The sequence below is a fragment of the Spirosoma migulaei genome, assembly GCF_054776855.1.
The window spans coordinates 169,245-225,200 of the sequence record NZ_BAAHBG010000038.1; the positions used below are offsets into that span (position 1 = coordinate 169,245).

The following is a 55,956-nucleotide window of genomic DNA, read 5'->3' on the forward strand; positions in this document are numbered from 1 at the left end:
TCAGAAAATACGACCTATGGATTCCTCGTGGCCATTCAGAATCGATCCCGGCAGGATGGACTCGATTACGTCAGCAAAACCTATAGTGCGCGTTCGGAACTGAGTTCAATTGGGACGGGCAGTACCAACGGTAATTACCCGTGGATGAATCCCAGCGTCAATGCCAATGTTCAGCATAAATTCAAGGATACAGGCCGGGAATTGAGTGCTGATCTGAATTATATCACCTATAATTCGACGGGCGATCAGGTGCTGAAAACGGCTGTAAATCAGCCTGATGGTACGCTCGTCAATAGCAATCAGTTCGTGTATAGTTTACCGTCTGATATTACGATTTACTCGGCAAAAGCCGATTACCTACACCCGCTCCGTGACAAGGCAAAACTGGAAGCCGGTATTAAATCGAGCGTGGTCAACAATGATAACAACTCGCAGTATTACACCATACTGGGAGCGATCAAAACACCCGATTTCAGCAAATCCAACCACTTTACCTACCACGAAACGATTTATGCGGCTTACACGAATCTCCGAAAAGAGTGGAAGCGATTGGCGGCACAGGCTGGTTTTCGACTTGAACATACCCAGATAGATGGACGCCAGTTGGGTAATCCTGAAGTTCCCGAAACGTCGTTCAGTCGGAATTATACAAGCTTATTTCCAACTGCTTTTTTGAGCTATAAAGTCGATAGCGCCGGGAATAATAGCCTGACTGCCAGCGTTACCCGGCGGATAAACAGGCCTAATTACCAGTCACTTAACCCTTTTCTGTTTTATCGGGATCAGTATTCTTTTACGACTGGTAACCCGTATTTGAAACCCCAGTACAATTATCAGTACGAACTCAAATACCAGCACAAACAATACATTGGTGTCTCAATCCAATATGGTCGTTTTTCGGATATAATTTTTCAGTTAACGCAGGCTGTGGGCGATGTTTTTTATATCCGTCCCGACAATGTGGCCAGTGGCTATATTCTGGCGCTTGCTACGAATGTATCGCTGTCGCCGACAAAATGGTGGACTATTAACGCCAATGGAATGATGGGACGGATGGCGCTGAAGGGCACTGCCTATTCTGAAACGCTTACCCCAGGTTTGTTCAGCGTACGAATGGATGTATTCAATCAATTCAAATTCGAGAAAGGCTGGGCTGGTGAGTTGAGTAGTTTTTATTCAGGTAAAAACATTTCCGGGCAAACCATCACCAATCCGCGCTTTCGGCTGGCTGCCGCTGTCCAGAAGAAAATCTTGCAGAACAAAGGGAGTCTCCGGCTTACGCTGGAAGATATTTTTCATTCCTGGACACCAACCGACCAAACGGTTAGTCTAAAACAGGCCGAAGCGTTTCACACCAACGAAACCGATACCCGTAGAATTGGTCTGGCATTTACGTATCAGTTTGGCAAGGACACCTTTGCGCGTAAACGCCGACATACCGACAACGCTGCCGATGCTGAGAAGGGTAGGGTGGATTGAGAACGTATCCAACAGATGTCTATTCGCTACGTAAACTCTTGACGGGGTTCATCAACGCAGCTTTGACACTTTGAAAACTTACGGTTATCAATGCAATCACTACGGACAGTCCACCCGCTGCCACAAATGTCCACCACTTAATGTCCGTTTTATACGCGAAATCCTGTAACCACCAACTCATAGCGTACCAGGCAATGGGGGACGCTATTAGGATCGCCAGACCGACTGGCTTAAGGAAATCTTTGGATAATAGCACGACAATACTTCCAACGCTGGCTCCGAGCACTTTTCGAATACCAATTTCCTTTGTGCGATTTTTAGCTGTGAACATGGCCAGACCTAAAAGACCTAGACAGGCAATACTAATCGCTAATAGTGCGAACCAACTGAGCAGAGACGCTACCCGTTCATCTGATTCGTACTGTTGCTGAAAATGATCATCCAGGAAAAAGAACTCAAATGCATTGCCGGGAAACGCTTCCTGATAGACTTTTTGAAGCATCACTATTGATTTCTGTACATTTTTACTGCGTAGTGCAATCGTCAGAAAGGAACTACTCCAGGGAATATGCTGAAAAATGATAGGACGATTTGCCGTTTTCAGGGATTGTTGATGGAAGTCATTGACGACGCCGACAATTTTTTTGGGTAGTACGTTGCCAATTTCCTGATTGAGCGCCTGTTCGGCGTTGGCGAAGCCAAAAGCTTTTGCCGCGCTCTGATTGATGATAACAGCGTCGTTATCAAGCACTAAGTCTTTATTGAAATTTCGCCCTGCCAGCAACTTGATTTTATACGTCGGAATAAAATCTTCGTCAACAGCCAGCATACTGCACAGGTTATAATCGGTGGTAGCCTCATGGAGCCGTTGCAATTCGTCCGTCCAGAAAATTTCCTGCCCCGGAACTTCGGAGGAAGTTGTTACCTGCTCTACACTCGTCTGCCCAACTAATCGATCCTTGAAAAAGCGAATGTCATTCGTAAAGCTATCCGTTCGTAATACTTTGGGTGCTTTAATAATAAGCTTCTGGTCGATGTTCATCCCTAAATCCTGCTGCTGCATGAAATTGAGTTGCTGATTAATAACCAGTGTGGCAATGATCAGGAAAATTGAAGCCGTAAATTGAAACACAACCAACGCTTTACGGAACGATTCGCCACCGACTTGTTTAGGCAAATACCCCTTTAAAATAGTAATTGGTTTAAATGAAGAAAGGATAAAAGAGGGATAAAACCCGGAAAGAAAGAACCCCAGACAAACTACCGTTAAGGATATGATCCAAAATAGGGGCTTCTGAAGCATGGAAAAACCATTGGTAGCCTGAATCCAGTCAATAAAGATGATCAGCGCCAATAAAAAAAGGCCGACTCCTAGTAACACCGATAACAGATTGATACCCAGAGTTTCAATTAAAAACTGATGGATCAATTGCCTTTTTTCAGAACCCATCGCTTTTCGGATTCCTATCTCTTTTGCCCGTTCAATACCTCTTGCCGTGGATAGGTTGATATAATTGAGCCAGCCAATTGCCAGAATCAGGAAAGCAACCAGGATAAGCACATAAACGATACCAATTTTTCCGTTTGCTTCAACTTCTGTAGCCGTGTGGGAATGGAGATGAATGGCACGAAGGGGTTGTAAAACAAATGTTTGCCTGATCTTGTATTTTCTCAGTTGATTACCAATGTGCTTTTCGATAATATTGGAGAGTCTGCCCTCTAACGTTTCTGGTGAGGTGTCTGGTCTTAGGAGCAGATACGTATAAAAATTAGTCCAGTACCAGCCTCCAGTAGCAAACTGTTGATTTTTGAGCAGGTTCTGGATGGAAAAAACAAAATCGAAATGGATATGACTATTCGTCGGAATATCAGCGAATACTCCCTCTACTACATAGTCACCTCCCTGCCAATCTGTGCTTAACCGAAGGGTTTTGCCAATCGGATTTTCCTGACCAAAATACCTCTGTGCCATCTTCGCGGAAATTACAACCGACTCAGGCCGACGTAGCACCCGATTGGCCGAACCTTTCAGCAGCGGGAAGGAAAATACATGAAATAAAGAAGAGTCAGCATAGAATGCTTTTTTCTCGTGATAGCTGACCAGTTCACCCGTTGGTTTCCGGTAACTGATCATGCCATCTGCCCGGTGCAACCGAACAAAATTCTCGATTTCAGGAAAGGTTTCTTTTATGGCCGGAGCTTCAGCATGATAGCTGATTACACTGCTGTTCGTCAGAACGCCCTGTTTGTAATCATCCAGTTGGATCCGATAGATGTTATCCCCATTCGTATGGAATTCATCATAGCTAAACTCAGAGAATAGGTACTGAGCTAGTAGTAGGAAAGCAGCTATACTAGAAGCTAATCCCAAAATCATGATGAACGAAATCGCCTTATATTTCAGCAGATTACGCCAGGCAACTGTGATGTAATTCCGAATCATAGCCAACGTGAATTTAAGATCAGATAATGAGGTTGAATCATATCCTAATCGCTACGGGGCTAAATGTATAACTTATTTGTTAGTTGTAAAACTAGTTTATTAGTTAATTTGGCGGAACCACTATCATTTGCAACTAAAAACTATATAATAGGGGTAAAAAGATAGTCAATGTGTCTAACTACCAGACATTAACTGAGTGAGACAGCAAAAAGCGAGGGAAAGTTGTTGCTTTGTTGTGTGACGAACATTGCTACACTCTACTCCTCGCTTTTTGCAATTCAAAGCACCCGAATCTCCTGCCAAAACTGTTGGATGAACAATCGTTCCTGTTGCGAGATACCGTTATGCGCTCCAGCAACGCGTAACAGAATACGAACGAACCGCTTCTTGATATGTTCCGTAAGCTCGAGTCGTTTTGCTACGAGTCGACGCATACCAAATGCATACGCATCGGCTCCTGGTTGGTCGGTATTTTCGCGTAAAAAGAAAGCGGAAAGAGCCAAATCACCGTAGGGCCCTTTTGCCAGGAGTTCCCGAACTGCCCATTGCTCCTGTTTATGAAGGCGACCATCTAATTTGGACAAAGCATAGACTATACTGCCCAGGCTCATTGATAAATCAGGTGAGTACATAAGTTATGAGTGCATAAGGCAGACCGGTTTTGAGGTTGTAAACCAACCCATGAACCAGAAGCGGTCTGCTATTGCTCCAGGCGTTTTGACCAATCGTGGTAGTTGAGATAAACATCCTTATTGACTACGAATGACCACCCATTAATTGCCTTCCGTTGTGGATTTGGCTTGCATCTTATTCGCAACTTCCGAAGCAGACTGATTTTCTGGATTGCCTATGCTAACGCGCTGAATCTTATAGTTATGTTTATAATTATGTTTGGCAACGTCCATATCAGGCGTATGTGCTACAACCACACCACCAGCCGGTACGGCATTTGGAATTGGCTGTTTATAGCTGGTCATTGGACCGGTGGTAAGACCGGGCGCGTTAACTTCAATTCCCTGTTTCGTTTCCCATTTTCGGGCAGTTGCGGCTTTATTCGGATGCTTGTAATTATTGGCCGAATAGGTAACGTCTTTCCGTAATTTAGAATCGTCCTGGGCGGAGGCTGTCAGGATCGAAAGGCCACTGAAGGCTAGTATAAACAGGTATGTTTTCATGATTTTTCTTGTTGTTTAAGTATTCGTCAATACTAGTGGCAGGTTATCTGAAAAGCGCTGCCTGATTGACTTTACAAAGGTCATACCCCAGCGTTAGGCTCGTGTTAGAGCCGCATTAGAACGGCATTAGAAATATATTTAGCCTTAACGTTCTCGCTTGGCAAAGCCAAGCGAGAACGGGGGTTTTGGGCGGTCCGCCGTTGCGGGAGAGGGGCCGGGGGAGAGGGAAAATTAGCGGGGCAGCGTGACTGTAAATGTAGTGCCCGCATCAGCCGATGAGTCGACCTGAATATGACCCTGATGCAAGCGAATGATTCGTTCGGCGAGCGGAAGGCCGATGCCATAACCCGGTTGCCCGCTGGCATTACGACCACGCTGGAAGGGAATAAAGATGGCTGTCAGTTGGTCGGCGGGAATGGTTGAACCGGCGTTATGAACGCTCAATTGTACAGATTTACTGTTCGAAGATAAGGTTACGGATACGGTATGATCTGGCGAAAATTTGCCTCCGTTGTCAATCAGATTAAAAAAAGCCGTTCGTAACAGCGGCTCACTGCCGATGAGTTGCCAAAGGCTATCGGGCGCATCGGGCGGGATTAAGTGTACATGAATTGTGTAGTTTGGCTGGAGACGCTGAAAATCAAGTCGAACCTGATCCAATAACGTATCAAGTTGCACACGCCCCATCGGTACCGACGATTCGTCCATGTTCGCTTTAGCCAGCGACAGTAATCCGTTGACCATTCGATTTAACCCCCGTACATCGTCCAGCACTGAATGAAGTGTAGCCCGAAGCTCATCCGGCTCGTCTTCTGCCAATAGAGACACTTCCAACTGGCCCGTAATGGCCGTTAGTGGGGTGCGTAGTTCGTGGGAGGCATGCGATACAAACGACCGCTGTAGACTAAAGGCTTCTTCCAGCCGGGTCAGCATTCGGTTGAATCGCTGGGCTAGTTGGGTTAGTTCGTCTCCGCTAGCTCCTTCGGGTAATCGTAGCGATAGATTCGACGCGGTAATCTCATCCATCCGTCGATTGATCTGGTTAATAGGTTGCAGTGTTCGACCCGCGTAAAATCGGCCGGCAACTACCATCAGGGCAGTCATCAAGAACCAGCCAATGGCCAGAATGTAGGCTAGATTCTGGATCGTACGACCCCCAAACGTATCGACGGCCGACGCAAAAATGACCGAAGGAGTTTGATTCTCAGTAAAAAAAATACCCACTACATCGCGTTCGTTATCGCGCCAGTGGAGCGTTCGTACTTGCCGAACCCGCTTTAGTATTCCGGGGGTAACGGTTAGGTAATCGGTACCGCTTTCGTAGATTAACTGATTATGGTTATTGTAAATAATGATCTCTTCCTGGGGTAAAACCGTCAACTGGTTTTTGTCTATCAGTTTGAACAGCGTAGGTCCAACCGGTTCGCGACCGACTAATAAATGACCCGCCGTTAGTGCTTCTGACTGTAGCCGGGTCTGAAATTCGTTCGATACATACTGCCTGGCTACCACGTAGAGAAGGAGACAAAACAGGGCCAGTAAGACCGAGACAATAGCCGTGAATAAAAGGGTCAGTCGGTTGCGGAGGCTCATTTTTCTTTCAGCACATACCCCATCCCAATCAGCGTGTGAATCAGTTTGGTGGGCGAATCTTTGTCGATTTTAGCGCGCAGATAACTAACGTAAACGTCAATTACGTTCGTCCCTGTGTCGAAACCAATATCCCAAACCTGCTCGGCTATATCCACCCGAGACACAACCCGTCCGGCATTCCGCATCAGGTATTCCAGCAGGGCAAATTCGCGGGCGGTCAGTTCGATGGTTTGCCCTCTTCGGCGGGCTACCCGTTCGTGCAGATCAAGTTCCAGATCGGCCACACGCATAACCCGACCCACTTCCTCAGCAGGAACCGACCGACGGAGCAGGGCTTTCAGTCGGGCCAGTAATTCCAGAAAATCAAACGGTTTGGCCAGGTAATCATCGGCTCCGGCTTCGAAACCCAGCAGTTTATCGGCCGTTGTATCCAGGGCGGTCAACATGAGAATCGGCAGCTTGGCGTTCTTGCCTCGAATATATTCGGCCAGTTCAAGGCCATTCATGTCAGGCAGATTAACGTCCAGAATGACCAGATCGAACGCCGTAGTGTCGAAGAGTTGTTTGCCTTCTTCTCCCGTTAAGGCCACCTCTACAGTGTAGGCCTGGGTTTGAAGCCCTTTTTTAATGAACGTGGCTACCTTGGGTTCATCTTCAACCAGTAGCAAATGTGCGCTTGGGCCAGTCGTCATACGTTGGATTTACCCTGTTGCAAATAAGGCGCAAGGTAACAACCAAAACGTAACACGCATAAAGGGTGTTTACTTGAACAGGGAAACGGTTTAATGTGGCGTCGGTTACTAATAACCGACGCCACATTAAAAGGCCTATTCAAATAGCCAATCGATGTTCTTCTTATTCCCCGCAAGGTCGGGCGCGACCCCGGCCGCATCGAAAATTGGAATCTCCTGATTGCCGTCCATAAAACCCAGTAGTAAACAAGCACCTTTGCCCAGGTTCAGGGTGTGTTTACCCGCTTTGAAGGAATAGGCGTGAACGTTCACGGGGGGGAGCCCATCGACCAGAATCGCGTTCGAGATCTTGATTTCCGATTGGCCGTAATCATTGGCGCTGGCATCGGTTTCGAGTTCAGGCGTTGGCAGGTAGTTGGGATTCTTTTCGTTGAAAAAGCCTACCAAAAGCTTCACGGGTTCTGTGGCTGTAAAGGTCAGGCTGGTTCGCTCCGATTGCATTTTCGCTTTGGTCAGTTTAAGCCCTTTTAAGTTCTTTAGTTCTGGCGCAAATCCACTGATAGTAGCAGCGGTATCTGTAAATACGCGCTGTCCTTTTTCTAGGGAATAGGTCTCAATCTGAGGGCTTTGTATCGTAACCGTTGCTGGTTTTAGTAGAATGGGCGCTTTGACGACTGCTTTGTTGGTTGATTTCAGCGAATCAATGGAGTGTTTGAAATGGGCCAACTCTTTCTGATAAACCGGCAGCATTTCGTCCCAGGTTATGTAGGTGGCATCGACGCCCCGCATGGGAATTTTGCGTTGTTTCGTCTGCATGCTGTTGGCATACAGATAAGTGTCTTTCGTTAGCTTCACTAAATCAGCGTAGTGATTGACGCTGCTTTCCAATAGGGGAAGTGCCTTGTCGAGGTCGCGAACGTCATTGGAATATTTATAACGCAGAATGGACAATGCCGCACGGGCTTTCTGAGCGTAGAAATTCGCCATGGCGTTTTGGCAATAGACATCGTTCTTCAGGCGGTCAAACTCGGCTTTGTCTTTGGTGACTGCACCAGCCGCTTTGTCGATGGCTATAACCGCTTGTTTGCCATGTTCTATAACCTCATCAGCTATCTGAACGGGTGTTTCGCCAATGTGTTTTTCGTGTTTCCAATCCTTCTCAGCGTAGTCGATAATCATCTCGCCTTCGGGGGCTTCTGATTCATAGAGTAACGTAAGTAGTCCGTAACGAAACGGATTGATAAGCTGGGTCATCAACATGCCTAACGTCAACGTTTGGCGGTTGCCGTCGGTGATGCCGTATCGACGTAGTAGTTTCGGAGAAATCTCGCCCGTTTGGTCGTAGGCTTCCAGTACGTCTTTGCCCTTGTCGAGCGGTAAACCGTATTTCTCGGCCAGTTGATTGCCCCAATAAGCAATTTCAGCCGGGCGGTTTCGACCTGATTTCCAGGCGTAGCGCCCCCAGGTTTTGTACCAGATCCAGTCGCGGTCGAGTTGGAGCAGGCGAGGGGATGTTTTGTCGGCTGTGTAGGGCCAATCCCAGTACGACGCCTGCGGATACAGATGCAGGCCGTTGGCACCATACACACTGTGCATCGCCTGCACCGACTTCTGAATAAAATCGGAGGAACCGTAGCGAAACGGTTCCAGATTCGCCAGGATGTGCACATTTTCAATTTGAACCGTACCGATATTGCTCAATGTCCGGTGAAGTTCGGCCCATTTGCCGCGTGGCGTATAGGTGGTCAGGGCTTCGCCGTTGAACTTGGCCTCCGTGTACAGATTCTTGTACAAGGGCAACGCGGCTTTCATGACACGGGGCGCATCGGTGTCGTGGGCGCGGAGTACGATAGGCGGTTCGGTGGTTTTGCCGAGAGCTTTCAAGCCATCTTTCACGCCCGGAATAATCGTTTTTGTGAACCAGTCCACATCGTCCTGCCCAACGCCTTCCATGGCTTCGCCCAATGCAATCAGCAGCCCCACATTGGGGTATTTTTCAACAAAGGCAGCAATTGACTTTCGGGTATAATCGGCGATGAGGGGAATGATCGGGCGGTTTCGATCCTGGGTTTTGATGTGGTGATGTTCGGCAAAGGGTTTCGAGACGATGATATTGTAGAACATCTGAATCACCCAGATGCCCCGTTTGTCGGCTTCTTCGGTCAAAAAACGGAACATTTCCTCGTTCTTTTTGAAGGTCGCATCGTCCACCTCAACCGCATAGGGATAGTCTTTCAGCCGAACCAGCGACGCAAAGGGATGCCCGTTCCACAAATACAGCGAGTTGTAGCGATTTTCGACCATCATATCCAGATATCGAATCCACAGCGCTTTGTCATATAACCACGGAAACGTTTCGGGAGTATACGGGTACTCATACACATCCCGACCTGGCAGATAGGTAGGTTTCTGAATACCTACACACGTGCCCCGAAGCACCATTTCTGGCTTATCGGTCACGTTGATTTGTTCAGGAAGTTTGCCTGTTTCAGCGATCTGTGAAGCTAGTTCCAGGCAGCCATACAATGCCCCGGACGGGTCGGTGCCAGCAATCAGGAGCGGTTTTTGGGTTTCTTTTCTGATTGTAAAACCTTCTTTCGTCGTATCCCTTGATGTCGTAAGTGCATAGCTCGAAGCTACCTGTTTGATCGTATTATCTGCCCATAACCCAATCACAATCTGCTGCTTGTCTCGTGCCTTTGTGTTCTGTGTTATCGTCACCTGATAACCCGCCTTTGTTAACGCCTGTTTCAGTTTCTCCGCTCCGAAGGTAATTCGTACGTGAACTGACGCAGGAACGACGATGGTAACGGCCGGATTCTTTTTCGCCTGAGCGTTGGATGGCTGGATGGAGAAAATGAATAGAGTGAGGTAGAGGAGGAGTTTGCTCATTTTGGTTGATTACTGTTAGGCGTAGTCTTAGACTACCGGCAATTGGGTTTGTCTTTTTTTGTCATTCCGACGTCAGGAGGAATCTCAAGCTTGACTGATTAGTAGGCTTGAGATTCCTCCTGCGTCGGAATGACAAAAAAAGACAAACGGATCAAGTACTTCACCGAATTAGCGGAATCCAGACTTCCATTTCGGAATGCCCGCGGTTGGCCCAGGCGTAGTACGGAATTAACCGAATGGGCGTTGGTTGGGGTGCTTTGTCCGATACCTCACGGTACAATTGATTCGTCCAGTTGCCTTCGTTGAGTAGTTTGGCGTCACCTTCCAGCGCCATCACATCGCTGTTATCGATCTTGACGAGGGTCGGTTTAAGATTGACTTTGGCCCATAATGCAATGTTGTTCAGCTTCGTCTTTTGGTTATCTACTGACTCGACGCAATACACAATCGGGCCACGTTTGACGGCCACCTGGTTGCGGTTCTCTTCCACCAATGGATTCGCTTCGATGAGTTTAACCGGCATCGGCAGATTGATGGCTACTTTATCACCTGTAGCCCAGGTTCGGTTGAGTTCGGCGTAGGTGCCTGCCTGAAGACGGGCCGTGACTGCCTTTCCGTTTATGGTGATCGTTGCCCCCTGACACCAGCCGGGAATCCGGACAAAGACCGAAAAGGGCTTGGCGGGAGCTTGCTCCAGCTGAAGACTAATCGCGCCATCCCAGGGGTAATTCGTCGTTTGGGCCAGTCGAATAGCCGACCCATCTTTGAGGGTGGTGTTCAACTGATTGCTACCGAATAGATTCAGCCACAGTCCTTTATCTGAAATGCTGTACGCATAGTTGCTCACTTCCGAAATCGTGCGAACGGTATTGGGTGGGCAGCAGTTTGATAAGCGAATGTAATTCTGACGGCCACCCATCCAGCGCATCTGGTACGGATAATCATCCGACGCACTCAATGGATTGGTGTAGAAAAACTTGTTGCCATCCAGACTGATCCCCGACAGAATACTATTGTACAGGGCCAATTCCATCACGTCGGCGTACTTGGCGTCGCCCGTGATTTGCAGCATCCGGTAATTCCAGTGCAGGTTGCCGATGTTGGCACAAGTCTCGTTGTGGGCCGAATGATTCGGTAACTGATACGCTTTGCCGTACGCCTGATGGATTTTCTGCACCGTATCGGGTTTATAGGCGGTTCCTTCGGGCGAGACACCATCGTAGAGCGCACCACAACCGCCGGTAACGTACATTTTATGATTGACGACATCATCCCACAGTAAGTCCAGCGTGGAAAGCAGCGTACTATCGCCGGTTTCGGCAAACACATCGGCGGCTCCGGCAAACAGATAATTCGCCCGAACGGCATGGCCGATTACCTTTTTCATCTTCCGAAACGGCACCCGGTCGGAGTTGTCATCGGTTCCTTCCGAAAGTCCCCGAATGTCGATTAGCTTTTGCGCTAAGGCCAGGTATTTCGGGTCGCGGGTGGTGCGGTACATTTCGGTGATGCCCATGTAGTGCGACGGACAAATGGCGTTACGGGCCTGCTCGGGGCTGGCGTTGGTATAAAATCCGATCAGAAAATCGGTTGCTTTTTTCGCGATGTTCAGGAGGGAGATTTTACCCGTTGCCCGGTAATGCACGCAAGCGGCCGTCATCAGGTGTCCGAAATTATAAGCCTCAAAACTGAGCTTATCATCAAACATCTTTGTTTCACCCGTTTTCTTCTGCTGAATAATGGCTTTGGTATACACGTAGCCATCGGGTGCCTGCGCTTTGCCGATCACCGCAATGGCTTTGTCCATCATGGCGTCCAGCTTTTTATCTTTGGTAAGCGCATACATACTCGCCACCGATTCCAGCGTTTTGTAGAAATCGCCGTCATGGAAAGAAGGCCCTTTGAAGTTGCCCGTTTCCAGACCAGCCGCTATCTCAAAATTCCGAAAGGCATGGCTGATGTTGGCATCGGTGTAGGTATTCCACAAGTGCGGCACCATCGAATCCCGGCAAATGGCAAAGCGATCCGCCCAGAAGCCGGTTGTCCATTTCACCGCGTTCAGATCCGTACTTTCCAGCTTCGCGAACCTGCTCTGCGACGTATTGACCAGCGCGTTTGTTTGCCCCCAGGCTGTTGTAAGCGCGGTAAGAGCAAAAGCCAGTAATGGGTATCGAATTCGGATATGGCTAAGAGGCATGATAAGTGAATAGCATAAAAATCAAAATTAATAGGAATAATCCCCTTTGGACTATGCTATTTTCGCCGGTGATTGTAGGATGTTAGCATTGTTTTTAACCGCAAAGGGCGCAAGGGTAAGCGCAAAGAATGCAGAGGAAGTCTAATGTTTTGAGTTTTTTTGTTTATTTACTTTGAAATACAAAGTTCTTTGGTAATTTTGCTCGCACAATATAAAACAGAACAGACATGGCTATTAAGAACCAACGCCTTACGGGCATTTTGTTAGCAGTAGCAACGCTTTTGCTCATTCCATTCATCGCGATGCAGTTCACGAATGAAGTGAACTGGACACTATCCGATTTTGTCGTTGCGGGTGTCCTGCTATTTGGTACAGGTCTCCTAATTGAGCTTGTTTTGAGAACAGTAACCACCGCGAAGCACCGCATCGCGCTGTGTGCAGTTATTCTGGTAGCGTTGCTCCTTATCTGGATAGAACTGGCGGTCGGTATTTTCGGGTCTCCAATTGCCGGAAGTTAGGTTTTAAAACATAAACATTAACATCCATGAAAAGCAAAGCGGGTATACTGATTGGTTTTGTCGTAGGTCTAACAGGCTTTCTCTTCCTGTTTAAACTAATCGTCCTTGATCATACCTCCCCTGAGGATGAACTCGCTCCGGGAATAGTCGTGCTTGCTTCGATCTCGAGTGGAGTACTCTTTGCGTTTGCAGGTCGTTTACTACAGAATTATTTTGGTAAGCAGAGGTATTAGGAGGGTAGGGCTGGTATGGGCTTTGTAATTTTCGTGCCAAACTGCCTGATATAAAATTCGTATATAGCCGGTTTTTCTTCAAAAAGATTGTCCAGCATGTTTTCTGTATAATAAGCAGAAGGCTTCGCCAGCTTGCCCATATAGCTTTTCATAGCCGTCTAAATTATTTATATAGTCATTCAGTTGTTTATTAGTCAATGTCGTTGTCAATTGAAGGTCTGAGACTTTGAACGGGAATTGACTGTTATTGGGATTTGGTGTGTGTAAAAATAATGCGTCGCTGTGGCTATCAAAATCGAGTACTATAGCGTATAACTGAAAGCCCTTTTTTAGTATTTTAGTTTTTTCAACGAGTAAGTCAAAGTGCCTAAACAGCTTATCTAAATGTGGTCTTCGTCTTTTAAAGCTATCGTTACCATAGCCTTTCCAGTCAAAGTGTAAATGCCAATTGTCAAACCAAGTTTCAGGATTGTCAAAGTCAAGCCACTTTGCTTTGTCAAGATCATTTTCTGACGCAAGACTTTTATAATATCGTCTAAGTCCTCTCTGTTTTTTGATTCCGTTCATCTGTTTTGGGCTGGGACATAAAATTGGATATAATGTTACTGACCTTTGCGTAACTTAGAACTGACATTAAAGGACACTATGGACAGTATTGCCAAATATATTAGCGAAGAAAGGGATGTTCTCTACTTACGGGGAGCCGAGAAAGCAGAAGAACGGATTGTGAAAAACTTACTGACAAAGCTATCGTTGAGTGCCGAGCAAATCGCTGACATTGCGGGTGTTCCTGTTGAATTTGTAAACGGTATTCAACAAAAACTTGCTGCCAGTAAGTAATAGCGTTACCCCTTATAACTCACCACATAACTCTTCCCTTTCTCCACCATCAGTTCATACAGCCCGGCACTCACAGACCGCACGTCACCCTGCTTACACACAGGTTTAGCTTTACTTTTAAACCGGAGCGTCCCAATGCCGGCGGCACCCGTTACCTTGATTTCTTTAGTGCTACAATACACACTGACGTCACCGTCTGGAGTCGGCACTTTGCCGTCAATCCATTGTAGGCCACCGAGCTGAGGCTCAATTAAATAGGTCGCGTAGGCGGGGGAGGTTGGTTTTACACCCAGGTAGTATTTGCCGAGCAGATAAATGGGACTGGCTCCCCAGGCGTGGCAAAGACTTTTGCCGAAGTCGCGGCCGTACATCGCATAGTGTTCAGCGCCCTTTTTCGAGGGATTGTATTCTTCCCAGAAGGAAGTCGCTCCTAGGTTTAGCATACCACCCCAGTAATCCTTGATTTCTTTGGTCACATAGGTTTGCTCACCGAGGGCGCAAAGGGCTTCGAGCTCGTAGAAACGCATGTAGGGGGTGGTTATTTTTGGAATGTTGGGATTCAGTAGAACATGTTGCTTAACGGCCTGTTTTTGAGATTCATCCAGGTAATTGAAGAAGATAGCAAACATGTTGGCGTAGCGCGTTACGTTGTCGGTAGGCACGCCGTCAATCCGGCTGTGTACGAGCGCGTGTTTGCTCTCGTTCCAATAAGCATTGAAGAGCTTCCCCTTTACGTCGGTAGCTAACTGATTGTACTTTGTCGCGTTGGGGGCGTCGTTCACAATGTTGGCGCAGAGGGCCATCGTTTCCAGACTTCGGGCAAACAGCAACTGCTCAAAACTGACCTCGCCTTTCTTGCTCAACCCATCCGCCCAGTCGATAAATACCCAGTCGCCCGCGAGCCCTTCCAGCAGGCCATTCTTGTTCCGACGCGACAGGCAGTAGTCCATCAAACTTTGCATGCGTGGGTAAAACTGCTGGATAAAGGTTTTGTCTCCCGTATATTGGTAGTAGTCGTAAATGCCTATAAACCAGTAAAAGGTGTAGTCCATAATGGTATTGATGTGGCTCGTAACGGGGTCTTTGCCACGTAGTGCCAACAACGTCCGCGTTACCGAAGGCGAGTCGAACAGGAGGTAATAATTCATCAGGTAACTCTGCGCGGCATCGCCCGACCAGATCCAGCGGTCGCGTTTGATCCCGTCGATGAAAAACTCGCGGGTATTCAGGTGAAGCGTATAAGCCGCAACGTCATATATTTTGTTGATCTGCTCGTCGGAACACCGGAAACTGCCCCGATCGGCAACGGGCAGAAACTCGTACAGCATCGAAACGCCATCCATCGAGACACTCCCATCGAACTGGATATTCACGTACCGAAACGCTTTGGTCAGTTCCATGGTCGAATCACGTTTCTGCGTCTGGTCAATTTGCAGATTATCAGTTGTTTCGCAGGTTGCCGTGGCCAAAGCCTCTTCCTGCGATTCGCCGTAGTAAATCATGACGTTGCCTTTCCCCGACAAGCCTTTCAGCTTGATAAACCCAAAGGTTTCTTTGCCGAAATCGAGCAGGAGGGAGCCTGCTTTTTTGTCCACCTTTACGGCTTGTACCTCATTGGTATTCAGTTTGAATTTGGACGGCGGTAATTGAGGTTCAGTAAAATTCCAGGAACCCGCTTTGAGCCAGGTTGTCCCCGACTGGTCGGACGCTTTGCCAGTTTCGTCAATCCATTCTTTGTCCTCAAATGTCACTAACCAGGAATTATCTGAAACCACGTTTTGGCCTCGTACATAAATAGCCGGAACCCGATCCTGACAGAAGACTTTCAGGCTTACTTTATGCTTTCCGGCCGGTACCGTAATCCGCTTCGGATAGCCCGAAAACGCCTTTCCGTCGATCTTGACATTGTACTTACCTTCCACAAACAGGTCAACTTCCTCGGCTTGCGCCAGGTCGAAGTCCTTGTGAAAATCGATCAGATTATAGTGGCTGTCCAGCTTCCAGAAAGGAGGGAGGAACGTACCCCGTTCGGTGCGTCGGTTCTGCATGTTGTTGCCTAACCAGATCTCAAAATCGCCCGGATACCAGATCCAGGTCGCCTGTTTCTGGGCAAAGCCAGGCGAAATGAACAACAAGAGTAGGCAGACGAACGAAAAGGCTTTTTTCATGTGTAGGAGTTGAAGTACGATGCCAAAACGCAAAAGTAGTGACCATTTAGAAAGTAAACGAAAGTATTCGCGTTATTTTTAAATTGAAGCTGTGTATAACACTAAAAAGGCTTCATTCGTAGTGTATTTAGCTTAGATTTGTACCACATTTGCCCGATAAAATCTGGTCAATTTTCCGAAAGTTCAGCGTTTACAGGGAATGGATGAACGTTACGTATTTACTTTTTCTTTCTTTTGTTTTCTATATATTGTTTTTACCTTTGTCTGGCTAGCCAGATGAGCTTCTGTTCAGCTAGCTATTGAATTGACGTATAGCGATCTTCTAAACCATGAGCGTAAAGCCAAGTACCCCCATCACCCTAGGCGTTATTATTGGTAACCGGGACTTCTTTCCCGATAAATTAGTTGGCGAGTGCCGAGCCGATCTGCTGGAAGCCTTTCAGAAAGCGGGTGTTAAACCCATTATGCTCGATGAATCGACAACCAAGCTCGGCGGTGTTGAAACGTTTCAGGAAGCCCAGAAATGCGCTGAACTGTTCCGGAAACATGCCGATGAGATTATGGGCATTCTGGTCGTTCTACCCAACTTCGGAGATGAAAAAGGGATTGCCGAAACGCTGAAATGGGCTCGTCTGGATGTACCAGTTCTTGTTCAGGCCTATCCCGATGATTTGAATCGACTGGATGTAGCTCGTCGGCGGGATGCGTGGTGTGGCAAAATCTCGGTTTGCAATAACTTCTATCAGTTTGGCATTAAATACTCGCTGACCACCAAGCATGTGGTGCATCCGTCAGACCCGAGCTTCCATACCGATCTGCTCAACTTCATGGCAACCTGCCGCGTTGTAAAAGGCTTGCGGAACGTTCGGATTGGGGCAATCGGGGCTCGTCCGGGTGGGTTCAATACGGTTCGTTACAGTGAGAAAATCCTCCAGCGAAACGGTATTTCGGTTGTTACCGTCGACCTGTCGCAAATTCTGGGCAATGCCAATAAACTGACCGCAGCCGATCAATCGGTAAAAGACCGGCTGGATGCCATCAAGGCGTATACACCAACGGGTCGGACACCGGATGATAAGCTCGTTCAGATTGCCAAGCTAGACGTGGTTCTCAACGACTTTATGGCTGAGCATTCACTGGACGCTACGGCTATCCAGTGCTGGACATCGCTTCAGCAAAATTACGGCTGTAACGTCTGCACGAGCATGAGCATCATGAGTGAGAACATGCTCCCCAGCGCCTGCGAAGTGGATGTAACGGGTACACTGAGTATGTACGCCATGCAACTGGCATCGGGTTCGCCAAGTGCACTGGTCGACTGGAATAACAACTACGCCGACGATGAAAACAAGTGCGTTCTGTTCCACTGCGGCAACTGGGCGAAATCGTTCTTACCCGATATTGAAATCAGCACGGCTCCGATTTTGGGAACTTCGGTGGGTGAAGAGAATACGTATGGCGCATTAGCCGGTCGTACGCCAGCATCTCCACTTACCTTCGGGCGCATCAGCACCGACGATCCCAAAGGTATCATAAAAGCCTACGTGGGCGAAGGCGCGTTGACCGACGATGCCCTGAATACCTTCGGTAACCGGGCTGTTGCTCAGATCGATAATCTTCAGGGACTGATGCAATACGTTTGCCGGAATGGCTTCGAGCACCATGTGGTGATGAATGCCTCGAAAACCGCGGGTATTCTGAAAGAAGCAATGGAGAACTACATGGGCTGGGAAGTTTACTCACATTAATTCACCCCTAAATCCCCTAAAGGGGACTTGGCTAGCACTTAGACAAAGTCCCCTTTAGGGGATTTAGGGGTGAGGCAAGCGAACAGATATCCAATTTTAGGTAGTTTTTAATACTATCAAAAACAAACCATCCATGAAAAAAGCCCTCATCTTTTTAGTCCTGTTGTCGGGCATCGCCCAGGCACAGCAAAAAGAAATTCGGATTTACGATGGCCCGGCACCCGGTTCTGAAAAATGGAATTGGGAAGAAAAAAAGAACAACAAAAACGCCATCAACCTGATGACGATTTACAACGTCGTCAACCCAACAATCACGGTTTTTCCGGCAGACCCATCGGTTGCGAATGGAACTTCGGTGATTATTTGCCCTGGTGGCGGGTTTCATTTCTTAGCCATTGATAATGAGGGAAATGACGTGGCGAAATGGCTGGCTAAAAAAGGGGTTACAGCCTTTGTCCTGAAATACCGCACGGCTCATATTAACACCGACGATCCGTTTGCCGATATGATGGCGAGCCTAAACGGCCCACGTAAGGCTGAATGGGAGACCGAGAATAAAGCCACCATCCCGTTGGTTATTGCCGATGGGAAAGCGGCCATTGCTTATGTTCGGAAACACGCTGCTGAGTTTAACGTAGCCCCGGATCGGATTGGTATTATCGGGTTTTCGGCGGGTGGTACGGTAACGGCTTCGTCGGCCTTTAACTACGCAGCCGCCAATCGACCTGACTTTGTCGCACCGGTTTATGCGTATATGCCCGCTGCGCTCCAGAGCGAGGTGCTGCCCGATGCACCGCCGATGTTTCTTGTCTGCGCATCCGACGATCAGCTAAATCTGGCTCCTCATAGTGTTGATCTGTACAGTAAATGGCTGGCTGCCAAGCGCCCGGTCGAAATGCATATGTATATGAAAGGTGGGCATGGCTTCGGCATGAATAAACAGAATATACCCACTGATACCTGGATTGAACGCTTCGGCGACTGGCTGAATCAGCAGGGATTAGTAAAGCCAAAACCATAGATGATTCGTATGAAATGTCTCCTGAATAGTTTCGTATTGATCTGGGTATTGATGAGTTTGCCTGCCGTTTTGGTGGCACAGCCAAGCTCGAAAGCACGTGTGCTGGTGCTTACTGATATAGAGGCCGATGTGGATGATGCGCAGTCGCTTGTGCGTTTTCTGGCCTATGCCAACGAATTTGATATTGAGGGACTGATTGCCACGACTTCGACTCACCAACGACATCGGGTAGCGCCCGAAACCATTCACAGGCTGTTGGATGCCTACAACAAGGTTCAGCCGAACTTATTAAAGCATGCGATAGATTTCCCACCGGCTGCGGAGCTAAAGAAGAAAGTCAAAAAAGGCTTAGCCACCTATGGCATGGAGGGCGTTGGTGAGGGGAAAGACTCGGAAGGATCGGAATGGATTATCCAGGCGCTGGAAAAGCCGGACAACCGACCCTTGTGGGTACCCGTTTGGGGCGGTCCCAACTGCCTGGCTCAGGCACTGTGGAAAATCCAGAAAACGAAATCGGCACCGCAGGCGTCTCAACTCTATAAAAAGTTACGCGTCTATACCATCTCCGATCAGGATGATTCCGGCCCCTGGATTCGCAAAAACTTTCCTGATGTCTTTTTTATTGTCAGTCCCGGCGGAAATTACCGAAATGCTACCTGGATCGGTATTACTGGTTTTATGCCAGGGGCCAATAATGAAGTAACCAGTAACGACTGGCTTGCCCAGCATATTCAGCAGGGACATGGGCCGTTGGGGGCTGAATACCCCGATGTGGCCTATGGGATGGAAGGTGATACGCCAGCCTTTTTGGGCCTGATTCCCAATGGACTAAATGATCCTGAGCATCCAAATTTCGGCGGCTGGGGTGGTCGTTACGAGTTATATACGCCCAAACCAGAACCGCAGCAACCGAGTCGACCCATGCGTACGCAGGGAGGAGAACTTGTAACCGGCCCGGTATCTGGTACCGAAGCCCGCCCCATCTGGACTAATGCCGAGGATACCTATTCGCCAATGAAATTGTCCCGATGGGGGAGGTCTGTAGTGGCCGATACGGCCAAGTATACCAGCACACAGGTAACGCTATGGCGTTGGCGGGAAGAGTTCCAGAACGATTTCGCGGCTCGCATGGACTGGATGGTTAAGGACTATAAGGGCGCTAACCACCCGCCGGTTCCTAAGCTGAATCACCCGGATGTTCTGAAGGTAAAATCGGGGGATATTTTCGGGCTGAATGCCGATGGCAGCTCCGATCCTGATGGCGACGCGCTGAGTTATTACTGGTTCCAGTATCTGGAGGCTGGTACTTACAAGGGCGTCATTCGGTTTGCCCCATTTCAGCCTAACCTGGCCAATCTCCACACGGTTGTGGCCCCCGAGGTGGATAGCCCCCAGACCATTCATTTTATTCTGAAAGTGACAGATAAAGGTACGCCAGCTCTGACGCGCTATAAACGAGTCATTGTCCAGGTATCTCCTAAGTAATAGTATGATTCTGTTGATTCTATAGTTTCTGTTGATGATAAACTTGATAACTACAGCCGCGGGTGGCATAGCAGGCGGCTCATCAAAATCAATAGAATCCACAGGATCAATAGAATCTAAAATTAATAGCTATGACGGTCAATGAATTAGCCAAAAAATCGGTGCAGTATCGCCGGAATATTCTCAAATACATTGTTGGGGCAAACGCCGGGCATACGGGCGGTAGCCTGTCCTGTATCGACATTCTGAATGTGCTGTATAATAACGTTTTGAATGTCAGTCCCGAAACAGCCCAATCGCCCACCCGCGACCGGTATATTCAGAGCAAAGGCCACACAGTCGAAGCACTCTATGTGGTGCTGGCCGACAAAGGCTTTTTCCCGGAATCGGATCTGGAAACCCTGTGCAAATACAAATCACACTACATCGGCCACCCGACTAAGAAAGTAGCTGGTGTTGAGCAGAATACGGGTTCGCTCGGTCATGGGATGCCATTAAGCGTCGGAACGGCTATATCGGCAAAGCTGGATGGACTGGCATATCGCGTATTCACGCTCCTGGGCGATGGCGAACTGCCCGAAGGTTCCAATTGGGAAGCCGCTTTGTTAGCGTCTCACTATAAGCTCGATAACCTCTGCGCCATCGTCGATAAGAATACCCTACAGATTTCGGGACCAACAGCCGATGTGTGCAGCACCGATCCCCTCGACAAGAAATTCGAAGCCTTTGGCTGGTCGGTTCGACAAGTGGATGGGCACGATTTTCAGGCCTTGACCGACGCCTTTGATGCGCTGCCCTTCGAGCCGGGAAAGCCTAGCCTGATCATTGCCAACACCGTAAAAGGCAAGGGCGTAAGCTACATGGAAAACCAACTGAAATGGCACCACGGCGTGCCTAACAACGAGCAGTACGAACAGGCACTGGCTGAATTGAGTGAATGAATGAGTGAATGAGTGATTAGCCAGGCCGCTGGTGCGGTGAATAAAAAATCAATGAAAAAAGTAGAAACAATGAATTTTCGACTGTGGAGCTTTGGTCTGAGTCTGATCCTTAGCCTGATAACCTCATTCGCTTCCCTCGGCCAACCGAAGGGCCTGGCGGCTGTGGAACCCCGAATGCGCGTCATCGTGGACAACGATTTCAGTGGAGACCCCGACGGTTTGTTCCAACTGGCGCATTTACTGATGTCGCCCTCGGTAGAGATTCGGGCTATTATCGGCTCGCATTTAAATGCTCGTGATGGGTTTGACCCTTCGAAAACACAGGCCGATAATGCCGCCAAAAAGGCGCGGGAGGTGTTACAAACGATGAATGTGACCAAAACTATTCCGGTCTTTGCGGGCTCAAATACCGCGATGGTGGATGACAGTACGCCCGTAAAAAACGAAGCCGTCAATTTCATCATTCAGGAAGCCTTACGTACCGATACGAAAACACCCCTGTACGTGGTTTGCGGGGCCGGACTAACTGAAATTGCATCGGCTGCGCTGACCAATCCGCAGATTGCTAGCAAACTGACTCTCATCTGGATTGGTGGCCCTGAATATAGTGATTTGTCCCTGCCTCCACCGGGTTATTCGGAGGTTGAGTACAACCTGAACATCGACCAGGCGGCTGCTCGGGCGGTCTTCAACCGGTCTGCCCTGCCGTTGTGGCAAATACCCCGAAACGTGTACCGGCAATGCCTGCTGTCATACGCCCAACTGCTGACAAAAGTGAAGCCACGGGGCCAGATTGGCGCTTACCTGAGCGGAACCCTGGAGACGTTGATGGCACGGATTCAACGATTTATCAATATTGGCGAAACCTATATTCTGGGCGATAGCCCGCTGGTGTTGCTTACGGCCCTCCAGTCGTCGTTTGAGCCAGACCCTTCGTCGAGTCAGTACGTGGTTCGGCAGGCTCCGCGCATCAATCCGGCCGGAATCTACGCCCACAACCACGCAGGAAGACCTATTCGGGTGTATACATTCCTGGATACGAACCTGATGTTTAATGATTTTTTTGCCAAACTGGAACTGATGAGTGGTCAGTAATAGTCAGTTGCTGCGCGTCATGGGTGGTCAATAAGCTGTCATCTGTATCTCGGCACCCAATGACAAAAAATGACCATGAATGGCCACCCATGACGCGCAGCAAATGACCACCAATGACTATGAATGACAATCTATTGACAATTCAACCATGGGAGAAGTAAGTACAGTAGTCGATAAAAAGAGCCAGCCTGACGTTGCGCGGGCTAACCTGGATGTCTTTTCCACTACGCTTCAGGAATTAGCGGATAGCGATAAACAGATTCTGGCCGTCACCAGCGATTCGCGTGGATCGGGCAAACTCGTGCCGTTTGGACAGAAATACCCAGCTCAGATCATTGAAATCGGTATTGCCGAACAGAATCTGGTGGGCGTAGCGGCTGGACTGGCGTCGACGGGTAAGAAAGTGTTTGCTGTATCGCCCGCCTGTTTCCTGACGGCGCGGTCGTTTGAGCAAATCAAGACTGATGTGGCTTATTCCGATAATCCGGTGAAACTCATCGGCATTAGTGCGGGCGTGAGCTACGGCGCATTAGGGTCGACTCACCACAGCCTGCACGATTTTGCTGCTCTCCGGGCCGTTCACAACCTAATCATTGTAGCCCCCGCCGATAATTTCGAAACCGAACAGGCCATTCGCCTAGCTGCCGAAACGGAGCATCCAATCTACATCCGGTTCGGGAAGAAAGCGATGCCGCTATTATCAGAAGAGAATCGGCATTTTGAGTTTGGTAAAGGGCGCATCGTAAATGAAGGCGATGATTTGATACTGGTAGCAACGGGTGAAACGGTTTATCCCGCGCTGCAGGCGGCCCGTCAGTTAGAAGCCCTGCATGGCATCCGGGCAACGGTGATTAGCATGCACACGATCAAACCACTGGACTATGAGTTACTGGCTGCTGTAGCGGCAAAAGGGTGCCCGATTCTGACGGCCGAAGAACATAGTGTGTTTGGTGGACTTGGCGAGGCTTGTGCGTCATTTCTGATGATGAATGGGTTTCGTAATCGCTTCAAGATCATGGGTATTCCTGACGAATTCACGGTTACAGGCTCGCAGGTAGAGATTTTTAACCACTACGGTTTGTCGGAGAGTGGTATTGCGAAAGAAGCGCTGACGTTGATAGATAAGTAGATTAACCCCTAAATCCCCTAAAGGGGACTTTGTTTAAGAGTGAGCCAAGTCCCCTTTAGGGGATTTAGGGGTTAAGGCAAGCTTCTAAACCTTTATCCTAAACCCATGAAAACCCTACTTCCTTTTCTCCTTATAGCGTTACCATTCATATCCAGCCATGCCCAGCAACCCGCTCAAAAACTCCGGGTTCTAGTATTAACGGATATCGAAAACGAACCGGATGACGCCCAGTCGATGGTGCGTTTTCTGACGTATTCGAATCAATGGGATGTAGAAGGATTGATTGCAACGACCTCGGTTCACCAGCCGAATCGGGTTGCACCGAATAAAATAAAGCAGATTGTAACGGCTTACGGGAAAGTAAGAACAAACTTATTGCTTCACGAGAAGGGCTATCCTGAAACCGCTTATCTGCTGAGCGTTATCAAGCCGTCGATTCCCAAGTACGGTATGGAAGCCGTCGGGCCGGGTAACGATTCCGAAGGGTCGGAATGGATTATTTCGGTAGTCGATAAGAAAGACAATCGGCCGGTCTGGATTCCGGTTTGGGGTGGGGCTAACTGCCTCGCGCAGGCGCTCTGGAAAGTACGCCAGACCCGCACGCCCAATGAGGTTGATCAATTTGTAGCCAAGCTTCGCGTATACACCATTTCGGATCAGGACGATTCGGGCCCCTGGCTCCGCAAAACCTTCCCGAATCTGTTTTACATCGCCAGTCCCGGCAGGCATGCGGGTGGTGCGTATCATTATGCCACCTGGAGCGGAATCAGTGGCGATAACTTTCACGGCCGGTTTCGGGGTGGCGATTTTAGTATCGTCGATAATCCCTGGTTAGATGAGCATATCCGTAAAAATCATGGCCCGCTGGGTGCCGAACACCCCTTCACAAAATTCCTGATGGAGGGCGATACGCCTAGTTTTTTAGGGTTGATTAACAACGGGTTAAGTGATCCCGAACATCCGAATTATGGAAGTTGGGGTGGTCGCTATGAATTTTATACCCCCCGAACCCGCAAGTGGTTTTACGAGCCCGAAACCCGTCCGTTCTGGTCAGATGCGGAAGATGAAGTGATGGGGGCAGACAGCGCCTGGCATACCAGTAATAAAGCCACGATCTGGCGTTGGCGCAAAGCCTACCAAAACGATTTTGCCGCCCGCATCGACTGGTCTGTCAAACCGTATAAAGAAGCCAATCACCCGCCCATTGCGAAGCTTGGACACGCTAACGAATTGCGAGCCAAGAGTGGCGAAAAAGTCATGCTGAGTGCCAATGGATCGACCGATCCAGATGGCAATACCTTAACCTATGACTGGATCTATTACCGGGAGCCGGGCTCGTTCGAAAGCAACCGTATACTTGAGGTACAGGATAAACAGAAAATGAACGCCTTTATCACAGCACCGAAGGTTACCAAACCCGAAACGCTTCATGTCATTCTAGCCGTGACCGATACAGGAACACCAGCATTGACTCGTTATCAGCGGGTGATTGTAACGGTATTTCCGTGAGGTCGTGGTGTCGGGTTCTTAAACCCGACTTTTTGCGCCAGCCATTGCGTCGTTTAAGAACCCGACACCACGATAAAAATAGCCTAAACCCCATGAACAGTCCGCGATTCATTTTCCTATGGCTCTTGGCCCTCCTCCTGGCCGGAAGCTGTACAACTAAATCCACTTCTGACCAACCGAAGAAAGTGGCCGTAATTGTGTCTACGCTCAATAATCCCTGGTTTGTGGTGCTGGCCGAAACGGCAGCGGCTCAGGCGAAGGCCTTGGGGTACGAAACCAAAATCTTCGACTCGCAGAACAACACGGCCCTGGAAAGCGACCATTTCGAGAACGCCATCGTATCAGGATTCAGTGCTATTCTGCTCAACCCGACAGACTCCGATGGCTCCATCGTAAATGCCATGAAGGCAAAAGACGCGGGTATACCGGTGTTTTGTATGGACCGGGAAGTCAATTCGCCCCAGGCCGCTACCTGCCAGATTTTGTCCGACAACTATTCCGGCTGTGTGGCTATCGGAAAATACTTTGCCCAAACGTTGCGGGCGAAAGCCAAAGACGCACCCATCAACTACGTTGAAATTCTGGGGCTGGTGGGCGACAACAACACCTGGAACCGCTCGAAGGGTTTTCATAGTGTAGTTGATCAGTATCCTAACTTTAAGATGGTGGCTCAGCAAAGCGCTGATTTCGATCGGAATAAGGCCATGGAAGTGCTCGAATCTATTCTACAGGCGCACCCCGATGTCAACGCAGTTTTTTGCGGAAACGATGCGATGGCGATGGGCGCTTATCAAGCGCTGGTGGCTGCCGGAAAGGCGAAAGAGGTCGGTGTGTTTGGTTTCGATGGGGCCGATGATGTGATGAACTCCATCCGGGATGGCAAGATTAAGGCGACAGGTTTGCAATCCCCCCAAACGATGGCCAAAACTGCCGCTCAGTATGCCGACGAGTACATCAAAGGCAAGCGGGACTTCGCCAAAAAGATACCCGTGGCTGTCGAATTGGTCGATCAGGAAAATATAAAGGATTACAGCATCCCCAAAAAGCTATAAAGACCATGCCGAAAAATAGCCTCAAATACGCGGTGCTACTAGTTTTGTTGGGTGTTGTGGCCTATAACTCCGTTTATTTCAAAAAACTGGATGAAGTAAAGGCTGGCTCAAACTCGACTTCAAAATTTGATCCGGCCGCCTATGCGCAGACATTCTGGACGTCGAAACTACTGCCAGCTACGTCAACCGCAACCGATTTTAGTACGCTTCTAACGCTCCTGAAGACCGACAAAGAGAAAGCAATTGATACCTATTCGCACGCATTAGGCATCGGTAATATTCGCTATTTCCTGGTGAAAGGAGAGGGCAAACTAACCGCCATTGGCGATAACGATGTAACACTTGCGTTACCTTCTGGCGAAACGATAAGACTGGCTACCGAGTACATTTTTGGCAACGCCGTCCGCGATGCATCGGGCTTGATCAAGATTACCGAGTTCGATAACACGATGGATCTCAACAACGTATCCGCCGAACTCAACAGCATCATTCGCAAGAAGGTGGTACCGCCATTCAAAGCCAGTGCGAACGTAGGAAGCACAGTGAAGTTTGTCGGTGCCATCGAACTGAATAGAGAGCACCTGCATCTGGATGATATTGAGGTAATTCCTATTTCTGTAACCCTGTAGTGTTGTGGTGGTGTCGGGTTCTCAAACCCGACACGATTGCTGACGCGAAAATGTCGGGTTTGAGAACCCGACACCACGATAAACCCCAACCATGTTAGTAGCAGAAAATATCACGAAACGATTTACGGGCGTAACGGCCCTCGATCAGGTCTGCCTGGAGTTTCTGGCGGGTCAGGTGACCGCTGTGATTGGCGAAAACGGGGCCGGGAAGTCGACGCTGATGAAAATTCTGTCGGGCGTGTATCCTGATTATGAAGGACAAATCGTGTTCAAAGGTCAACCCGTTCGGTTCGATACGATTCGGGACGCACAGGCTTGCGGAATTGCGATCATCCATCAGGAACTGAATCTGATTCTTTACCTGAGCATTACCGAAAACGTCTTTCTGGGCCGCGAACTCACCACGCGCTGGGGCACCCTCGACCGGAAAGCAATGCGCCTGAAAACGCGGGAGCTTCTCGAGAAACTTAAGCTGGACATTGATCCCGATACACTAGTTGTTGAACTAAAAGTGGGTCAGCAGCAGGTCGTTGAGATTGCTAAAGCGTTACTCGTTGAGTCGGAGGTGATTATCATGGACGAACCTACGTCGGCCATTAGCGAAAGTGAAGTGGCGGTTTTGTTCAGCATTATCACCAGTTTACGAAATGAGAATAAGGCCATTGTGTACATCTCGCATAAGTTGGATGAGCTGTTCACGATTGCCGATCGCTACGTCGTTTTGCGGGATGGGAAGTCCATCGAATCAGGTAGTATGCAGGGCATCGATCACGATACGCTGATTCGTAAAATGGTGGGTCGTGATGTTACCAGCATCCGCCGTCAGTCGACGGGCCGGGTACACAAACCGATGCTTTCGGTCGAAAATGTGTGCCTGAAACATGCCATTCGGACGCAGGATAATCAATTGAAAAACATATCCTTTACGGTTGGCCGGGGAGAGATTGTTGGGATTTTTGGGCTTATGGGAGCAGGACGGACGGAATTATTAGAAACCCTGTTTGGCCTCCACCCAAAGCGTTCGAGTGGTACGGTTCATGTTGACAGTCAGCAGGTTCAGTTTAAGGCACCCATTGATGCGATTCGGGCAGGTATGGCGCTGGTTCCGGAAGATCGCAAGAAAGATGGCCTGGTATTAGGCCTGGATGTACAGACTAATATTAGCCTAACATCCCTGTCGATCATTGAACAGGCGGGTTTCCTGAGCCAGAAAAAAGAATCGACACTGGCGAAGAAATACATTGCTGATTTGCGGATCAAGACCCCTTCGGAGAAGCAAACGGCTAAAAATCTGAGTGGTGGTAATCAGCAGAAAATCGTGTTGTCGAAATGGCTGGCCACGAACCCCAAGCTGTTGATGCTAGACGAACCCACGCGGGGCATCGATGTGAACGCCAAGAACGAAATCTATAAACTCATTTTGCAATTGGCCGATGCCGGTATGGGAATCCTGGTCGTTTCCTCCGAACTGCCCGAAATTCTGGCGATTTCTGATCGTATCCTGGTCTTGTGCGAAGGAAGCTTAACCGCCGAAATGGCGATTCAGGATGCAACGGAAGACTCGATTCTCAAAGCCGCTATTCCTAAATAGTTTATGGTATACAGTTTACGGTCTATGGTATTCGGTTTATGATGCGCGATGCAGTCTAATACCGTAAGCTGAATGCCGAATACAGTAAACCAAATACCATAAACTGAATACCGTAAACCTATAACCAGCATGCAAGCAACCTTAAATTCCTACCGGCCTGTTTTAACCAAATTCCAGTCACTGATTGCCCTGTTCATTCTATGTCTGGGCATCAGCCTGATGTCCGATAAATTCCTGACGGTGGCCAATTTCTGGAACGTCCTGCGGCAGATTTCGGTGAACATCTGTATCTCAACGGGCATGACGCTCGTGGTACTAACGGCGGGCATCGACTTATCGGTTGGCTCTGTTCTGGCACTTTCGGGAGCCATCACGGCGGGTTTACTTCGAAACGGTATTCAGTTGCCATCTCAGAACCTGTACATTGGCTTTACGCTATTAGGGGCTACACTGGCGGGTTTGGTTACGGGTTCTGGCTTGGGCTGGTTCAACGGCTGGGCCATCACACGGTTCAAACTACCGCCTTTCGTAGCGACGCTCGCCATGCTGACCATCGCCCGCGGACTAACCATGCTCTGGACAGAAGGTTTTCCAATTACCGGCCTCGGCGATTCGTTTACCTTTTTAGGAACGGGCTGGTTTTTAGGCATTCCTTTGCCCGTTTGGCTGTCAGGCATCATCGTCGCCATTGCGGTATTGATCACGAATAAAACCCGCCTTGGACGCTATATCTACGCCATTGGCGGCAGCGAAAGCGCGGCCCGATTGTCGGGAGTGAACATCAACAAAATCAAAATCGCGGTTTACAGTATAGCCGGTGGACTGGCGGCCGTTGGCGGCTTACTCGTTACCTCCCGACTGGATTCGGCCCAGCCTAACGCCGGTACCAGCTACGAACTGGATTCCATTGCGGCTGTGGTTATTGGCGGTACCTCGCTGTCGGGCGGACGGGGTAGCATTTTAGGTACGGTGCAGGGTGCCATCATTATTGGCGTCCTGAACAACGGGCTGGTTCTTCTCAACGTATCCCCGTTCTGGCAGCAGGTCGTGAAGGGATTTGTGATCCTGCTGGCTGTTATTATCGACAAGCGAATGGATAATGAAAAATGAACAATGTTAAATGAGAACCAGGCTGGTGGTTAAGCATACTGCATTATTCAATATTCATTGTCCATTTTACATTAACACACATGACCAGTTCCTATATTCTTGCCATTGATCAAGGCACCAGCAGTACCAAAACGCTTCTGTTTGACGAAGCTGGTAACGTTGTTGCCCGCGCGTCGGAGCCGTTGAAAACCAACTATTTTGGGGATGGGTACGTGGAGCAGGAGCCCGACGAAATTTTTCGGAATGTGCTCACATCCGTTGGTAAATGCATGGGCGCGTTTGCGGCCGAAGGGGGTAATCTGAAGGCAATCAAAGCCTGTGGAATTTCGAATCAACGCGAAACATTCGTCGTTTGGGACGAGTCGGGAGAGCCCTTGCATAATGCCATCGTCTGGCAGTGCAAGCGCTCCATCGGCGTGTGTGAGCGACTAAAAGCGGGTGGATTGGAGGAGACGATTCAGGAAAAAACGGGACTGTTCATCGACCCATATTTTTCGGGCAGCAAGCTCATCTGGTTGTACGAAAACGTTGAAAAAGTCAGGCAGACGATTGATGCGGGGAAGGCGTATTTCGGAACGGTCGATACCTGGTTACTCTATAAATTAACGAACGGCCAGCGGTACCTGACCGATTATACGAATGCCTCCCGAACCCTGTTTTTCAACCTCAACACGCTGGCCTGGGATCAGGAACTGCTACAAACGTTTGGCCTCTCGAAACTGAATTTGCCGGAGCTAAAGCCCTCGTCAGCCTTCTTCGGTGAGTCGAATTTCAATGGGTTGTTCGATCATAATTTGCCCATTACTAGCCTGATCGGGGATTCACACGCGGCTGCGTTTGGGGAGGGTTGTTTCTCACCCGGCACCGCCAAAGCAACCTTAGGAACCGGTTGTTCCATCATTATGAACATCGGTGAAAAGCCCATCAGATCGAAACATGGGATGGTTACCACGATTTGCTGGAGCACTGAGGAAAGGGTAGATTATGCGTTGGAAGGCGTTATTGTCACGTGCGGAGCCACCATCGAATGGCTGAAAAACACGCTGGAATTATTTGCGGAAAGCCCCGAAACGGAAGCGATGGCAACGGCTGTTGCTGATAATGGTGGCGTCTATATAATTCCGGCTTTCAGCGGCTTGGGCGCTCCGCATTGGCAAATGTCGCGCAAAGCATCTATCTCAGGGCTGACGTTTGGCACGAGCAAAAATCATATTGTCCGGGCGGCTCTGGAGTCCATTCCCTACCAGATCAAGGACGTTATTGTCGCGATGGAACAGGATACGGGTATTTCGCTGGAAGAACTAATGGTGAATGGGGGCATCAGTGCGAATACGTTTGTCCTCCAGTTTTTGGCCGATCTACTTGGTAAGTCTGTCGTTAACAAAGGCATGCCGGATGTATCGGCCCAGGGAGCGGCCTATCTGGCAGGACTGAAAACCGGAATTTATAAAGATCTGGCTTACCTGACCTCAATTAATTCGAATAGGGAAACGATTAATCCGGGCATTGGTCAGGAAAAGGCCCTTGCCGATTATGTGGGATGGCAAACGGTTATCAACTAAGTGTCAATACGTTTTAGGCAAATTAAAACAAACCCGACCCGAAAAGGTGCTCAAGAGATATTGGTTCGTTGTGCAGAATAAAGAAGTAAATCAGTCCAGCTAGAACCAAATAGCTGAATGCCAGCCATTTTTTCTTTTGAGCAAACTCAACCGGATGATGATAGTAATCGTAGATCATGGACGCGGATAAACCCATGACCATCAGAAAGAACGAGAACACACCGAAATCTGTTCGGTACATGCGCATCGACTGCATAAACTGCGCGCCCGATACGATGTAAAGCAACCAGGCTCCAAAGCCAGCCCGGTATAGATACACACTTAACCGCCGGTCGTTTTTAAGGTCGAAGAGGTCGTCGGTGAATTTTTCGGACATGATTTTATTTACTTTGAAATGGTGAAAATAAACACTTCACCTGATAAACGCAAAAAAGACAATGATTGATTCACAACCAGTTGCTACCATTCAGGAATACACGACCATGCAGGTTGAACTCGTACGCGTTGACGATGCCTTCCATTTCGAAGCCTTAGGAAAGTCGGGCGTGGCGCAACACATCGACGCGGCTACGGATATTGGTGGACACAATGCCGGAGCACGCCCTATGGAAATGATGCTTATGGGCCTGGCAGGTTGCTCAGCTATCGATGTAATTCTGATTCTGAAAAAACAGAAACAGGTAATCGAAGATTTTCGACTGAAAGTGGATGGCTTACGCGAAAAAGACGCCATCCCGGCTCCATTCAAAAAAATCCATATTACCTATCTGCTGAAAGGCCAGTTAAACCCTGAGAAAGTAAAACGGGCTATCGACCTATCGATGGACAAATACTGCTCGGCAACGGCCCAACTGCGGCCTTCTACTGAGATAACGTATTCATTTGAAATTCAGGAGTAAGGGTTTAAACACAGAGGAACAGAGATTAATACAGAGTAAACAGAGTTTTTTTTGAGTACCAATTGCTCTGTATACTCCGTGTTAATCTCTGTTCCTCTGTGTTTAAAAAACGAATGGCGTAATTTTTGCATAAATTAGCTCGAAGCGCGTTAATGCGTTAAGAACCTTAACAACTGCATTTGCCATGAAAAAAGCCTTACTTGGTCTGGCCCTGCTGACCACCCTGACTACCCTTTCATTTGCTGGCGAAGTGAGCAAAGAGAAGAAAGTGAAAAAAGCCAAGTCTGCCACTTGTGAGAAAGGTAGCCATGCCTGTTGCATGAAAAAAGCCAAGGTATAAGGGCTTGACTAAACGTTGAATAGCTTGTTAACCTCGCTACTTATGTAAATAGCGAGGTTATTTTTTGCCCTAAAGTTTGCCTGACGACCGTCGACTTACGACTTTTGTTTATGCAACAATATCACGACCTGCTTCGCCACATTCTCGACAACGGCACCCGAAAAACCGACCGGACTGGTACCGGAACCATCAGCGTATTTGGTTATCAGATGCGTTTCAATCTGCAAGATGGGTTCCCATTGTTGACCACCAAAAAGGTACACACCAAGTCTATTATTCACGAATTGCTGTGGTTCATTAAAGGCGATACCAATATCAAGTACCTGAAAGACAACGGTGTATCGATCTGGGATGAGTGGGCCGACGAGAATGGTGATCTGGGGCCCGTGTATGGCAAACAATGGCGTAGCTGGGCCGCACCAGATGGGCGCGTGATCGATCAGTTGCAGGACGTATTGAAGCAACTGAAAAACTCACCCGATTCGCGTCGGATGATTATTTCGGCCTGGAACCCGGCCGATGTACCGAACATGGCGTTGCCCCCTTGCCATTTACTGATGCAGTTTTATGTGGCAGACGGTAAGCTTTCCTGCCAGCTCTATCAGCGCAGTGCCGATGTATTCCTGGGTGTACCGTTCAATATTGCTAGCTATGCGTTGTTTACCATGATGATTGCGCAGGAGTGTGGGTTTACGGCACACGAATTCATCTGGACGGGGGGCGATACCCACCTGTACCTGAACCATTTGGAACAGGTTGAGACGCAGCTTGCCCGCGAGCCTCGACCATTGCCAACCATGCGGTTGAACCCGGATGTGAAATCGGTTTTTGACTTCACCTATGCCGATTTTACGCTCGAAAATTACAATCCTTATCCGGCTATTAAGGCGCCGGTGGCCGTCTAGGTAAACGTTTACATGGAGTATTATAAGCAGACTTTTGCTCAACTTGAGGACTTACCGGACCAATGGACGAATCAGGAATTTGAGCACTGTACATTCAAAAAGCTGGATTTATCCCGAACCGAATTTACAAACTCAAACTTTATCAATTGTCGTTTCGAAGACTGTAATCTAACGAGAGTTGGACTGGGAAATGTGAAACTCTACGATGTTAGTTTTTTTACCTGTAAACTAACGTATGTAGATTTTGGCCAGTGTAATGCGTTTGGATTTCACGTCAATTTTCAGGAATGCCAGCTTGATAACGCAGCCTTCCTGAATCGAAAATTAAAGAAAGCCAAATTTGTAGATTGTTCAATTATAGAGGCTCACTTTATAAAATGTGATCTGATTGGAAGCGTGTTTAAAAACTGTAATCTGGAGTTCGCCAAATTTGAAGGCAATGATTTGACACAGGTAGATTTCTCAAGCTCCTATAACATTGAATTGAATCCGGACGAAAATAAAATGAAGAAGGCTAAATTCTCGTTGCAAAACTTGCCCGGTTTATTGACGAAGTATGAGTTGATCATCAACGGATAATGATTTTTTCATTCCAGTCTACTTTGTAGGCATACACCCAGTCCATTTTTTTTGCTTCCATCTTTACAAAAAAAGGTAATAATAAATCTCTGAAGAACTGCTGGAATTTATTGGGGACAGTTTTATTGTCGCCCACTTTTCGGGCTTCCTTAACAATTTTGTGTACTCTGCTTTGCCGTAGCGATTGGAATTTGTCGAAGGCTGATTCCGGGGTTGGTAAATCTCGAATGCATTTGGCTAAAACAATGGTGTCTTCCAGCGCTAAGGATGCTCCTTGGCCAATATGGGGTGCTATCGCATGGGCGGCATCTCCAATCAGACAAACCCGGCCTTTGTGCCATTTTTCTAGAAATGGGATGTCGTAAATCGGGTAAATTTCCACACTATCAGCCGATTTGATAATCTCAGCAATGGGTTCTGGATCATTTTTATGTAACGCTACTAGTGTGTCTTTGAGCTGGTCGAGTTCTAAGGCAGCCAATTCATTGCGCCTTGGTTCCTTTTCTCGGGAAATGTTATTGAACCACCAGACGTCGCCTAGGTTAGAAACGGCATACGCAAAAAATGATCGCTCACCAAAGGTCATCCGAATGGACCCATATAAACTTTGAACGTTGGCCAGTCTGGTAAAACCACCTGTCGAAAGCAGCCCAGTGTACGAAAGGGCCGGTCCATTCGGGAACAGCGACTTACGGGTTACTGAATGAATACCGTCGCAACCAATTATAAAATCGGCAGTAGCGCTTGTTCCATCTTCAAAGAAAGCAGTTACCGAATCCTCGGATTGAGAAATTGATTTTAATTTCTTGCCTAACTCGATTTTAATTCCATTGGCAATGGCCACTTCGCGAATGGCTTTATTGAGCAAACCTCGTTTTAATTGTACAGTTTCTGCGCTGTATAATTCGTTTTGATTTGCCGTATCGATTTCACCAATGTTCTTGTTTTTTGCATTGAAGAATGTCATTTTCCCCGGCGTAAATTCGGTAAGAATTTCGCCGAGAGGCATGAACTCCTTAAGTACGTTTAAGCCATTTGGTGAAATGCCTAAAAAGGCTCCAGCATCATCTTTAGGCTGGTTTCGCGCTTCGTAGATCGTGGCGTCAATTCCAACCCGTTTTAAAAACAGAGCCATTGCTGGCCCTGAAATACCGCAACCAATGAGAATTGCTTTTTTTGTATTGATCGACATTGATTTTACCTATCGGTGCTCACTAACTAATTTCTGATATTCTTTTTCAATCATGGATTTTTCGCTGTTGTGGTAAACCGCAAGATAATGTGAAGCCAGACCGATACCCCAGCCAAACATCGCAAAGAAAGGCCAAGGGAAAACCGATCCGTAGTGTCCTGATGAACGGAAAGCGAAGTTGGTAAAGGCCCAAATAAGCCAGAGCCCTGCATTGACGATCAAATAGGTACGGAGGTGCATCTGAAAGCCGACGCGGGCTTTCGCTTTCTTCCAGAGGTAGTTATCGCGTTCGGGCATTGGTGTCGAGGAGTCCATTGTGTTGATAGCGTTTTGAGGTTGATTGAGCCAATTGGCTGGCTGGTGAGGTAAAGGTATAGTCAGCCTGTTGCTGACGCCTGCGAAAATCTGACCGATTGCCTAACTTGCGGAGTAAATGACCGTTTTCTCATGACCAATTCTGAAATCGTTGACCTGCTCGAACTCACGGGCCGGTTGATGGAACTCCACGACCGCGATACGTTTAAAACACGCACATTCCAGACCGCAGCGTTTAACCTGGATAAATCTACCGCCGATCTGGCCAACTTACCCGTTGAAGAACTCGTTAAGCTACAGGGTGTTGGCAAATCTGTTGCTCAGAAAATCCGGGAAATTGCCGATACGGGTCGCTTAACGGACCTCGATGAATTACTGGCTGAGACACCCTCGGGCGTGCTGGATATGTTTCGTATCAAAGGGCTGGGTGTCAAGAAAGTACGTACCCTCTGGCGCGAGTTGGGTATCGATAATCTCCGCGATCTGCAGTTAGCGGGAGAGAATGGTCAGATTGCCAAAATCAAAGGATTTGGGGCCAGCACGCAGGAAAAAATTCTGGCGGCATTGGAGTTTTTGCAGGAGCAGCAGGGAAAAGTGCGCATGGACAAAGCGGCCATGATCGCTAACCTTCTGCACGATGAACTGATGAAACGCTTCGAGCGGGTCGAAATCAGCGGGCAGGTGCGTTTGAAAGCGCAGGAAGTCGATGTAGTGCAATTGCTTGTGCAAACCAGCGATCCGGTTTCGGCGATGCTGACCCTGAGTCAATTACCAAATCTGGAACAACATGAACTGGAATCGTCGCCGTTTGCGTGGCGCGGTCGGCTGGCGGGTTTCGATGTGCAGGTCGAGGTTCTATTTTATCCTGCCGAGCAGATCGACCGTCAGTTGTTCATCCACACGGCTGCCGAGCCGCATTTGAAACAGGCCGGAGCTGGTGGGGTGACCTTATTGCAGGCAGCGTATACCAGCGAAGAAACGTCCGAAACCGCCATTTATGAACGGGCCGGTTTGCCTTACATCGTTCCTGAAATGCGGGAGGATGATTTCGCGTTTCGTTGGGCTAGTCGGCATCAGAACGACGAACTGGTAACCTGGGAAGACCTGCGCGGAACGCTTCATAACCACAGCACCTGGTCGGATGGGAAACAATCGGTGGCCGGTATGGCTGCGTACTGCCGCGAGTTAGGATTAACTTATTTCGGCATTGCCGATCACTCGAAAACCGCTTCGTACGCGGGTGGCCTGGATGCTGAGCGGGTGCAACAGCAACAACTGGAGATCGACCAGCTCAACAAAGGCTTTGGCAATGATTTTCGGATCTTCAAAGGCATCGAATCTGATATTCTGGGCGATGGCTCGTTAGATTACGATGATGCCACGCTAGCTACGTTCGATTATGTTGTGGCTTCCGTGCACCAAACCCTAACAATGTCGCTCGAAAAAGCCATGACGCGCTTGCTGAAGGCCATCGAAAATCCATACACCACTATTCTGGGCCACCCAACCGGTCGGTTGTTATTGGCCCGTGAAGGCTACCCCATTGATCATCGCGCCATCATCGACGCCTGCGCCGAACACAACGTCGTCATCGAAATCAACGCCAGTCCCTACCGTCTCGACATCGACTGGCATTGGATCGACTACGCCATGCAACAAGGCGTCATGCTGAGTATCAACCCCGACGCCCACGATCTGGCCGGTTTGCTGGACATGCACTACGGCGTGGCAATTGGCCGCAAAGGAGGCCTAACCAAAGCGATGACCTTCAATGCGCTGACGCTGGCCGAAATGAGCGACTACCTGCAACAACGGCGGGAGAGTATACGTAAGGGCCTATAGATAGACTAAGCTAAGGAATATTAATTATTGGTTAATGACAACAATAAAAGGGTAAATTAGACACAATTACCCTTTTATTGTATTGCCCCGTCATTTTCAGATAGTATTATCATACGCTATTCTGCGCTTCTAATCCCGACTCTATGCGCGTTTTACCTTTACTGTTGTTTTCATTGTGTTTGCTCAACGGGGCTTTTGCCCAGCAACGAAATCCTGCTACTCCATCGGTTACGTTTTCGGCAACGGGTTATGTGAAGGATGTTAAAACCGGGAAGCCCATCCAGGGGGCGAACATCGTGGTGCTGAACGTATCCAAAGGCTACGTGACGGCAAAAGATGGTTTTTATACCGTACAACTTCCACCCGGTAACTATATCCTGCGATTTTCACACGTTGGTTACCGGACCAAACAAGACACGATTTCGCTGCAAAGAACGCTCTTCCGCGAGATCGTCATGGAAGATGACTCAAAGGATCTGGAGGAGGTTGTTGTAACGAGCGAGGCACCGGATCGGAATGTACGTAAGATCGAAATCGGAGTATCGCAGTTAAGCATTAAGAGTATCCGGCGCATTCCGCCGTTAATGGGGGAGGTCGATATTGTGCGCAGTTTACTGCTGTTGCCGGGTGTGACAACGGTAGGCGAGGGGGCACCGGGGTATAATGTTCGGGGGGGAAGCGCCGATCAGAATCTGATTTTGTTTGATGATGCGCCCGTCTTTAATTCCAGCCACCTGATGGGCTTCTTCTCGGTATTCAACCCTGACGTGGTGAGTAATGTAACCCTGAACCGGGGGGGCGTGGCAGCGGCTTTTGGTGGTAGAGCATCGTCGGTACTGGATGTAAAGATTAAAGAACCCGATGCTGAGAAGTGGAGCGTGAACGGGGGAATCGGCATAATATCGAGCCGATTAGCAGTTGAAGGGCCAATTATCAAAAATAGACTGTCGTTTCTGGTAGCCGCACGGGCGTCGTTCAATGATTTTCTGTTTAAAATAGCTCCCCCAAATCTCAGAGGGACAAAGGCCAACTTTTATGATCTGACCACTAAGTTTAAGTATCAACCCAATGAGAAAAACACGATTACACTAACAGGCTATCTCAGTAAAGATATTTTCAAACTGGCATCGGATTCATTGTCGGGGCAGGAAATCAATGCGTCCTCGACCCAGTTCAACTACCAGACAATGAACGCGGTACTGCGCTGGAATTACTTCATGAGTAAGCAGGTGAACCTGGCTACTGCCGTTATTCTGAGTCGTTATAAGGCTGATTTGTCTTCCCCCGATTCATCGAATGCGTTTCAGCTTCAATCAGGCGTATGGCATAGGCAGATCAAATCGGATTTAACCTTTACGCCGAACGAAACCCACCAGTGGCAAGTTGGCGTGAGCGCCATCGACTATCTGCTACAACCCAATACCCGAATACCCGGCCCCTACTCCAATGTGCTGCCGGTTGATCTCGATCGCGAACGGGCTTATGAACTGGCGGCTTACATTCAGGATGAATGGAAATTAAATACGAACGTAGCCCTGGTTGCCGGTTTACGTTATTCGGAGTTGTTGAACCGCGGCCCGGCATCGGTACGTACCTATCAGGAAAATGGCCCCAAGCAGGACGAAACGGTTACCTCAACCCAAACCTATGCTGCTGGAAAGATTTACCACTCAACCGGAGGATTGGAGCCTCGACTGGCTATACGCTGGTCGGTGGGTGAGGGAAAAGCCATCAAGGCTGGTTATAGCCGGTTACGCCAGTACATTCAACAAGTGACAAATACAACGGCTGCCTTGCCAACCTCACGCTGGCACCTGAGTGATCAGTACACAAAGCCAGTCATCGCCGATCAATGGTCGCTGGGATATTTTCGAAATACCGCCGATAACGCGATTGAAGTATCGGGCGAGATGTATTATAAAACCCTGACCAATGCTATTGATTATCGAGATGGGGCCGAGTTGCAGCTGGCGAAGGCCGTGGAAACCCAGATTGTGCAGGGAAGTGGGCAGGCCTACGGACTTGAAGGATTGCTGCGGAAAAACAAAGGTCGCTGGACGGGCTTCATGAGTTATACATTCGCCCGTACCTTTCTAACGATGAACAGCCCTTATACTGACGAACGGGTGAACAATGGAAATCCCTATCCGGCCAATTACGATAAGCCGCATACATTGAACGTTCTGGCTACGTACCGTCCCTCCACCTGGTTCAGCATGTCCTTGAATTTTACGTATAGCACTGGCCGACCAACCACGCAGCCAGCCGCAATTGCCCGAGTGGGCGGTATACTTGTTCCGATCTACATCGATCGAAATCAGCAGCGTGTTCCTGACTATCACCGGCTCGACTTTTCAATGACTTTTGAGCAAAATCCACTTAAGAAAAAGCGGAATCAGAGTAGTTGGGTGTTCTCCGTTTACAACGTGTACGCGCACAAAAATGCATATTCTATTTTTTATAAACTGAGTCCGGCCTCTGCTTCAGATGCGTACAAGCTATCTATATTCGGAACCGCCTTCCCCTCGCTGACCTATAATTTTAAATTCTGATGAGGCTACGTTATTTTATATATGCCCAACTACTACTTGTTCTGGCACTGGTTATTTCGTGCGTCACTGAGTTTCAGCCAGGTAGTGTTAGCATTCCGACATCATTGATTGTAGAAGGGCAAATTACCGATCAGCCGGGACCCTATTCCGTCAAATTAACGAAGACCGCAGATTACTCTTACAAGAGTTTGAATCTGCTCGAAACGGGGGCAACAGTGACTATTTCTGATAACCTTGGTAACCAGGAAGTACTGAAGGAGCAATCGCCGGGCGGGGTTTATGTAACGTCAGCCAACGGGATTCAGGGAGTGGCGGGGCGTAGTTATAAACTGACAATCAAGACCAAAGCCGGAAAGCAGTACGAGTCGGATGCTGAAGTATTACAGGCTGCTCCCCCAATTCTGAAACTGTATTATGAGTACACTGTAGAAACAGGAGGGCTGAATTTTGCCAAGAACCAGGGTTGGAATGTTTACCTGGATACCAAAGATCCTGAGGTACTCGGGAACTACTACAAATGGGATTGGCAGAACTATGAATTTACAGCGGTCTGTTCGCAACGAGAGCTGCCAAATGGGACGCTCACAGGTTTAGGGTGCTGTTCAAATTGTTGGAATATCACCCGTTGTTATAATTGCATCAGCCTTAGTTCTGATGCCAATATCAATGGTCAGGCCATCAGTCGGCAGTTAATCATGCGTGTACCTTATAAATCGACCAGTAAGTATTATCTCGAAGTACAGCAACAGGCGATTAGCAAAGGGGCTTATCAATTTTGGAAAAGTGTGAAAGGGTTAGTTAGCAACACGGGTGGGTTATTCGATGCGGCACCCTCGTCGGTGCAGGGCAATCTTCACTGTGTAAACGACCCATCCACGCTCGTCTATGGCTTTTTTGGGGCAACAGGCGTATCCGAGCAATACATCAATGTTGATCGGAGTACTGGTCAGGGAGTTCCCGATTTAGATCCAGTCCCCATTGTGCCTCAGCCTTCGGCCTGTGTTGTTTGTGAAAATAGTTTATACCGTACACCGAATAAACCGCGCTGGTGGCAGTTCTAGCCTGTAATGGAGTTATTAATCGGTTTGGGTAGTTGCAACAAAAAAAATAGCTTTGTGTAAATCATCACAACATGGCTCGCCCGGTAAAACTATTGGTATTGCAATTTGCCTCTATTGGCGATGTCGTGCTAACGACTCCAGTAGTTCGTTGTCTAAAACAACAAATCCCGAATGCCGTCGTCCATTTTTGCACCAACAGAGCATACCAGCCAACAGTCGAGTATAATCCGAATATCAGCCAGGCTCATTATATCGGTTCAAGCCTATATAAACTGATCAAAGAGCTTAGAGTCGAACAGTTCGACTACGTAATTGACCTCCAAAATACTTTCCTGACCAGTCTTATAAAGGCAGCTTTGGGGTGTCGCTCATTTAGTATTGAAAAGCAGTCGTTTCGCCAGTGGCTCTATGTTCGGTGGAAGGTGAACGCCCTGAACGAACAGCACATTGTGGATCGCTATTTGGCTACGGTTCAGTCCTTAGGTGTTGAGAATGACGGACTGGGACTAGATTATTTCATCCCCTACAAAGATGAAGTTGAGATCGACTGGCTTCCCGAAACACATCAGCACGGGTTTGTAGCCTATGCAATTGGTGGGCAAAGTCTAACCCGCCGACTGCCTGTGTTACGAATGATTGAGCTGTGCCTTAAGATCAACTATCCAGTTATTCTGCTCGGTGATAAAGCAGATCGTAAAGTTGGCGACGAACTTATGAAGGCCATTGGTGAACGCCAGATCTACAACGCCTGCGGCCTTTACAACCTCAACCAGTCGGCCTCGCTGCTGCAACGGGCGCGGGTTGTATTCAGTCATGATACAGGCCTCATGCATATTGCGGCTGCCTTCCGCAAAAAAGTGTATTCGATCTGGGGTAGCACTACGCCCCGGTTTGGATTTTACCCCTATAAAACCCCTCACGTCCGGCTCGAGACTCCCGGCTTAGGTTGCCGGCCCTGTTCAGCTACCAATGCCGACAATTGCCCCATGAAGCATTTCAAATGTATGAATAACCTCCCCTTTGATTTTGAAGTGAAAGAATTGCGAACCAAAAAGAATTTTGAGTGATAAGTGAATATGTAAGCAATATTATTGAAAATAAATACATTTTTTTTGTGACGAATTTTTCTATTTACCGTTTTAATAGTACGTTGCCATAAATTTCCTGCTGAAAAGAAAGCTATAGAATTATGTATTTAGAAGAACGAGTTGAACAGTTAGAAACGTTGGCTGTCGATCAGAGCAAGCAGTCAGAATTAATTGCTAAAGCAGTAGCGAAGTTAACTGTTGATACCCAGCAAGGGTTGGATAGTCTTAGAAAAGGGCAAGCCGAACTTCAGCAGGAAGTAACTCGTTTGGCTGATTCTATAGATAGTACAAATGAACGTGTCAGCCAGCTCGACCGCAAAATGGACCAACGCTTTGAGGAGGTTGACCGCAAAATGGACCAACGCTTTGGAGAAGTTGACCGCAAAATGGATCAACGCTTTGGGGAAGTTGACCGCAAAATGGATCAACGCTTTGGGGAAGTAAATGATAAATTTGCTCAGATTGACGAAAAGCAAGATGCGATGCGTCAGGATATAAACGGAATGCGTCAGGATATAGCTGAGCTGAAGATCGGTCAGGAACTGATTTTGCAGATTTTACGGGAGAAATTACCCTAATACCGCTCTATTTCTTTGGTTTACCCAATGTAGCGTAGAAGCAAACCAACCACGGCAGCTCCGCCAATAATACCTAATTCGGGTAGTTTTTTAAATCGATAAAGAAGTACAATGGTTGCTACTGCAATCAGAATTGCCGCTGCATCGACCAGTTGCCGACGAGCCAATACAATAACTGCACCCGCAATGGCTCCAACGGCGGCAATCGTTACGCCATCAACAAATGCCTTCACCCCCGGATGTTTACCCCACCGCTTAAAGTAAGGTGCCGGTAATATGGTAAACAGATAACAGGGTATAAATGTAGCTAATGCCGCCACACAGGCCCCTGTGAAACCCGCGACCAAATAGCCAATAAACGCCACGGTTATGACTACCGGTCCCGGCGTAATCATGGCTACAGCGACAGCATCTAAAAACTGTTGCTCAGTTAGCCAGCCGTATTCTTTAACAACCCCTCCGTACAGAAATGGAACAATGGCCAGCCCACTTCCAAATACAAAGGCACCCGCTTTGGCGAAGAAAAAGACTAATTTCCACAAAATGGAATCAGTTGGAACTGCTAAAACCTGTGCTATAAACGGAGCTACACTGCTCCCCCAGCCAGGCCTGATCGAAGAGGGAGGAGTTTTTGCGAACCAATAAATACCACCTGACATGAGCACTAGCCATAGTAATTCCGATTCGGTTACCGCCGTAGCTACGGCCGATAAACTGAACAAAATCCACCCCAGCGAATCATTCCCCACCGTTTTGGTCGTTAGCTTGTACGCCCCTATGGCAATAATGCCAATTACTGCGGCCCCAATACCATAAAAAACTGCCTGCATCCAGGGTAGTCCGCCAAAATGTTGGTAAGCCCACCCCAACACTACGACCATGAAAAAAGAAGGGAGTACAAAGGTAAGACCCGCCAATGTTGCGCCCAGAATGCTGTAATGGACGTACCCCAGATAAATAGCTAACTGGGCCGCCAACGGACCGGGTGCCAATTGTGCTAACGCTAGCCCTTCCCGATAATCTTCCTCGCTTATCCACTGGCGTTCCATAACCAGATCGTGGTGCATAGCACTAACTAAAGCTGGCGGACCGCCAAAACCAATAGTGCCTAATCGGAGGAAATAGCGGACCAGATCGGTTTTTGTATACGGTAGAATCGTAGCTTCCATACCATTGAGTTAATGCTTCATTCCACTTGACTTCCCCTTTCCCACCTGGTTGAGCGCGGCCCGGAATCCTTTGGCTAAGTCTGATGCTGGCCCGCGGCCATAGTAGTGAAGAAAGATCGTTCGCGGTTGCTCTCCCAACATGTGGTGGTGCAGAGCAACCACCTCTAACTTATGATCTCGCAACGTTTTAACAACCAGATTAACTTCAGTATCCAGCATGGCTATGTCGCCCGCGATGTGAGCGGCATCCTGTTTTCCAGCAAAAGAAGCCCATGAGTTTAGGCCAATAGCAGCCGTCATCTCGGCATCCATTGCCACAATCTGCACATCGTCTCGTCCCACTGTGTATTTATACGTTGGGCCGTTGACAACACCTTTGTAGTTGACAATGCCATCCAGAGCAGGCAAATCAAAAAGCTCATTTCCAGTTTGAGCTGTAGGAGTGGTTGTTGGTGCGGGTTGATTTGCCGGAAAGAGTTTGGTTTGACTAATAGCCTGCGCATACTTTTTGGCTAATGCAACCGCATCGCCCATGCCGTGGAGGTGCATATAGAAAATGCGCGGTTGTTCATAAAAGAAGTGATTATGAATGGCGCCAACTTCCAGTCCAGCTCCCAGAGTAGCGTCGATCAAGGGATTTACTTCGGATTCCAGTAGCACAGTGTCGCTCATCATCACGGTTTGTGTGCCATCCAATGTCTTCTTAAACGCAACCCAGCCGCCAAAGCCAAAGGGAATCGGAACTGACTCCTCTTTTACAGTTACCTTCAAATCGTTACGTGGTAGGGCTATGTTATAGGTGGCCTGCGCTTCGTTGTAGGTACCCTTTTTGCCTATCGCAGTGGCAATTGCATCCTGTTCCGCCACCGACAAGGCTGGTGTTTTAAGGTGCGACACTGGTTCGGCTATCGGGCCTCCACAGAGGGGTATGGTGCTAGCTAAGGTTGCTGTTTGTAGAAAATGTCGTCGTTTCATGGGCTCGTTAGGCAAAGTATAGAGGGCATAATTAGGGAGTCAACTAGTTAGAAAACAATACCAAACTGCAAACCTACTGTCATGGATGTAGGGCGGTCGTTTCCAAACCGAACTGGGAGCGGAACTGCCACGAAATAACTCGTTGTTGGCCCTTTTTTTACAAGTTTGTTTAGAACAGGCGTAAACCCATACCGGCCCGATGTTTCAAACGCTAGTCGGCTGGCAAGGGTGAAATCGTGGCCTAAATTGACCAGTACACCCGGATGAAAGAGCACATTCGCCACCCGGCTGGTTCCATTTTCGGCCCGGATGAGGGGCACGACTTCAACTGAAAAACCAAGCTGTTTTGTTTTCCAGAGATTCAAGCCAATCGGAAAACCAACGACATAGTATTGATTGAAATTCGTTTCGCTGCCGTTTCCATCGAATGTTACTATGGGATGAAGTACACCTAAATAACCCACCATGCGAGGATAAACAGGGGGCGGTGGCGTTTGGGCGTTAACGTTGAGCGATATAAATCCAGCTAACGCAACTAGACAACTAAACGATTGGTAACGAACGTATTGTGAGACCCGCATTACACAGATAGTAGCTTTTTCTGTCACAAGAATAAGCCAGCAGACGAGTCAGAAATAGAACGAATTTAACCTTTTGTACCTGCTTTACCTTTTTGTCTGTTTTTTCGGTAGTCTGATGGATTTTGACCCATCAATTTCTTGAAAATTCGGGAAAAATGACTCTGATCTGAAAAGCCCGTCAGGTAGGCAATTTCAGACAGACTATAGGAAGTTGTTTCAAGCAGTTGCACCGCTTTTTCGATCCGCAACTTACGAATGTATTCCCCAAAGGAAAGATCGTCGAAGTAGCGAGAAAAGGCCCGTGATACATAGGCCGGATTCACATCCAGACTTTCGGATAAGTCATTCAGACTAAGTGCCAGGTTGGTATCAATCTGATCCTGAATCAATTCTTTGAGCTCCTTTACCCAGGTTGGTGTCTTCCGTTTGCCAGTCGGTTTAAGATAGGTGTGAAGAACTTCCAGCAATAGCCGCTCCGTTGGACTTTGGGTATGTTTTACAGATTGGAGGTGCCTGGCCCAGCTATAAAGGGCATCATAGAGAATGAACCCCTGTTCCAACAACTGCTGATCATTTTTGATATTGAAGGCCATACCTGCCGAAATGGCCCACAAACCCGCAGCCTGAGCGGCTAAGGAATGATCGTCCGTATCGGCACCACGCACGATGGGGGCTAACGTTTGTAACGCCGGATCTGCGAGGTTATGCTTTTGGAGGAAATAATCAAAGGTGCAGCGATCTTCGTAATGGCTGTATTCTACACCCGGGATATCGAATGGGATTGCATTCAATGCCAGCGCCTGTAGTTCGACCTGTCCTTCTGGTACAAAATGGATTTCAGCAGTTGGGTCAATAAACCGGCGAATGAGCCATGGACAGGCTAATCGGTCAATTTTTGGGCGTTCGCGGGTGATCCAGATCATAGCGGGAATAAAGCTTAACGAGCCAGCATCTGCCGTACTCTCATGACCACTAACTCTACCGAAATATCGTTCAAACAAGCTAAATCACCCCGCCAGCAGGGCTTGTTGCCGAATACAGAACAAGGGCGGCAGGTGAGTACGTCGACCGGAATTTGAAGAATAGCTTCGTCACCTTGTCCCCAGGGGCCAAAACCTGCATCAGGATGCGTAGCTCCCCAGATAGATAGCACAGGTACGCCACTCAAAGCCGCAAGGTGCATATTGCCCGAATCCATGCACAGCATACCGGTTAGCTGTCGGATGAGGGCTAGTTCGGCGGCAAGCGAAAGATGTCCAGCTACCAGGATAGCCTGGGGAAATTGCTCCCTAAGGGTTTCAAGTTGAGCGATATCACTGGCGCCCCCACCAAACAGGAAAATGGTGGCTGGTGTTGCGGCATAAAGTTGTTCCAGTAAAGAAGCAAAGCGTTCGAACGGCCACATCTTTTGCTCATGTTGGGCAAAGGGAGCAATGCCAAGCCAGGGTACGCTATAGTTCACCGTATGGTGGTCAAGAAACGTAGTGAGTTCACCTTTGGCAGATGTAAAGGATGGGAACTGAAAGGGTTGAGCAGGTTGAAGCGTAAAACCCGCTTTGTCGAATGTCCTGGCGTATCGCTCAACACTGTGGGGCAACTGTCGCCGAATTTTGTTCTCTTTTCGGGTTAGTTCTTTTTTCTCCGCCCGGCCTTTGTCAATTGTTACGGATGGAACACCGATTAACCGAAACAGGCTTTTCAGGACCCCCGACCGTAAATTCTGGTGCGCATCGACTACCACCCCAAAAGAAGCTAACTGGCGCAGTTCATTGAACAAACGAATCAGTCCAGCCAGTCCCTTATGTTGTCCATCAAAATCGGCTCCTACAATGCGGATGTTAGGAAATCCCTCGAAAAAAACGGCAAATTTGGCCCGCGTCACCAACGTGATCTCAGCCTCAGGATACCGTTGCGTGAACGCCTGAACAACAGGTGCCAGCAGGGCCACATCGCCCATGGCCGAAAACCGAAGAAGGAGCAGCTGATTCATTCGTCATGAGTCATTAATTGTCATTGATTGTCATTCATCGTCATTAAGTTGTTCAGCTATCAATGACGATCAATGACAATCAATGACTATTTCTGACTACTATAAAGGACCGGGTTCAGCGTAGGATCATTGTACATCTTCATCTGTCGGTAGACCTTCATATACCGGTCGCCGTTTTGGATGTCTTCAATTAATTCATCGAAACAGCGGGCCAGATCGCTTTCCTGTTCGAGTAGTATGGCTAATTTCTGTTGAGCTTTCTGGCGGTGTTCATCCGAAACAGATTGCCGTTCAACCTGCTCGCGGAAGTGGTATAGTTTGAGTTGCAGAATCGACATTCGATCGAGGAGCCAGGCAGGTGTTTCGGAATTCATTCGGGCCGTCGATTTAGGAATGGCGTCCATGAAAAGTTCTGAAAACCAGCTGTCTATCTCCTCTACCGTATCGGTACGATCCTGATTCGACTGGTCAATCCGGCGTTTAATGGCAACTAATTCGTCGGGCCGAATGGTAGGGCTACGGATAATATCTTCCAGATGCCATTGAACCGTATCAATCCAGTTCTTTTTGTACAATAAATAGGCAATACCGTTTGATGAATACGGGTTATTGATAGGTGTATCGACGTAGTCGGTCAGGTGGTAATCCTGAATGCTCTGACGGAAAATGTCGTTGGCAAACGTAGCGTTCATAGGCGATTAATCAGCCGCAAAGATATACGTTTTCGTTGGGAATGTAGGAAAGGAGGTTAGTCGAGGTCAGTAGAAGTATGGCCCAAAATGTCCGGTGGTTGGCCCTTGCGTACTCAAATTGGTATGTACTTTTACACGCTAATTTCACTATCCGATGGTTCGTATGGCACAAGTGATTTTTGTTGTACCGCCACGTGTACACGTTCTTGATCTAACGGGACCAGTTCAGGTTTTTTACGAAGCCGCCGAATACGGAGCTGCCTATCAACTGACGTATTGTTCCTTCGAGAGCCCGGTAACCAGCTCCGCAGGATTGAATTTTGGGGCGGTTTTGCCGTTTACAGAGGTTCAGGCTCAGTCAGGAGATTTTATCTTTCTGCCTGGTATGGAAATGGAGTACATTCGGTCGGATCGGTTCAAGGGAGAAACTGTTTTTTTTGACTGGCTACGGAACCAACAGGCAAAAGGCGTTCACTTGTGCTCGGTATGTACGGGAGCCTTTATATTGGCTCAGGCTGGTCTGCTCGATGGCCGGAAATGTACCACGCACTGGAAGCGAATTGATGAATTACAAACAACCTACCCACGGTTGATAGCACAAACCGATCGGTTATTTGTGAAGGATGGGAATAACTACACCAGCGCGGGCATAACAGCGGGTATCGACCTGGCGTTAGCCATTCTGGAAGAGCAGCAAGGTGCATTATTTGCCACAAAAATAGCCCGCGAGTTAGTCGTGTACTTTCGGCGAGGGGCCGACCATTCACAGAAAAGCGTTTACCTGGATTACCGAAACCACATGAACGTGGCTATTCACCAGATGCAGGACTGGCTGATTGCCAATCTGGAAGTAAAGGCAACCCTGGAGGAACTGGCCGAAATGGCTAACATGAGTACCCGAAACCTGACACGCACCTTTCGAAAAGAGACAGGAACCACCATCCATGACTATACAACCCAGCTTCGGCTGGAATTGGCCAGAACGCTACAGCATAATCCGGGTATGACCATGGAAGCCATTGCCGCCAGGTGCGGTTTTCAGGATGCCCGTCAACTCCGGCGAATCTGGCAGAAGTCAGGTAACACGACTACAGTACGATATTCAGTTTCCTCCTAACAACTACGCTAATGAGTTTTCCATTCACGTTTGCCCGATACCTGGTTTTGGTTTGTATACTGACCGGGTCGTTCTACGCTGCTTATGCCCAGAAATCGAAAACAAAGGCTGTGCTAATGGCCTATTACTGCGAACCTTGTAACAATGCCTGCGACTTAGAGCGTCACGATGAACCAGGCGTTTGTAAGCATTGCGGGATGCCCTTTGTTAAACGGAGTGTTGCTCTTATGGACTCGCTGCGGATGGGTCAGAAAAAAGTCGGGAAGCGCAATGTGGCCATCTTTATTCACAACGGCGTAGAGGTGCTGGACTTCTCTGGCCCGAGTGAGGTATTTGCGTCAACAGAAGGCTTTACAGTCTATACGGTAGCGCTTACGAAAGAACCAATCGTTAGTCAGGGGTTCATTAAAATCATACCGAATTACAGCCTGGCTGATTGCCCAAAACCGGATATTGTCGTGTTGCCTGGTGGACAAACGGGTCCATTTCTGGAAAACAAACCGCTGATCAACTGGATAAAAGCCAGTGCTCAGGAAGCCGAAATTATGCTGTCTGTTTGTACAGGTGCCGGTTTACTAGCCAAAGCGGGTTTGCTGGATGGTAAGCAGGCCACTACTTTTCACAATTACATAGACAATCTGCAAAACGCGACGCCTAAAGCCAAAATACTCCGAAATACGCGCTTTGTCGATAATGGCCAAATCATCACTACGGCGGGTGTATCGGCAGGTATTGATGGTGCCCTACACGTAGTTGCTAAACTGAAAGGCCTTGCCATAGCTACCCAAACCGCCCGCTATATGGAGTACGATAAATGGAAACCCAATGAAGGGCTGGTTGTGGAACAGTCGGCAAAAATGGCCGCCGGGCGAAAATGAGAAAGGCTACTTACCGCAGCGTTTCCCATACCCGAAAACTTTCTCCCGCGGCAAACTCCGATTGGTCAGCTGGTAATTCCATAAACCCATCGGCGGCTAACAGATTGGCAAAATCGGCTGAGCCAGAACCAGGCAGGGGGTGAGCCAGTATGCGGCCATCGGGTTCGGAGGTAAGGCGCACGGGCAGGAAATACGTGATGGCTGGTTTGAATACCACGGCTTTAGCTAATTGTGCATAGCGAACTGAAGCACGCGCTAAACCCAGCGAAACGCGTAGGTAAGGGAGTACGTACCGATAAGCACACAGCACCGTCGAGACGGGATTGCCGGGTAACGCAAAGACTGTCCGGCCTGGATTGGCTTTGCCCGCTGCCGACGTGCCAAACCAGAGCGGTTTGCCAGGCCGTTGCTCTACTTTATGGAAATGTTTCTGAACACCCAGACGAGCCAGCACATCCGGTACAAAATCAGCTTTCCCCGCCGAGACACCGCCACTAAGGATTAGTACATCGTTAGTGTTGAGAAGGTGGAGTAACTTCTCCTGCAATAGGGCTTCATCGTCCACGATATGATGCAGAGTTGCCTGAATGCCGAGTGATGCCAGAGCGGCCCGGAGCATATAGGTGTTCGACCGGCGAATCTGGTAGGGCAGGGGTGTTTCGGTAACATCCACCAATTCGTCGCCGGTTGAGATAAGGGCCACCCGAGGAAGTGCCGTGACGATCAGTTCATGTTGACCAACCGAAGCCGCAACCGCCAGTTCGGATGGTCCCATGCGGGTGCCAACCGGCAGTAACTCGTCACCCGCCCGGCGGTCTGTTGCCTGGGGGTGAAGATGCTGCCCCACTTCTACATCCTCAATCGTGACTGAGGCAAGTCCAGCCACAATATGCGTATCTTCATAGCGCACAACGGTATCCACACCAACGGGCAACATAGCACCCGTCATCACTTCCAGGCAAGTATTGGCATCCGTTACCGTTTGCTGGGGTTGCCCGGCGCGTTGCATACCTACTACCTGAAATGTCCGCTGTCCGGCAGCGAAGTCAGCAAAGCGAATGCCAATGCCATCCATCGCCACCCGGTCGAAGGGTGGGAAGTCACGGTCAGCCCGGACGGCTTCGCGAAGTACACGACCATTGGCATCGTCAATCGAAACGGTCTCGGTCGGTAATGTGAGCAGGTGTTGTTGAGTAATAGAAAAAGCGTCGGAAACGGAAAGCATAATGATTTGCGATTTACGGGGTACGATTTACGATTTATTGCCGATCAAATCGTAAATCAGTTTATGAACTCTTTTTTACATCTTAACGCACAAACTAATTCAGCTATAGTCAATGACGTGTAATCGTGCTATTTTCTGCTTATATTTGTCATGTAAGATTAACAAAAACTAATATATGGCTTCGGAAATTGTTAGTAATTATAAAAACCTGGTTGCCCATATCGGGAATCTTATCGACGTTGCAGGTTATCGTAATGATTACATTGCGAGGAAAATAGGGATTTCGCCCGTTAGTTTTGCGACGAAAAAAAAGCGAAATAATTTCTCTGTTGATGAAGTGGAAAAAATAATTCAACTAATTGAAAATGAAGACGTTGATGATTATTTAATGATGAAAATTATGGAGACTCGTACCGCGGAACCAACCGTTTCTCTCGCCGAGTTGAAAACCCAGATGGGATGGAAATAACCGTAAGGAAATCTTTCATTAAGGAATTGCAAAAATTGCCATCTAAAATTCAACAGTCTGTTCGAGAGATTTTAGAAGATTTAGAGCAGGCCGACGATTTAGAAAGCTCAGGTGTAGATTATAAATACATGGAGGGACAGAAAAAAAGTCAGAATTATTACCGAATTAGAGTGGGTGGCTGGCGAATGGGTATTGAGTATAACCCGCCAATCGACGAGCAAATGGCAGCTACACTTATCATCACAATTTTGAGCAGAGGAGATATTTATAAGAAATTTCCCCCCAAATAACGTTTACGTTCTTCTAAAGAAAATTAGCATAGATGAAGTAAGCTATGCATTATCCACTTTCATTATGAGTGATTTTTCGCATCTCAATGCAGAAGGTAACCCGGCTATGGTCGACGTAGGCGGTAAGGCCATTTCACGACGGACAGCCCGCGCCCAATCAGTAGTTGCATTGGGTTCCGATATTATGAAGCATTTGTCAGGCACTGATATTTCAACGAAGAAAGGGCCTGTATTTCAAACAGCCATTATTGCCGGAACTATGGCTGCCAAACGAACCGATGAGTTGATTCCCCTCTGTCATTCACTGGGTTTAGACAATTGCCAGGTTACCATTACGACCGAAGGGACAGATGCTATTGTCGATTGTCTGGTATCGACTGAAGGTAAAACCGGCGTCGAAATGGAAGCGTTAGTGGGCGCATCGGTGGCGGCTTTAACTATCTACGATATGTGCAAAGCCTTTTCGCACGACATCCTTATTCGGGAAACCAAGCTCATAGAAAAAACGGGCGGTAAACGAGATTTTCGACGTGAGTAAATTGAATGGACTCATCCTGACTGGCGGTCGCAGTACCCGCATGGGAGAAGATAAAGCGCAGTTAGTTTACCATGGCAAATCGCAGCGTGAACACCTGATGGAAATGTTGCGGCCCTATTGCAGCGTTGTTTTCTGGTCGGTAAACGTAAATCAGGAAGCCGAGCTGGAAGCTTCCGGTCAACTTCAACTTCGGATTGTTGACCGATACGCTATTGACGGACCACTCAACGGTATTCTTTCGGCCTTTACTTACGACCCTGGAGCGGCCTGGTTCGTGGTTGCCTGCGATATGCCCCTGCTGACCGTTCAGTCGCTGGATGCCCTGGTGAAGGGGCGTAATCGTGAAAAAATGGCAACGGTATTCTACGACTCAGATGGGAAATTGCCAGAACCGTTGCTGGGTATTTATGAGCCCGCCTTTGGGCCAATGTTACAGCAGGCTGTTAAGGATGGTGTGTACTCACCCCGCCAATTATTACAACAGCATGATATTCAATTGCTGAGTGTACCGGATGTTCGTGAATTGACAAATATTAATGATCAACCGTCGAGGAAGAAATTGGGATTGTGAACATCAGATTGGGTTTCAGGTTCAATCTTATAAAGGCCTGTGCTCATTCATATACGATGAACCCGATTCGACATATTTTCCTTGCTGCCAGCTCATTACTTCTCTATCAGGCCGCAACAGCCCAACGCGCATCCCTCCCGCCCGAACTTCGGGAGTTTAGCGAACAGCGGATTAAGCACCAGAAAACACTTGGCCTCACGCTGGGTAGCTTCGCCCTGGCCAATATTGCGGTTGGAGCTGTTGCCGCAAGTCAGACATCGGGTGAAACGAAATATTTTCACAAAATGAATGTCTACTGGAATCTGGTCAATCTCGGTATTGCCGGAGCGGGACTACTAGGATCGCGCAAGCGAAAGGCAGATGGTGAAACGTTGGCTGATGCGGTTCGGCAACACGAGAACATGAAACAGCTGTTGTTGATCAATGCCGGACTTGATGTTGCCTACGTGATTGGTGGCGGGTATTTGCGGGAGCGCGCGGAATCGCATCCAGACAAGGCCGATCAACTTAGCGGATATGGTAAATCAATTATGGCACAGGGCGGATTTTTACTCGCCTTCGATCTGGTCAACTATTTCATTGCCAAAAATCGGGGCGATAAGCAGGAACGGGTTCTTCTTTCTGCCGGGCCAGCGGGTGTTGGCGTGGCTATTCCGATCCGCTAAACGGTGGATGTAAGCTATAGAAAGCCAGTCATCGGCTGAACTTATCATTAAACTGAGCCGTTCTGCGATAATTTACCAACGGCAACGAGCGATGCAAGATCACTTAAAACCTTTTCAATCCTTCATTTCAAAAGCTATTGAGTTCATACAGCAGGACCCCGAAACGGTTGGATTAGCAGCCGGTGGTTCCTGGGCGTCGGGTGAACTGGATGCGTATTCTGACCTCGATCTGGTACTGGTGACGAACCAGAAAATCGCTCCCGATGTGAATCAAATGCAAGCCTATGCGGCCAATTTTGGGCCTGTATTAGCTTCCTTTCGGGGTGATCACGTGGGTGAGCCCCGCCTGTTGATTGTACTGTATGCGACCTCGTTACTGCACGTAGATATCAAGTTCCTGACGCCGGAAGAATTTTATCATCGCGTAGAAGACCCAACCATACTTTGGGAGCGGGATCAGACATTGACGAACATTATCCAGCAGTCAACGGCACAATATCCACCTTTCGATTTTCAATGGGCCGAAGATCGGTTCTGGATTTGGGCACATTATGCTGCCCTAAAAGTGGGTCGGGGTGAGTTTTTTGAAGCCATTGATTTTCTTGCCTTTGTTCGAAATGCGGTACTTGGACCCATGTTACACCTTAAAAATTCGAGTTTACCACGCGGGGTTCGCCGGGCAGAAACTACGTTTGGTGTGCAGGAGCTTACGCAACTTCGTAAGACCGTATCCATGCCTGACCGAACAACCCTGTTGAGTAGCATGTGGGAAGTCATGTATCTGTATGAATCCCTCCGTGATGCACTGGCTCCCGATACATTCCAGAAAAATAGTGCCGCTCAACTGGCAGTCACCAAGTATCTTGCCGCTCTTTAAAAACTTGTCATAGGTAGTCATTCGTTGTCATGTATGGTCATTCGCTGTTAACCAATCAGGCAATCACACTAAATGACAACGAATGACTACCTATGACAATATATGACCATAAAAAATGACAGATCAGGATGAACAATTTCTTCGCGAGGCCATCCAACTGGCGCGCGAGGGTATGACAACCGGACAAGGCGGGCCTTTTGGCTCTGTAGTTGTCCGAAATGGTGAAATAGTTGGGCGTGGCTGCAATCAGGTCACCTCCACAAACGACCCGACCGCCCATGCGGAGGTTGTGGCTATTCGGGATGCCTGCCGAAATCTGGGTACGTTTCAATTGGCCGATTGCACACTTTACGCTTCCTGCGAACCCTGCCCTATGTGTTTGGGCGCTATTTACTGGGCACGTCCCAGCCGGATTGTGTACGGGGCGTTTCATTCCGATGCCGCTGGAGCTGGTTTCGACGATCAGTTTATTTATGAAGAATTAGATAAACCGCGTGAGCAACGGCACATTCCCATGCACCAGCTTTTACGAGACGAAGCAGATGCCGTTTTTCAGGAATGGATCGCTTTGGAGAAACGAATTCTATATTGACAGCGTACCTTCCTGAAACGATATATTCGTTCTCGGTTTAAACCTGTACTTTTGCAGAAAAAAAGCCGCTTCTTAATATCTTAACTTCTGAAGCGACTTACTAAACAGTCTACGTCATGCCAGGAATGGAATTTTTTGGAGCGGCTGAGCGCAAGGAAATCAATGATGTGCTTGAGACCGGTATCCTGTTTCGGTATAATCACGAAGCGCAACGCAACAATATTTATAAAGCCCGCGAGTTTGAGGCTGAGGTTGCCAAGGTGGTTGGCGCCAAGTACGCGCACGCTGTATCGAGCGGCTCAACCGCCGTTTTGTGTGCCTTAGCGGCCGCCGGAATCGGTGCGGGTGATGAGGTTATTGTACCACCTTTTACCTACATCGCTACGGTCGAAGCGGTTCTGATGGCGGGTGCTCTCCCCGTTTTTGCTGATATTGACGAAACGCTGTGCCTGAGCGCAGACGGCATTCGTAAGGTGCTTACACCAAAGACCAAAGCCATTTGCCTGGTGCACATGTGTGGCCAGATGGCTAATATGGACGCCATCATGGCTATCGTGAACGAGCATAATCTGGTGCTTGTTGAAGATGCTGGCCAGGCAATGGGTGCCAGTTACAAAGGCGTTTCCACGGGTCTTTGGGGTAAAACCGGAGCTTATTCGTTCGATTTTTTCAAGATCGCAACAGCGGGCGAAGGGGGTATCATGGTCACCAACGATGAAACGGCCTATAAACACGCCGATTCGTACTCTGATCACGGTCACGACCATGTAGGCTCTAACCGGGGCATGGAACAGCACCCAATTCTGGGCTTCAATTACCGCATCAGCGAGCTTCATGCTGCTGTTGGTCTGGTACAAACGCGCCGGGTACCAGA

General features: G+C 48.4%; 53 protein-coding genes. 34 read left to right on the forward strand and 19 right to left on the reverse strand.

The window, feature by feature from the left end; genetic code table 11:
• Positions 1-1,479: outer membrane beta-barrel family protein (locus tag ACYVGO_RS34305; RefSeq protein ID WP_460973241.1), on the forward strand; the 1,479-nt coding region annotated here is incomplete at its 5' end.
• A gap of 19 nt (positions 1,480-1,498) precedes the next feature.
• Here ACYVGO_RS34305 and ACYVGO_RS34310 read toward each other — a convergent pair.
• The 7 genes from ACYVGO_RS34310 to ACYVGO_RS34340 all read right to left on the reverse strand — a co-directional run bounded on the left by ACYVGO_RS34310 (position 1,499) and on the right by ACYVGO_RS34340 (position 12,471).
• Positions 1,499-3,922 carry an ABC transporter permease gene (locus tag ACYVGO_RS34310; RefSeq protein WP_460973242.1) on the reverse strand — a complete coding sequence of 808 codons (2,424 nt, stop codon included), beginning with the start codon at positions 3,920-3,922 and terminating at the stop codon, positions 1,499-1,501.
• Between the two features lie 278 nt (positions 3,923-4,200).
• A complete protein-coding gene (locus ACYVGO_RS34315) occupies positions 4,201-4,554 on the reverse strand; it encodes a TerB family tellurite resistance protein (RefSeq protein WP_142773614.1) in 354 nt (117 codons plus the stop codon).
• 141 nt (positions 4,555-4,695) lie between these two features.
• Positions 4,696-5,097, reverse strand: a complete 402-nt coding sequence (locus ACYVGO_RS34320) for a hypothetical protein (RefSeq protein ID WP_460973243.1) — start codon at positions 5,095-5,097, stop codon at positions 4,696-4,698.
• Between the two features lie 231 nt (positions 5,098-5,328).
• The gene (locus ACYVGO_RS34325; protein ID WP_460973244.1) at positions 5,329-6,690 is read right to left on the reverse strand and encodes a HAMP domain-containing sensor histidine kinase; all 1,362 of its coding nucleotides are present in this window, start codon (positions 6,688-6,690) and stop codon (positions 5,329-5,331) included.
• Positions 6,687-7,382 (reverse strand): response regulator transcription factor, encoded by a 696-nt coding sequence (locus tag ACYVGO_RS34330; protein ID WP_142773611.1) that lies wholly within the window; start codon positions 7,380-7,382, stop codon positions 6,687-6,689. The genes ACYVGO_RS34325 and ACYVGO_RS34330 overlap by 4 nt, the downstream gene beginning before the upstream one ends.
• 135 nt (positions 7,383-7,517) lie before the next feature.
• The gene (locus ACYVGO_RS34335) at positions 7,518-10,274 is read right to left on the reverse strand and encodes an alpha-d-galacturonidase (RefSeq protein ID WP_460973245.1); all 2,757 of its coding nucleotides are present in this window, start codon (positions 10,272-10,274) and stop codon (positions 7,518-7,520) included.
• Between the two features lie 160 nt (positions 10,275-10,434).
• Positions 10,435-12,471, reverse strand: a complete 2,037-nt coding sequence (locus ACYVGO_RS34340) for an aceric acid hydrolase (RefSeq protein ID WP_460973246.1) — start codon at positions 12,469-12,471, stop codon at positions 10,435-10,437.
• A gap of 227 nt (positions 12,472-12,698) precedes the next feature.
• On the opposite strand from ACYVGO_RS34340, the gene ACYVGO_RS34345 reads away from it, so the two are divergent.
• Positions 12,699-12,989, forward strand: coding sequence for a hypothetical protein (locus ACYVGO_RS34345; RefSeq protein WP_460973247.1), 291 nt, complete (start codon positions 12,699-12,701; stop codon positions 12,987-12,989).
• A gap of 311 nt (positions 12,990-13,300) precedes the next feature.
• On the opposite strand, the gene ACYVGO_RS34350 is transcribed toward ACYVGO_RS34345, so the two are convergent.
• Positions 13,301-13,789, reverse strand: coding sequence for a hypothetical protein (locus ACYVGO_RS34350; RefSeq protein WP_460973248.1), 489 nt, complete (start codon positions 13,787-13,789; stop codon positions 13,301-13,303).
• A 78-nt stretch (positions 13,790-13,867) separates the two neighbouring features.
• On the opposite strand from ACYVGO_RS34350, the gene ACYVGO_RS34355 reads away from it, so the two are divergent.
• Positions 13,868-14,062: a hypothetical protein gene (locus ACYVGO_RS34355; RefSeq protein ID WP_142773605.1), complete on the forward strand. Its 195-nt coding sequence runs from the start codon at positions 13,868-13,870 to the stop codon at positions 14,060-14,062.
• A 5-nt stretch (positions 14,063-14,067) separates the two neighbouring features.
• On the opposite strand, the gene ACYVGO_RS34360 is transcribed toward ACYVGO_RS34355, so the two are convergent.
• Positions 14,068-16,230 (reverse strand): alpha-L-rhamnosidase-related protein, encoded by a 2,163-nt coding sequence (locus tag ACYVGO_RS34360; RefSeq protein ID WP_460973249.1) that lies wholly within the window; start codon positions 16,228-16,230, stop codon positions 14,068-14,070.
• A 329-nt stretch (positions 16,231-16,559) separates the two neighbouring features.
• Between ACYVGO_RS34360 and ACYVGO_RS34365 the strand changes: the two genes are divergently transcribed.
• The 12 genes from ACYVGO_RS34365 to ACYVGO_RS34420 all read left to right on the forward strand — a co-directional run bounded on the left by ACYVGO_RS34365 (position 16,560) and on the right by ACYVGO_RS34420 (position 31,102).
• On the forward strand, positions 16,560-17,978 hold the full coding sequence (locus tag ACYVGO_RS34365) for an L-fucose/L-arabinose isomerase family protein (RefSeq protein ID WP_460973250.1): 1,419 nt from the start codon (positions 16,560-16,562) through the stop codon (positions 17,976-17,978).
• Positions 17,979-18,111: 133 nt separating this feature from the next.
• On the forward strand, positions 18,112-18,999 hold the full coding sequence (locus ACYVGO_RS34370; RefSeq protein ID WP_460973251.1) for an alpha/beta hydrolase: 888 nt from the start codon (positions 18,112-18,114) through the stop codon (positions 18,997-18,999).
• Between the two features lie 9 nt (positions 19,000-19,008).
• A complete protein-coding gene (locus ACYVGO_RS34375; RefSeq protein WP_460973252.1) occupies positions 19,009-20,484 on the forward strand; it encodes a DUF1593 domain-containing protein in 1,476 nt (491 codons plus the stop codon).
• Positions 20,485-20,615: 131 nt separating this feature from the next.
• A complete protein-coding gene (locus tag ACYVGO_RS34380; protein WP_460973253.1) occupies positions 20,616-21,425 on the forward strand; it encodes a transketolase in 810 nt (269 codons plus the stop codon).
• Between the two features lie 51 nt (positions 21,426-21,476).
• Positions 21,477-22,520, forward strand: a complete 1,044-nt coding sequence (locus tag ACYVGO_RS34385) for a nucleoside hydrolase (protein ID WP_460973254.1) — start codon at positions 21,477-21,479, stop codon at positions 22,518-22,520.
• Positions 22,521-22,668: 148 nt separating this feature from the next.
• Complete coding sequence (locus ACYVGO_RS34390) at positions 22,669-23,649, forward strand: transketolase family protein (protein WP_460973255.1); 981 nt, start codon at positions 22,669-22,671, stop codon at positions 23,647-23,649.
• 105 nt (positions 23,650-23,754) lie between these two features.
• A complete protein-coding gene (locus ACYVGO_RS34395) occupies positions 23,755-25,158 on the forward strand; it encodes a DUF1593 domain-containing protein (protein ID WP_460973256.1) in 1,404 nt (467 codons plus the stop codon).
• Positions 25,159-25,250: 92 nt separating this feature from the next.
• Entirely contained in the window at positions 25,251-26,210 is a 960-nt protein-coding gene (locus ACYVGO_RS34400; RefSeq protein WP_460973257.1) for a substrate-binding domain-containing protein, read from the forward strand.
• A gap of 5 nt (positions 26,211-26,215) precedes the next feature.
• Positions 26,216-26,839 (forward strand): DUF2291 domain-containing protein, encoded by a 624-nt coding sequence (locus tag ACYVGO_RS34405; protein WP_460973258.1) that lies wholly within the window; start codon positions 26,216-26,218, stop codon positions 26,837-26,839.
• Positions 26,840-26,930: 91 nt separating this feature from the next.
• Positions 26,931-28,430, forward strand: a complete 1,500-nt coding sequence (locus tag ACYVGO_RS34410; protein ID WP_460973259.1) for a sugar ABC transporter ATP-binding protein — start codon at positions 26,931-26,933, stop codon at positions 28,428-28,430.
• A 129-nt stretch (positions 28,431-28,559) separates the two neighbouring features.
• On the forward strand, positions 28,560-29,540 hold the full coding sequence (locus ACYVGO_RS34415; RefSeq protein ID WP_460973260.1) for an ABC transporter permease: 981 nt from the start codon (positions 28,560-28,562) through the stop codon (positions 29,538-29,540).
• Positions 29,541-29,620: 80 nt separating this feature from the next.
• Positions 29,621-31,102: an FGGY family carbohydrate kinase gene (locus tag ACYVGO_RS34420; RefSeq protein WP_460973261.1), complete on the forward strand. Its 1,482-nt coding sequence runs from the start codon at positions 29,621-29,623 to the stop codon at positions 31,100-31,102.
• A gap of 22 nt (positions 31,103-31,124) precedes the next feature.
• On the opposite strand, the gene ACYVGO_RS34425 is transcribed toward ACYVGO_RS34420, so the two are convergent.
• A complete protein-coding gene (locus ACYVGO_RS34425) occupies positions 31,125-31,478 on the reverse strand; it encodes a hypothetical protein (RefSeq protein ID WP_460973262.1) in 354 nt (117 codons plus the stop codon).
• Positions 31,479-31,539: 61 nt separating this feature from the next.
• Here ACYVGO_RS34425 and ACYVGO_RS34430 point away from each other — a divergent pair, with 61 nt between their 5' ends.
• The 4 genes from ACYVGO_RS34430 to ACYVGO_RS34445 all read left to right on the forward strand — a co-directional run bounded on the left by ACYVGO_RS34430 (position 31,540) and on the right by ACYVGO_RS34445 (position 33,825).
• Positions 31,540-32,001 carry an OsmC family protein gene (locus ACYVGO_RS34430; RefSeq protein WP_460973263.1) on the forward strand — a complete coding sequence of 154 codons (462 nt, stop codon included), beginning with the start codon at positions 31,540-31,542 and terminating at the stop codon, positions 31,999-32,001.
• 184 nt (positions 32,002-32,185) lie between these two features.
• Positions 32,186-32,341, forward strand: a complete 156-nt coding sequence (locus ACYVGO_RS34435; RefSeq protein ID WP_168207823.1) for a hypothetical protein — start codon at positions 32,186-32,188, stop codon at positions 32,339-32,341.
• Positions 32,342-32,451: 110 nt separating this feature from the next.
• Entirely contained in the window at positions 32,452-33,246 is a 795-nt protein-coding gene (locus tag ACYVGO_RS34440) for a thymidylate synthase (protein WP_460973264.1), read from the forward strand.
• Positions 33,247-33,258: 12 nt separating this feature from the next.
• Entirely contained in the window at positions 33,259-33,825 is a 567-nt protein-coding gene (locus tag ACYVGO_RS34445) for a pentapeptide repeat-containing protein (RefSeq protein ID WP_460973265.1), read from the forward strand.
• On the opposite strand, the gene ACYVGO_RS34450 is transcribed toward ACYVGO_RS34445, so the two are convergent.
• Positions 33,815-35,017, reverse strand: coding sequence for an FAD-dependent oxidoreductase (locus ACYVGO_RS34450; protein WP_460973266.1), 1,203 nt, complete (start codon positions 35,015-35,017; stop codon positions 33,815-33,817). The two genes, ACYVGO_RS34445 and ACYVGO_RS34450, sit on opposite strands and share 11 nt — an antisense overlap.
• 9 nt (positions 35,018-35,026) lie before the next feature.
• Positions 35,027-35,332: a 2TM domain-containing protein gene (locus ACYVGO_RS34455; RefSeq protein ID WP_460973267.1), complete on the reverse strand. Its 306-nt coding sequence runs from the start codon at positions 35,330-35,332 to the stop codon at positions 35,027-35,029.
• A gap of 132 nt (positions 35,333-35,464) precedes the next feature.
• Between ACYVGO_RS34455 and ACYVGO_RS34460 the strand changes: the two genes are divergently transcribed.
• From ACYVGO_RS34460 to ACYVGO_RS34480, 5 genes are all read left to right on the forward strand, one after another.
• Positions 35,465-37,174 carry a helix-hairpin-helix domain-containing protein gene (locus ACYVGO_RS34460; RefSeq protein WP_460973268.1) on the forward strand — a complete coding sequence of 570 codons (1,710 nt, stop codon included), beginning with the start codon at positions 35,465-35,467 and terminating at the stop codon, positions 37,172-37,174.
• A 143-nt stretch (positions 37,175-37,317) separates the two neighbouring features.
• Positions 37,318-39,726, forward strand: coding sequence for a TonB-dependent receptor (locus tag ACYVGO_RS34465; protein WP_460973269.1), 2,409 nt, complete (start codon positions 37,318-37,320; stop codon positions 39,724-39,726).
• Complete coding sequence (locus tag ACYVGO_RS34470; protein WP_460973270.1) at positions 39,726-40,787, forward strand: DUF4249 domain-containing protein; 1,062 nt, start codon at positions 39,726-39,728, stop codon at positions 40,785-40,787. Before ACYVGO_RS34465 ends, ACYVGO_RS34470 begins: the two co-directional genes overlap by 1 nt.
• A 71-nt stretch (positions 40,788-40,858) precedes the next feature.
• Positions 40,859-41,854: a glycosyltransferase family 9 protein gene (locus tag ACYVGO_RS34475; protein ID WP_460973271.1), complete on the forward strand. Its 996-nt coding sequence runs from the start codon at positions 40,859-40,861 to the stop codon at positions 41,852-41,854.
• Positions 41,855-41,976: 122 nt separating this feature from the next.
• Positions 41,977-42,453 (forward strand): hypothetical protein, encoded by a 477-nt coding sequence (locus ACYVGO_RS34480; protein ID WP_142773582.1) that lies wholly within the window; start codon positions 41,977-41,979, stop codon positions 42,451-42,453.
• 20 nt (positions 42,454-42,473) lie between these two features.
• Here ACYVGO_RS34480 and ACYVGO_RS34485 read toward each other — a convergent pair whose 3' ends face one another.
• The 6 genes from ACYVGO_RS34485 to ACYVGO_RS34510 form a co-directional block, all read right to left on the reverse strand.
• Positions 42,474-43,622 (reverse strand): chromate transporter, encoded by a 1,149-nt coding sequence (locus ACYVGO_RS34485; protein ID WP_460973272.1) that lies wholly within the window; start codon positions 43,620-43,622, stop codon positions 42,474-42,476.
• A 9-nt stretch (positions 43,623-43,631) separates the two neighbouring features.
• Positions 43,632-44,597: a DUF1259 domain-containing protein gene (locus tag ACYVGO_RS34490; protein ID WP_460973273.1), complete on the reverse strand. Its 966-nt coding sequence runs from the start codon at positions 44,595-44,597 to the stop codon at positions 43,632-43,634.
• Between the two features lie 47 nt (positions 44,598-44,644).
• On the reverse strand, positions 44,645-45,178 hold the full coding sequence (locus ACYVGO_RS34495) for a hypothetical protein (protein WP_142773579.1): 534 nt from the start codon (positions 45,176-45,178) through the stop codon (positions 44,645-44,647).
• A gap of 65 nt (positions 45,179-45,243) precedes the next feature.
• Positions 45,244-46,101 (reverse strand): chromate resistance protein ChrB domain-containing protein, encoded by an 858-nt coding sequence (locus ACYVGO_RS34500; RefSeq protein WP_460973274.1) that lies wholly within the window; start codon positions 46,099-46,101, stop codon positions 45,244-45,246.
• Positions 46,102-46,115: 14 nt separating this feature from the next.
• Positions 46,116-47,168 carry a glycosyltransferase family 9 protein gene (locus tag ACYVGO_RS34505; RefSeq protein ID WP_460973275.1) on the reverse strand — a complete coding sequence of 351 codons (1,053 nt, stop codon included), beginning with the start codon at positions 47,166-47,168 and terminating at the stop codon, positions 46,116-46,118.
• 86 nt (positions 47,169-47,254) lie between these two features.
• Positions 47,255-47,860 (reverse strand): DUF4254 domain-containing protein, encoded by a 606-nt coding sequence (locus ACYVGO_RS34510; RefSeq protein WP_460973276.1) that lies wholly within the window; start codon positions 47,858-47,860, stop codon positions 47,255-47,257.
• Positions 47,861-48,023: 163 nt separating this feature from the next.
• Between ACYVGO_RS34510 and ACYVGO_RS34515 the strand changes: the two genes are divergently transcribed.
• Both ACYVGO_RS34515 and ACYVGO_RS34520 read left to right on the forward strand, forming a co-directional pair.
• Positions 48,024-48,977, forward strand: a complete 954-nt coding sequence (locus ACYVGO_RS34515) for a GlxA family transcriptional regulator (protein ID WP_460973277.1) — start codon at positions 48,024-48,026, stop codon at positions 48,975-48,977.
• Between the two features lie 11 nt (positions 48,978-48,988).
• Positions 48,989-49,855 carry a DJ-1/PfpI family protein gene (locus ACYVGO_RS34520; protein ID WP_460973278.1) on the forward strand — a complete coding sequence of 289 codons (867 nt, stop codon included), beginning with the start codon at positions 48,989-48,991 and terminating at the stop codon, positions 49,853-49,855.
• 10 nt (positions 49,856-49,865) lie between these two features.
• On the opposite strand, the gene ACYVGO_RS34525 is transcribed toward ACYVGO_RS34520, so the two are convergent.
• Positions 49,866-51,080: a molybdopterin molybdotransferase MoeA gene (locus tag ACYVGO_RS34525; protein WP_460973279.1), complete on the reverse strand. Its 1,215-nt coding sequence runs from the start codon at positions 51,078-51,080 to the stop codon at positions 49,866-49,868.
• Positions 51,081-51,255: 175 nt separating this feature from the next.
• Here ACYVGO_RS34525 and ACYVGO_RS34530 point away from each other — a divergent pair, with 175 nt between their 5' ends.
• The 8 genes from ACYVGO_RS34530 to ACYVGO_RS34565 form a co-directional block, all read left to right on the forward strand.
• Complete coding sequence (locus ACYVGO_RS34530; RefSeq protein WP_460973280.1) at positions 51,256-51,549, forward strand: hypothetical protein; 294 nt, start codon at positions 51,256-51,258, stop codon at positions 51,547-51,549.
• Entirely contained in the window at positions 51,540-51,839 is a 300-nt protein-coding gene (locus tag ACYVGO_RS34535; protein WP_460973281.1) for a type II toxin-antitoxin system RelE family toxin, read from the forward strand. Before ACYVGO_RS34530 ends, ACYVGO_RS34535 begins: the two co-directional genes overlap by 10 nt.
• Before the next feature lie 64 nt (positions 51,840-51,903).
• Positions 51,904-52,377, forward strand: coding sequence for a cyclic pyranopterin monophosphate synthase MoaC (gene moaC / locus ACYVGO_RS34540; RefSeq protein WP_460973282.1), 474 nt, complete (start codon positions 51,904-51,906; stop codon positions 52,375-52,377).
• Entirely contained in the window at positions 52,370-52,948 is a 579-nt protein-coding gene (locus ACYVGO_RS34545) for an NTP transferase domain-containing protein (protein ID WP_460973283.1), read from the forward strand. Before moaC ends, ACYVGO_RS34545 begins: the two co-directional genes overlap by 8 nt.
• A 56-nt stretch (positions 52,949-53,004) precedes the next feature.
• Positions 53,005-53,613 (forward strand): DUF6992 family protein, encoded by a 609-nt coding sequence (locus ACYVGO_RS34550; RefSeq protein WP_460973284.1) that lies wholly within the window; start codon positions 53,005-53,007, stop codon positions 53,611-53,613.
• A gap of 91 nt (positions 53,614-53,704) precedes the next feature.
• Positions 53,705-54,490, forward strand: a complete 786-nt coding sequence (locus ACYVGO_RS34555) for a nucleotidyltransferase domain-containing protein (RefSeq protein ID WP_460973285.1) — start codon at positions 53,705-53,707, stop codon at positions 54,488-54,490.
• 115 nt (positions 54,491-54,605) lie between these two features.
• Entirely contained in the window at positions 54,606-55,082 is a 477-nt protein-coding gene (locus tag ACYVGO_RS34560) for a nucleoside deaminase (protein WP_142773569.1), read from the forward strand.
• A gap of 116 nt (positions 55,083-55,198) precedes the next feature.
• Positions 55,199-55,956 (forward strand): DegT/DnrJ/EryC1/StrS family aminotransferase (locus tag ACYVGO_RS34565; protein WP_460973286.1); only part of this gene is annotated, 758 nt, incomplete at its 3' end.

Bases quoted from the DNA above. Each gene is read 5' to 3' on its own strand.
- ACYVGO_RS34310 (WP_460973242.1), bottom strand. From the start codon at position 3,922: ATGATTCGGAATTACATCACAGTTGCCTGGCGTAATCTGCTGAAATAT.
- ACYVGO_RS34315 (WP_142773614.1), bottom strand. From the start codon at position 4,554: ATGTACTCACCTGATTTATCAATGAGCCTGGGCAGTATAGTCTATGCT.
- ACYVGO_RS34320 (WP_460973243.1), bottom strand. From the start codon at position 5,097: ATGAAAACATACCTGTTTATACTAGCCTTCAGTGGCCTTTCGATCCTG.
- ACYVGO_RS34325 (WP_460973244.1), bottom strand. From the start codon at position 6,690: ATGAGCCTCCGCAACCGACTGACCCTTTTATTCACGGCTATTGTCTCG.
- ACYVGO_RS34330 (WP_142773611.1), bottom strand. From the start codon at position 7,382: ATGACGACTGGCCCAAGCGCACATTTGCTACTGGTTGAAGATGAACCC.
- ACYVGO_RS34335 (WP_460973245.1), bottom strand. From the start codon at position 10,274: ATGAGCAAACTCCTCCTCTACCTCACTCTATTCATTTTCTCCATCCAG.
- ACYVGO_RS34340 (WP_460973246.1), bottom strand. From the start codon at position 12,471: ATGCCTCTTAGCCATATCCGAATTCGATACCCATTACTGGCTTTTGCT.
- ACYVGO_RS34345 (WP_460973247.1), top strand. From the start codon at position 12,699: ATGGCTATTAAGAACCAACGCCTTACGGGCATTTTGTTAGCAGTAGCA.
- ACYVGO_RS34350 (WP_460973248.1), bottom strand. From the start codon at position 13,789: ATGAACGGAATCAAAAAACAGAGAGGACTTAGACGATATTATAAAAGT.
- ACYVGO_RS34355 (WP_142773605.1), top strand. From the start codon at position 13,868: ATGGACAGTATTGCCAAATATATTAGCGAAGAAAGGGATGTTCTCTAC.
- ACYVGO_RS34360 (WP_460973249.1), bottom strand. From the start codon at position 16,230: ATGAAAAAAGCCTTTTCGTTCGTCTGCCTACTCTTGTTGTTCATTTCG.
- ACYVGO_RS34365 (WP_460973250.1), top strand. From the start codon at position 16,560: ATGAGCGTAAAGCCAAGTACCCCCATCACCCTAGGCGTTATTATTGGT.
- ACYVGO_RS34370 (WP_460973251.1), top strand. From the start codon at position 18,112: ATGAAAAAAGCCCTCATCTTTTTAGTCCTGTTGTCGGGCATCGCCCAG.
- ACYVGO_RS34375 (WP_460973252.1), top strand. From the start codon at position 19,009: ATGAAATGTCTCCTGAATAGTTTCGTATTGATCTGGGTATTGATGAGT.
- ACYVGO_RS34380 (WP_460973253.1), top strand. From the start codon at position 20,616: ATGACGGTCAATGAATTAGCCAAAAAATCGGTGCAGTATCGCCGGAAT.
- ACYVGO_RS34385 (WP_460973254.1), top strand. From the start codon at position 21,477: ATGAAAAAAGTAGAAACAATGAATTTTCGACTGTGGAGCTTTGGTCTG.
- ACYVGO_RS34390 (WP_460973255.1), top strand. From the start codon at position 22,669: ATGGGAGAAGTAAGTACAGTAGTCGATAAAAAGAGCCAGCCTGACGTT.
- ACYVGO_RS34395 (WP_460973256.1), top strand. From the start codon at position 23,755: ATGAAAACCCTACTTCCTTTTCTCCTTATAGCGTTACCATTCATATCC.
- ACYVGO_RS34400 (WP_460973257.1), top strand. From the start codon at position 25,251: ATGAACAGTCCGCGATTCATTTTCCTATGGCTCTTGGCCCTCCTCCTG.
- ACYVGO_RS34405 (WP_460973258.1), top strand. From the start codon at position 26,216: ATGCCGAAAAATAGCCTCAAATACGCGGTGCTACTAGTTTTGTTGGGT.
- ACYVGO_RS34410 (WP_460973259.1), top strand. From the start codon at position 26,931: ATGTTAGTAGCAGAAAATATCACGAAACGATTTACGGGCGTAACGGCC.
- ACYVGO_RS34415 (WP_460973260.1), top strand. From the start codon at position 28,560: ATGCAAGCAACCTTAAATTCCTACCGGCCTGTTTTAACCAAATTCCAG.
- ACYVGO_RS34420 (WP_460973261.1), top strand. From the start codon at position 29,621: ATGACCAGTTCCTATATTCTTGCCATTGATCAAGGCACCAGCAGTACC.
- ACYVGO_RS34425 (WP_460973262.1), bottom strand. From the start codon at position 31,478: ATGTCCGAAAAATTCACCGACGACCTCTTCGACCTTAAAAACGACCGG.
- ACYVGO_RS34430 (WP_460973263.1), top strand. From the start codon at position 31,540: ATGATTGATTCACAACCAGTTGCTACCATTCAGGAATACACGACCATG.
- ACYVGO_RS34435 (WP_168207823.1), top strand. From the start codon at position 32,186: ATGAAAAAAGCCTTACTTGGTCTGGCCCTGCTGACCACCCTGACTACC.
- ACYVGO_RS34440 (WP_460973264.1), top strand. From the start codon at position 32,452: ATGCAACAATATCACGACCTGCTTCGCCACATTCTCGACAACGGCACC.
- ACYVGO_RS34445 (WP_460973265.1), top strand. From the start codon at position 33,259: ATGGAGTATTATAAGCAGACTTTTGCTCAACTTGAGGACTTACCGGAC.
- ACYVGO_RS34450 (WP_460973266.1), bottom strand. From the start codon at position 35,017: ATGTCGATCAATACAAAAAAAGCAATTCTCATTGGTTGCGGTATTTCA.
- ACYVGO_RS34455 (WP_460973267.1), bottom strand. From the start codon at position 35,332: ATGGACTCCTCGACACCAATGCCCGAACGCGATAACTACCTCTGGAAG.
- ACYVGO_RS34460 (WP_460973268.1), top strand. From the start codon at position 35,465: ATGACCAATTCTGAAATCGTTGACCTGCTCGAACTCACGGGCCGGTTG.
- ACYVGO_RS34465 (WP_460973269.1), top strand. From the start codon at position 37,318: ATGCGCGTTTTACCTTTACTGTTGTTTTCATTGTGTTTGCTCAACGGG.
- ACYVGO_RS34470 (WP_460973270.1), top strand. From the start codon at position 39,726: ATGAGGCTACGTTATTTTATATATGCCCAACTACTACTTGTTCTGGCA.
- ACYVGO_RS34475 (WP_460973271.1), top strand. From the start codon at position 40,859: ATGGCTCGCCCGGTAAAACTATTGGTATTGCAATTTGCCTCTATTGGC.
- ACYVGO_RS34480 (WP_142773582.1), top strand. From the start codon at position 41,977: ATGTATTTAGAAGAACGAGTTGAACAGTTAGAAACGTTGGCTGTCGAT.
- ACYVGO_RS34485 (WP_460973272.1), bottom strand. From the start codon at position 43,622: ATGGAAGCTACGATTCTACCGTATACAAAAACCGATCTGGTCCGCTAT.
- ACYVGO_RS34490 (WP_460973273.1), bottom strand. From the start codon at position 44,597: ATGAAACGACGACATTTTCTACAAACAGCAACCTTAGCTAGCACCATA.
- ACYVGO_RS34495 (WP_142773579.1), bottom strand. From the start codon at position 45,178: ATGCGGGTCTCACAATACGTTCGTTACCAATCGTTTAGTTGTCTAGTT.
- ACYVGO_RS34500 (WP_460973274.1), bottom strand. From the start codon at position 46,101: ATGATCTGGATCACCCGCGAACGCCCAAAAATTGACCGATTAGCCTGT.
- ACYVGO_RS34505 (WP_460973275.1), bottom strand. From the start codon at position 47,168: ATGAATCAGCTGCTCCTTCTTCGGTTTTCGGCCATGGGCGATGTGGCC.
- ACYVGO_RS34510 (WP_460973276.1), bottom strand. From the start codon at position 47,860: ATGAACGCTACGTTTGCCAACGACATTTTCCGTCAGAGCATTCAGGAT.
- ACYVGO_RS34515 (WP_460973277.1), top strand. From the start codon at position 48,024: ATGGCACAAGTGATTTTTGTTGTACCGCCACGTGTACACGTTCTTGAT.
- ACYVGO_RS34520 (WP_460973278.1), top strand. From the start codon at position 48,989: ATGAGTTTTCCATTCACGTTTGCCCGATACCTGGTTTTGGTTTGTATA.
- ACYVGO_RS34525 (WP_460973279.1), bottom strand. From the start codon at position 51,080: ATGCTTTCCGTTTCCGACGCTTTTTCTATTACTCAACAACACCTGCTC.
- ACYVGO_RS34530 (WP_460973280.1), top strand. From the start codon at position 51,256: ATGGCTTCGGAAATTGTTAGTAATTATAAAAACCTGGTTGCCCATATC.
- ACYVGO_RS34535 (WP_460973281.1), top strand. From the start codon at position 51,540: ATGGAAATAACCGTAAGGAAATCTTTCATTAAGGAATTGCAAAAATTG.
- moaC (WP_460973282.1), top strand. From the start codon at position 51,904: ATGAGTGATTTTTCGCATCTCAATGCAGAAGGTAACCCGGCTATGGTC.
- ACYVGO_RS34550 (WP_460973284.1), top strand. From the start codon at position 53,005: ATGAACCCGATTCGACATATTTTCCTTGCTGCCAGCTCATTACTTCTC.
- ACYVGO_RS34555 (WP_460973285.1), top strand. From the start codon at position 53,705: ATGCAAGATCACTTAAAACCTTTTCAATCCTTCATTTCAAAAGCTATT.
- ACYVGO_RS34560 (WP_142773569.1), top strand. From the start codon at position 54,606: ATGACAGATCAGGATGAACAATTTCTTCGCGAGGCCATCCAACTGGCG.